The organism is Entomohabitans teleogrylli (genome assembly GCF_001484765.1).
GTDB lineage: Bacteria > Pseudomonadota > Gammaproteobacteria > Enterobacterales > Enterobacteriaceae > Entomohabitans > Entomohabitans teleogrylli.
The window spans coordinates 1-50951 of sequence record NZ_KQ947385.1 but is presented as its reverse complement, the minus strand read 5'-3'; the positions used below and the strand labels follow the sequence as shown (position 1 = coordinate 50951).

Below are 50951 nucleotides of genomic sequence, written 5' to 3'. Positions count from 1 at the left end.
CTTCATTCAGCACCAGTCGTGAACGGTCAATAGTTAATGCAGCGCTGGTGGGAAGTGCCAGTGATAATATAAATATACCGGAAAAGTACACAGAGATTAATTTCATTATATCACCACTTAATACAGAATATTCAGGACTTAACACCTGGAATCACTGGAAATAATGTTTCAGGCAATTTATATAACAGGGAATTAAAACTGGATAATTGTTTGTACCGATCGATAAATATATATTGATAAAATACAGCTATCGTATCTTGATGATTGATCGTTTATACCTATTGAAAAATAGGAAATTTTTAAGGGATAAAAATTTATCCTGTCAGAACAAAGTGAGATTCCTGCATGCATTTTAAGAAAATTCACCTTTATTTATCCTATTTTAAAATAAATTTTATGTAGAATAACCCAGGAATATTCACCGACGTTATTCCTGGATTATTCTGATTTAATAAATCATCATCTATCTAACTTATTCTCGGTCAGAAAAAAAATAGTAAAATCGCGGCTTAAAATATTTGACCAAAATAAATCCCACCCCAGTATTCTAAGCAGTGATTAAGTTTTATTTATATAAAAAAAGAAAATAATCTCCCTGAAAGGGACGGCATGTGAATGCATCCCAACATTAGAAATTTTTCTGTTCTTCCATTTCAGTAGAGACTTAGCTTATGGTTTACATTTTATATCGCCGAAATATACCCATCCTGGTCATCCCGACAGAATTGCAGATATTCATTGTCGGATATTTATAAGTTCAGCTTTTTCAAGTCTACAAATCAAATAGAGAGAGAATGTAAGTATCCCGTTAAAACGGGCTCTTCACTTTTTTGTCGTAAGGGAAACCTGCGTTTGGCGGTACGTAACCCAATACCGCAGGCGACGCCTGAGTCACTTAACCAGGGCGTGTCCATGATTTTATGCATGATGCGCTGCTCTGCAGCAGGCGCTTCCGGACATTTAATATGATGGATGGTGGATGACTTTAACCGTGAGGCTCTTGACATAGAAATCGACCTAAATATTCCGGCCCGTCGAGTGGTCAGAGTGCCGGACAGAGTAATGGCAAATCGCAGATATCCGCTGAAGATGCGAATGGGCCGGAATTAGCCTCACTGGCGCTACCACAATGGGCTGAAGAGCATGGTGTAGTTCTGGCATTTATCAAACCGGGTACTGGAGTAATACGATGCACATTATTAATGCTGAAGAACAGCACATTACCGCAATACGCAATATTTATGCTCACCATGTCCTGCATGGTACAGGTAGTTTCGAAACCGAACCTCCGGATACGCAGGAGATGCTTAACCGACTGAAAAGCATTCAGTCGCGGGGACTTCCCAGGTTTATCGCTCTGCAGGGCGATACGGTCATCGGCTACTGTTATATTTCCCGTTACCGCGAACGCCATGCCTATCGGTTTACGGTTGAAAATTCGATATATATTGATCCGGCGTATCAGCGACAGGGGGTCGGAAAAGCACTGCTCGATCATGCATTAAAATGGGCCGAGTCTCAGGGATATCGTCAGATGATTGCTGTTGTGGGTGACAGCGCTAACGTCGCTTCTGTTGCGCTGCATATCCGCGCAGGATTTACTGAAACAGGCACATTAAAGAACATTGGTTTCAAACATGGCCGCTGGCTTGACACGGTTTTGCTGCAAATGAAACCTGGTGAAGGAAATAGTACTCTGCCAGAAGATTCAGGTCTTATGCTCTGAGGCAGGAATAAGGGGGCATCTGCCCCCTTTATATTTATTTCAATCGTTTACCTGTTTCATCAACGACTTTCTCGCCGTCTTCCTTAGCAAATGCCCCTTTTTGCGCATCCGAAAGAATATCCAGAACAACTTCTGACGGACGGCACAGGCGCGTTCCCAACGGTGTCACCACAATCGGACGGTTAATCAGGATCGGATGCTGAAGCATAAAATCGATTAACCGATCGTCAGTAAACTTATCTTCCGCCAGCCCCAGTTCTTCATAAGGTTCGACGTTTTTGCGCAGCAAAGCCCGGACTGAAATGCCCATATCTGCAATGAGTTTGACCAGCTCATTGCGTGACGGTGGATTTTCAAGGTAATGAATGACGGTCGGTTCATTACCGCTGTTGCGGATCATCTCCAGTGTATTACGCGACGTTCCGCAGGCCGGGTTGTGATAAATGATAATGTTGCTCATATCAGTGTCTCATTACAGAGTAAAAGAGAGACGTAGCGCCAGCGCCGCCAGCGTTACAAACAGCACAGGCAGAGTCATGACGATCCCGGTGCGGAAATAGTATCCCCAGGTGATGGTCATGTTCTTCTGTGAAAGGACATGTAGCCAGAGCAGCGTTGCCAGGCTACCAATCGGTGTAATTTTCGGCCCCAGATCGCAGCCAATCACGTTAGCGTAAATCATCGCCTCTTTGATAACGCTGGTTGCGGTACTGCCATCGATAGACAGCGCGCCAACCAGCACAGTAGGCATATTGTTCATAATGGAAGAGAGGAAAGCCGTCAGGAAGCCAGTGCCAAACGTCGCGGCCCAGAGTCCTTTATCCGCCAGTACATTCAGCACACCTGAAAGGTATTCGGTTAGCCCGGCGTTGCGCAGACCGTAGACCACCAGATACATCCCCAGCGAGAAGATGACTATCTGCCACGGCGCACCACGCAGCACTTTGCCGGTGTTGATGGCATGGCCTCGTTTCGCCACCGCAAACAGAATGACAGCCCCTACGGCAGCAATCGCGCTGACCGGAATACCGAGAGGTTCGAGGACGAAAAAGCCAACCAGCAGAAGAATCAACACCATCCAGCCGGTTCTGAACGTTGCCAGATCGTTGATCGCTTTCGCGGGCTCTTTCAGGCGTTCCAGGTCATACGCTGGCGGAATATCCTTGCGGAAAAACAGATGCAGCATCACCAGCGTGGCAATAATCGCGGCGATATCCACCGGCACCATAACAGACGCGTATTCCGTAAATCCCAGTTGGAAGAAATCAGCCGAAACGATGTTGACCAGATTTGAGACGATAAGCGGCAGGCTGGCTGTATCGGCAATAAAACCAGCAGCCATGACGAATGCTAATGTGGTGCTTTTACTGAAGCCTAGCGCCAGCAGCATGGCGATAACAATCGGCGTCAGAATAAGTGCCGCGCCATCGTTGGCAAACAGTGCCGCCACCGCTGCGCCGAGCAGAACGATATACGTAAACAGCAAACGACCTCGACCACTGCCCCAACGCGAAACATGCAGCGCTGCCCATTCGAAAAAGCCAGACTCATCAAGAAGCAGGCTGATAATAATCACGGCAATAAAGGTCGCCGTCGCATTCCAGACGATATTCCACACCACGGGGATATCACCAAAATGGACAACGCCTGAAATCAACGCCAGTACCGCGCCAAGCGTCGCACTCCAGCCGATCCCTAATCCCTTCGGCTGCCAGATAACCAAAACGATGGTCAGGACAAAAATAGCGCCTGCCAGTAACATAACTCCTCCAGACAGGGCAGCTCTACCCGCCCTGTATACATAAAAAAATTAAAAAACCAGCGCTCTGAGTTTGTCGATGCCAGTGGGTTCTGAAGCCAGTACCGGTACTAACGCGATACGTTTGGCATGCATGTTTTGCACAGCCTCGATCTGAGGAAGCTCTTATTGAGCACGTAGACAAAGCAGTGGTGAATGCGTCTGTGCAATAGAAAGGCTGTTATTGATAATCCAGCCCCAGGGATGAATCCCCGCACGTTCCAGATCGGACTGCAGGTTTGCCGCTTCCAGCACAGGTGTGGTTTCAGGCAGAGTGACCAGCAGCACTTTGGTACGTTCCGGGTCCTGAAGCTGCATCATCGGCGTGGTAAAATGACCTTTATCTCCCATCTTCCTGGCAATCTCACGGTGATAAGCCCCGGTTGCATCAAGCAGTAATAGCGTATGCCCGGTAGGTGCCGTATCCATGACCACAAACCGTTTACCGGCTTCGCGGATGACGCGTGAGAACGCCTGGAACACCGCAATCTCTTCTGTGCAAGGAGAACGTAAATCCTCTTCGAGCAGCCGTTTCCCCGCTTCATCCAGATCCCGGCCCTTCGTCTCAAGAACATGCTGACGATAGCGTTCGGTTTCATCGTGAGGGTTGATTCGGCTGACCTGCAGATTCTCGAGGCTACCATTCAGTGTTGTACTCAGGTGTGCTGCAGGATCTGAGGTAGTGAGATGCACATCAAAACCCTTATCTGCCAGACTGACGGCGATAGCCGCAGCCATTGTGGTTTTACCCACACCACCTTTACCCATCAACATAATCAAACCGTGTTCACTACGGGCGATATCATCGACCAGGACAGACAGCGACATATTCTCTGGTTTGTTCTGCATACTCTGTACAGGAATCGATGCTGGCTCTGCATATTCGTTGAGCAAGCCTTTCAGGGCGGCCACGCCAACCATGTTCAGCGGCTGAAGGAATAACGTGTCTGTCGGCAACGCAGATAACCCGGTGGGCAGATTTGCCAGTGCTTCCTGCTCCCGTTGCCATATCGCAGCGGCCAGGACGTCATGTTCTGCTTCAGTTGCAGGCAGAACGCCATTAATCACCAGATACTGGTTTTTCAGGCCAATGGCTGCCAGTTCATCATGCGTGCGGGCGACTTCCTGCAGCGTTGATTTTTGCAATCGCGCGACCAGCACCAGGCGGGTACGTTCGGGATCGGATAACGCCTCTACCGCGTGAGCATACTGCTCACGCTGCTTTTCCAGCCCGGCCATTGGGCCAAGACAGGATGCGCCATCCGGATTACTTTCAATGAAGCTACGCCAGGCGCCGGGAAGCTGAAGAAGGCGGATAGTGTGGCCCGTCGGCGCTGTATCAAAAATGATGTGATCGAAGCGGGTCAGCAGGGAAGCGTCTGTCAATAAGCCGGTGAACTCATCAAACGCCGCAATCTCAGTGGTACAGGCTCCTGAAAGCTGCTCGCTGATACTGTTAACGACCTCATCAGGCAGAAGACCTTTGATAGGATCAACGATTCTGGCGCGGTATTGCCGGGCAGCTTCCTGCGGGTCAATCTCCAGAGCAAAAAGCCCAGGAACTGCCGTAACAGGGTGAATGCTGTTACCGATAGCCTGATCGAATACCTGGCCGACATTGGAGGCCGGATCGGTACTGACCAGCAAAACCCGCTTACCCTGTTCAGCAAGGCGGATAGCCGTCGCGCAGGAAATAGACGTTTTTCCTACACCTCCCTTACCGGTAAAAAACAGGTAAGGCGGGATGTTCTGTAAGAATTTCATCTGTCCTCCCGACATGGTCAACAACAGGGACTATTTCCACCACAGCAGCTTGTTGGCGCTAATCCCACCTTCTCCAGCGGAATACCAAACCAGCGAGCCAGCTCAGCGCGTTTGGGGTAGCGTCCTGCCATCACCGTTTCGCCGTCCAGCAACAGCAGTGGAAGCCCTTCTGCCCCAGATACTTCAAGGAATGCTTTCGCTTTTGCGTTCTGAACAAAGCTCATGGGCTGCTGCGCCAGGTTGTAACGTTCAACCTGCACGCCACGTCCTTTCAGCCATTGCACATCAGCAGAGAAATCGACCAGAACCTGGTCGACATCTGAACCACAAACGCCAGTACTGCAGCACATCGCCGGATCAAACACCGTTAACGTTTTCATACCCAACACCTCACATTCGAAAAATCATATATGTTCAGGCAAATTTTTTAGATACAAATAGCCTTACCGCTACCAGAGCAGTTTGTCGATGCCAGCTTACTGGCGATGGCCTGTACATCGTCCTGTTGGCTTAACCAGGCCTGCTCAATCACCTGAGCAGCCCAGGATGGAATATGCGGGGACAGGCGATAGTGAACCCATTTACCCTGTTTGCGATCCAGTAATAGACCACTTTCCCGCAGCATTGCCAGATGGCGGGAAATCTTGGGCTGAGAGTGATCCAGCGCCGTGCAGAGATCGCACACGCACAACTCTCCCATCTCTCTGAGCAGCAACACGATCCCCAGGCGGGTTTCATCGGAAAGGTTCTTGAAGAGTTGTAAGGACGATAATTGCGGCATAAGCCCTCCTGCTGTTATCTCGCAGTTTCTCTCTGCAACGGTACAATGTCAAAATTATATTTGAATTTTCATATATGAAAGAAGCGAGACGACTCACCATCACTTACCCGGGGGGAGCACTGTTGAGTTCAATAGACGAATAGAATGCTATAACTGCTGATTTATCAAGGATAAATTGAGTTTGGTAGACTTCAGGAGACTTGAGGAGACTTGAGTTTGGAGCGGGCGAAGGGAATCGAACCCTCGTATAGAGCTTGGGAAGCTCTCGTTCTACCATTGAACTACGCCCGCGCTGGAGTGAGAGCCATTATAAACGTTCGCACCTCACTGGCAAGAGGCTACCTGGCTAAGTGATGGTATTTTAAGCTTCTTGCCCCCTCCGGCCAGTCAGCAGGAGGGCGATTTTCCCTGCGCCGGCAGGTAGCGCTGCGGGTCGATAGCCGTCGCCCGGTAGCGAATCTGGAAATGCAGACGCACCGAATCTGCGCCGGTATTGCCCATTGTGGCGATTTTCTGCCCTGCCTTCACCTGCTGACCGTTACTGACCAGCAATTGATCGTTGTGCGCATAAGCGGTGATGTAATCCTCATCGTGTTTAATCATGATGAGATTACCGTAACCGCGCAGCTGATTCCCGGCATAAACCACCTTCCCGGCGGCGGAGGCGTACACCGGCGTCCCTTTACTTCCGGCAATATCAATACCCTTGTTGCCCCCCTGGGCGGTGGAATATGGCAGCACCACCTTGCCGGATGCCGGCCAGCGCCAGCAGCGCTTACCCGGCGCTGGCCAGTTGGCAGGAGAAACGGCGGAAGAACCGCCTGGCCGGGCGGCAGTTTTAGTCGTAGGGGATTTACTCGCAGCCGTTGAGCTCTTCTTCGCGGTGGCGGCGCTCGCGCTGCCCTTCACCCGCAGCTTTTGCCCCACCAGTAGCGTATAGGGAGAACGCAGGCCATTCAGACGCGCCAGTTCACCGACCGACGCTCCGGTGGCGCGGGAAACCCGGTACAGGGTATCGCCTTTTTTCACCGTCCAGGTCGAACCGGAATAGTTTCCGGATGAGGCTTTACTGGTCGGCGCTTTATTCGATGAGCAGGCCGCCAACATCACCACACACAGTACACAGACCAGGTGTCGGCACCAGCGCGAATATCGGCTTCCTTTGCTCACGTCTTCCCCTTTACGGATGAATTGGCTGTCTCTGGGTGGAGAGTTTATCATCATGAACCGGCCGCGCCCAAATCCGGGCATCGCCCACGGACGACAGGCAAGAAAAAGGGGTGACACCATGTCACCCCTCTGTTCGGCCGCAATCCGCTTATTTAACCGGACGCATCGCCGGGAACAGGATCACGTCGCGAATGGTGTGGCTGTTGGTAAACAGCATCACCATTCGGTCAATACCAATCCCCAGACCCGCGGTCGGCGGCAGGCCGTGCTCCAGCGCGGTAACGTAGTCCTCGTCATAGAACATCGCTTCGTCATCGCCGGCGTCCTTCGCCGCAACCTGATCGGCAAAACGCTGCGCCTGATCTTCAGCATCGTTGAGCTCCGAGAAGCCATTGCCGATTTCGCGGCCGCCGATGAAGAACTCAAAGCGATCGGTGATCTCCGGGTTCACATCATTACGGCGCGCCAGCGGAGAGACTTCTGCCGGATATTCGGTAATAAAGGTCGGCTGGATCAGGTGCGCTTCCGCCACTTCTTCGAAGATCTCGGTGACAATGCGCCCCAGACCCCAGCTTTTCTCAACATTGATACCGATCGTTTCGGCGATCGCTTTCGCGCTGGCGAAATCGTCCAGATCCGACATATCGGTTTCCGGACGGTATTTCTTAATAGCTTCGCGCATGGTCAGCTTTTCAAACGGCTTGCCGAAGTCGAAGCTGTACTCGCCGTACGGTACCTGGGTAGTGCCGAGAACATCCTGCGCCAGAGTACGGAACAGAGATTCGGTCAGTTCGATAAGATCTTTATAATCCGCGTACGCCATATAGAGTTCCATCATGGTGAACTCAGGGTTATGACGCACCGAAACGCCTTCGTTACGGAAGTTACGGTTAATCTCGAACACCCGCTCGAAGCCGCCGACCACCAGACGCTTAAGGTACAGCTCCGGCGCGATACGCAGATACATATCGAGATCCAGCGCATTGTGATGGGTGATAAACGGACGCGCCGCGGCGCCGCCCGGGATCACCTGCATCATCGGCGTTTCCACTTCCATAAAACCGCGGCCGACCATGAACTGGCGAATACCGGCCATCAATTGGGAACGGACCTTAAAGGTGTGGCGCGATTCTTCGTTAGAGATCAGATCCAGATAACGCTGGCGATAGCGGGTTTCCTGATCCGCCAGACCGTGAAACTTATCCGGTAGCGGACGCAGAGCTTTGGTCAACAGACGCAGCTCGCTACAGTGAATCGACAGCTCGCCGGTTTTGGTTTTGAACAGCTTTCCGCGGGCGCCAAGGATATCGCCGAGGTCCCACTTCTTGAACTGCTCGTTGTACACCCCTTCCGGCAGATCATCGCGGGCCACATACAGCTGAATCCGGCCGCCGACATCCTGCAGGGTCACGAAAGAAGCTTTCCCCATGATACGGCGCGTCATCATACGACCGGCAACGGCCACTTCGATATCCAGCGCTTCCAGCTCTTCGTTTTCTTTCGCGTCGTACTGCGCGTGCAAAAAGTCAGAGGTGTGGTCGCGGCGAAAATCATTCGGGAAGGCAACGCCCTGCTCACGCAGCGCCACCAGCTTTTCGCGACGGGTTTTCAGCTCATTATTCAGATCGGCTGCCGCGTCAACGCCCGGTACTTGTTGTTCAGACATGGTGATTCTTATAACCCCGCTTTCAAACTTGCTTCAATAAACTTGTCCAGGTCGCCGTCCAGCACCGCCTGGGTATTGCGGGTTTCTACCCCGGTACGCAGGTCCTTGATACGGGAGTCGTCCAGCACATAAGAGCGAATCTGGCTGCCCCAGCCAATATCGGACTTGTTGTCTTCCATGGCCTGTTTTTCGGCGTTCTTCTTCTGCATTTCCAGCTCGTAGAGCTTGGCCTTCATCTGCTTCATCGCCTGGTCTTTGTTTTTGTGCTGAGAACGGTCGTTCTGGCACTGGGTCACCAGACCAGTGGGAATATGGGTAATACGCACCGCGGATTCGGTACGGTTTACGTGCTGACCACCGGCGCCGGACGCGCGGTAAACGTCAATACGCAGGTCCGCCGGATTGATCTCAATATCAATATCATCATCCACTTCCGGGTAAACAAACGCCGAGCTAAACGAGGTGTGGCGACGGCCGCCGGAATCAAAGGGACTCTTACGCACCAGGCGGTGAACGCCGGTTTCAGTGCGCAGCCAGCCGTACGCGTAATCCCCCTGGATTTTGATAGTGACCGATTTAATACCCGCCACTTCGCCTTCCGACTCTTCAATCACCTCGGTTTTGAAACCGCGCGCTTCCGCCCAGCGCAGATACATACGCATCAGCATACTGGCCCAGTCCTGCGCCTCGGTGCCGCCGGAACCGGCCTGAATATCCAGATAGCAATCGGCGCCGTCATACTCGCCGGAGAACATGCGGCGGAACTCCAGTTGGGCGAGTTTCGCTTCCAGCTGATCCAGCTCAACCACCGCTTCGTTAAAGGTCTCTTCGTCGTCGGCTTCTACCGCCAGCTCCAGCAGACCGGAAACATCCTCCAGCCCCTGGCTCATCTGGTCGAGGGTATCGACCACCGCTTCCAGCGAGGAGCGCTCTTTACCCAGCGCCTGGGCGCGTTCGGGTTCATTCCAGACATCCGGCTGTTCCAGCTCGGCGTTTACTTCTTCAAGACGTTCTTTCTTCGCATCGTAGTCAAAGATACCCCCTAAGAACGTCACTGCGTTCCGTGAGATCCTGGATGCGGTTTTTTACCGGATTAATTTCAAACATGGTCTGTAGAATCTTATGTTGATGACAGAAGATGAATTCAGAATTGCAAACGCCAAAGTTTACCGGATTTGTGGCGTTTTTTATAGCGAATCCTCGGGGGCCAGGCATGCCGGCCCCGTCTGGCGCTTTACCGTGTATCCGTCAGCTCTGGCGAGGCAGGCTATCCCCCGGACGGGAGCGGCCAGAGTTTATCGATAATCAGTTGCAGGCTGCGGTTGCCGCGAAATTCATTCACGTCAAGCTTATAGGCCAGTTCCACTTCGCGCACCCCGGGATCCGGCCAGCGGGTGGTATCGATATTAAACGCGATACCGTCGAGCATCAGGCTGCGATCGGGGGTTTCCAGCATCAGTTTGAGATGGCGATCCCCGACCAGGCGCTGCTGCAAAATACGAAAACGCCCGTCGAACAGCGGCTCCGGAAACATTTGCCCCCACGGGCCGGCGTCGCGCAATAACTCCGCCATTTCGAGCGTCATTTCAGCAGCATCCAGCGGACCGTCAGACCAGATTTCGCCCTGTAGCAGGGCCGGATCGATCCACTCCCCCACCAGCTCAGCAAAACGCGCCCGGAATTCATCAAAACGCGCCGTTTCCAGCGACAGTCCCGCCGCCATGGCGTGGCCGCCAAACTTAAGCATCAGCCCCGGATGCAGCGTATCCAGCCGCTCCAGCGCATCGCGCATATGCAGCCCCTGCACTGAACGACCGGAGCCTTTCAGGGTACCGTCGCCGGCGGGGGCAAAAGCGATCACCGGGCGGTGAAAACGCTCTTTAATACGCGACGCCAGAATCCCCACCACCCCCTGATGCCATTCGGGATGGTACAGCGCCAGGCCGGAAGGCAGCGCTTCACGCTGACGGCTGAGCTCATCGCACAGAGTCAGCGCCTCAGCCTGCATCCCCTGTTCAATCTCCTTGCGGGTCTGATTCAGGGCGTCCAGTTCATTGGCCAGTACCCGCGCCTCGCCGAGGCTATCGCACAACAGCAGCGCCACCCCGACAGACATATCGTCGAGCCGCCCGGCGGCGTTAAGGCGCGGCCCGAGCGCAAATCCCAGATCGGTGGAAGTGAGCCGACGCGCATCGCGGTTGGCCACTTCCAGCAGGGCGCGAATACCGGGCCGGCATTTACCGGCGCGGATCCGGCTCAGCCCCTGCCAGGTAAGAATTCGGTTATTGGTATCCAGCGGCACCACATCTGCAACCGTACCGAGCGCCACCAGATCGAGATATTCCGCCAGATTCGGCTCCGGGATCCCGCGGGCGCTGAACCACGCCTGCTCGCGTAAATAAGCGCGCAGCGCGAGCATCAGATAGAACGCCACGCCAACCCCGGCCAGCGATTTGGAAGGGAACTCACAGTCCGCAAGATTGGGATTAATGATCGCATCGGCGCCGGGAAGCTGTTCGCCCGGCAGGTGGTGATCGGTTACCAGCACCGGTATCCCCAGTTCGTGAGCCCGGATAACGCCGCTGTGGGAAGAGATACCGTTATCCACCGTCATAATGACCTGGGCGCCAAGGCCATGCGCCTGATCCACAACTTCCGGACTCAGGCCATAACCGTCTTCGAAGCGGTTCGGCACCAGGTAGCTGATGCGCCGACCGCCCATACTGCGCAGGGCCAGCACGCTCAGGGCGGTACTGGTCGCGCCGTCGGCGTCGAAGTCCCCTACTACCACGATGTGACGATCGTCGCGCAGCGCGTCATAAAGCATAGCGACGGCTTTATCCATACCGTTAAGCTGGCGCCAGGGCAGCATCCCCTTGACGCTACGCTCCAGATCCTCAGCGCCGCGCACGCCGCGGCTGGCGTACAGCCGTCTTAACAGCCGCGGAAGGTTATCCGGCAGTAGCGCCGAATCATCCACCACCCGACGGCGTAGTTGTATTTCTCTTTCCACCCGTTACTGACCACCCGCGCTCATTTTCTGGTGCGCGTCAAGAAACGCCTTCAGCTCTTTCGGGCCCTGATAGCCCGGGATCAGCGTCCCGTTGCCCAGCACCATCGCTGGCGTACCCTGAACGCCGAACTGCACGCCCAGCGTATAGTGTTTGGTCAGATCGATAGCACAGTTTGCCGCCGCCACTTCACCGCCTTTCACGGCCGTATCAAAAGCCGCATTGCGATCTTTGGCGCACCAGATGGCGCGCATGTCTTTCTCTGCCTGGCTCTGCACGCCCTGACGCGGGAACGCCAGATAACGTATGGTAATCCCCAGCGCGTTGTAATCTTTCATCTGCTCGTGGAGTTTGTGGCAGTAGCCGCAAGTGGTATCGGTAAAGACGGTGATAACGTGTTTCTCGTCCGCCGCTTTATATACGATCATTTCATTTTCCAGGGCTTTCAGCTTACCCAGCAGCAACTGGTTAGTCACATTGACAGGCTGTGCGCCGCTGACATCGTACATCGGCCCCTGGATAATATGTTTGCCGTCTTCGGTCACATAAAGTACGCCGCTCTCGGTCAACACGGTTTTCATACCGGCCACCGGCGCCGTTTGTATCTCTGCGTTCTGGATCCCCAGCTTCGCCAGAGACTGTTTCACCGCGGCGTCATCTGCGTGAGCGAATCCCGCCGCCGTCGCTGCCAGGAGGGAGAGCAGCCAAAAACCTTTCTTCATCGTATTTCCTTTCTGAATATCCGGCACTCACGCCCGTGGGTGGTGCTGTTGATGTAACTGACGTAAACGTTCAGTGGCGACATGGGTATAAATCTGGGTTGTCGATAAATCGCTGTGCCCCAGCAGCATCTGCACCACCCGCAAATCCGCGCCGTGATTGAGCAAATGGGTGGCGAAGGCATGGCGCAGCACATGGGGCGATAATTTTTCAGCATCAATCCCCGCCAGCAGCGCATAGTGCTTAATGCGGTACCAGAACGTCTGGCGGGTCATCTGCCGGGCGCGGTTGCTGGGAAACAGCACATCGCTGGTCTGGCCGTTCAACAGCCAGGGCCGCCCGTGGGTCAGGTAATTTTCCAGCCACCAGACCGCCTCTTCCCCCAGCGGCACCAGCCGTTCCTTGTTCCCTTTACCAATTACCCGCACCACGCCCTGGCGCAGACTGATGTCGCTGATAGTCAGCCCCACCAGCTCAGAGACGCGCAGCCCGGTTGCATACAGTAGTTCCAGCATCGCCTTATCGCGCAGCTCAACCGGCTGATCGACAACCGGCGCCTGTAGCAGACGCTCGACCTGCGCTTCACTGAGATCCTTCGGCAACCGCTGCGGCAGCTTTGGCGACGCCAGCAGCGCGCTCGGATCGTTATCGCGCAGTTTTTCGTGATACAGATACTGAAACAGCCGGCGCAGCGCGCTGAGCAGACGCGCGGAGCTGGTGGCTTTATAACCACCTTCCACCCGCTCGGCAAGCAGCGCCTGTAAATCATCCGACCCGACACGCAATAAATCCTGCCCGCGGTGGTGCAGCCACTCCGCGGTCATCTTCAGGTCGCGGCGGTAGGCGTTGAGCGTATTTTCAGCCAGATTGCGCTCCAGCCAAAGGGTATCAAGAAATTGTTCAATGCGGGCTAAATCCTGTTCCACACGCGCCTCACTGTGTTCAATACCTGCTCCTGCCCATTCGCGCCGAACGCGACAGGAACGGTCATTATGCCTGATTGCGGCGCCGATCTGGTACACTGACCCGCACGCCGAATCAAAATTGAGTTTTATTCACTATGAAGATTGGTCTTTTTTACGGTTCCAGTACCTGCTACACCGAAATGGCGGCGGAAAAAATTCGCGACATCATCGGCAATGAGCTGGTAACGCTGCACAACCTGAAAGATGACGCCCCCACGCTGATGGAGCAGTACGACGTGCTGATCCTCGGCATCCCGACCTGGGATTTTGGCGAACTTCAGGAGGACTGGGAAGCGTGCTGGGAGCGCCTCGATACCCTGAACCTGAAAGATAAAATCGTAGCGCTGTACGGCATGGGCGATCAGATGGGCTATGGCGAATGGTTCCTTGACGCGCTGGGTATGTTGCACGATAAGCTCGCGCCGCTGGGAGTGAAATTTATCGGCTACTGGCCGACGCAAGGCTATGAATTCACCAGCCAGAAACCCGTCATCGCCGACGGCCAACTGTTTGTCGGCCTGGCGCTGGATGAAACTAACCAGTATGACCTGAGCGACCCGCGCATTGAGGCCTGGTGCGAACAAATTCTTGACGAAATGGCCCAGCAGTTCTCCTGAGTATCAGGAGTCTCGTATGAGCAACTGACGCAGCTCGCGCCACTCGCGTTTACCCATACTGTCCGCCGCCAGCCACAGGTGCTGGTAGCGGCGGCGATCGGCGCGCTTCAGGCGCAGCAAAATACCGCTCTGCAACATCCACGGGTTACCGACCATTTGCCACTCTCTCCCCTGCCACTTAATGCGCTTTTGCTGCAGCAGTTTGATCTCCCCCTGGCGCGCATGAATGCGCCGCTGACTGCGCACGCAATCAAACACCACCAGCGACAGCAGTAACAGCCAGATAAGCGTCCAGGTCATGGGCCACGGCGCCAGCAAAATAGCGCCCGCCAGCACGCCGTGGATCAGCAGCGACAACCACTGGGAGCGCCACGATACCCGTAAATCAGATTGCCACAGGACCACGATCCCGGTTCCGCTGTTGAATCAGTTGCACCATACGCTGAAGTCCGGCGTCCTCAGGCTTACCGTGGTTCATCAGCCAGTTGAACAGATCGGGATCGTCACACTCCAGTAGCCGGATAAACAGCCGTTTATCATCATCGGTGAGAGTGTCATATTCGTATTCGAAGAACGGCATAATGGAAATATCCAGTTCGCGCATGCCGCGGCGGCAGGCCCAGTGAATACGGGCTTTATTATTGATATCCATAGTTTCCTTCCTGTTACAGTCCAGGGCGATGGGTGATAGTGTAACGTGTTTTCACGCGCAGGATAACAATGTTACCGTCGGCAATGGGTGCTAAACCGCGGCACAGACGCCAAAGGGCACAAATCGTCGCTGTCGGGGCTTGCAATGGCGGACGGCTCTTTTACCATTAGGCTCTATAACGACCAGGCGCTTAACCAAAAACCAGGACTCTGATATGGCATTCACTCCCTTCCCTCCACGCCAGCCCGAGGCTGCCGCCCGGCTACCGCTGACGCTTATCTCTCTTGAAGACTGGGCCCTCGCCACAATCAGCGGCGCGGACAGCGAAAAATATCTGCAGGGACAGGTGACCGCCGATGTTGCCCAACTGGCGGACAACCAGCATCTGCTGGTAGCCCACTGCGACGCCAAAGGCAAAATGTGGAGTAACCTGCGCCTGTTCCATCATGGCGAAGGCTTTGCGTGGCTCGAACGCCGCAGCGTACGCGATGCACAGTTGACCGAGCTGAAAAAATACGCGGTGTTTTCCAAAGTGGCCATCGCCGCCGACGACGACGCGGTGCTGTTGGGTCTGGCGGGTTTCCAGGCCCGCGCCGCGTTGAGCGTCATCTATAGCAACCTGCCGGATGCGCAGAACCCGCTAACCCGCGACGGCGCTACCACCCTGCTGTGGTTTGATCTGCCTGAAGAGCGTTTTTTGATTATCACTGACGCGCAAAACGCCCGGACGCTGGTTGAAGGGCTGCGCGATAAAGCCGCCCTGAACAATAGCGATCAGTGGCTGGCGCTGGATATTGAAGGCGGGCTACCGGTTATCGACGCGCCGACCAGCGCCCAGTTCATTCCCCAGGCCACTAATCTCCAGGCACTGGGCGGTATCAGCTTTAAAAAGGGCTGCTATACCGGCCAGGAGATGGTCGCGCGGGCCAAATTCCGCGGCGCCAATAAACGCGCGCTGTGGACACTGGTCGGCAACGCCGGGCGGGTGCCGCAGGCCGGGGAGGATCTGGAGCTGCAGATGGGCGATAACTGGCGACGCACAGGTACGGTTCTGGCCGCCGTACGGCTGGATGACGCCACACTGCGGGTGCAGGTGGTCATGAACAACGACATGGAACCCGCCAGCGTCTTCCGGGTACGCGACGACGCGGGCGGTACGCTGGCGATTATGCCGCTGCCTTATTCACTGGAAGAGAGCGCCTGAGCCCATTCCCCGCGATAGCGGGAACTATTCAGCCCCGGCGACAAGCGCCGTTTCCGGGGCCTGGTGATTTTCTGATTACCTGACATACAGGTAAATCGCCAGGAAGTGGCAGACACTGCCCCCCAGCACAAAGCCGTGCCAGATGGCGTGGTTAAAGGGGATACGCTTACTGACATAAAAGATCACCCCCAGCGAATAGACGATACCTCCCACCGCCAGCAGGGTAACGCCGCCGGGAGAGAGCTTCACCGCCAACTGGTAGATAACAATCAGCGACAGCCAACCCATGGTCAAATAGGTGACCAGCGACAGCACCTTAAACCGATGCGCCACGGTAAGTTTGAACAGAATACCGAGCAGCGCCAGGCTCCAGATAACAATCATCAACCCTCTGGCCAGCGGCGAATCGAGCCCCACCAGTAAAAATGGCGTGTAAGTGCCGGCGATCAGCAGGTAAATCGCGCAGTGATCGAACTTCTTCAGCCAGCGTTTCGCCTTCTCATGGGGAATGGCGTGATACAGCGTGGAGGCGAGAAACAGCAGAATCATACTGCCGCCGTACAGGCTATAGCTGGTGATCGCCATTGCGCTGGCGTTGGCGTCCGCCGCCTGAACCAGCAACAGTACCAGTCCGACAATCCCGAACACCAGGCCAATACCGTGGCTGATACTGTTGGCTATCTCCTCAGCCAGCGAATACCCTTTGGCAAGATACTGATTGTCTTTCAGGCCGCGTTTCCGGGCCGTCTCTCCCTGCACAGATGCGCCATCCTGCGCAAGCGGAATGATTTTTTGTGATGGTGATTCAGTAACCATAAAGCTCCCCCAGGAAGCGAACAAAAATGTAGCAGCACCGATAGCCTAACTGAGAATGATTTCAGTGAACACCTGTTAGCTAAAAAAAATTATGTGACCTGATGTAACCTGTGATCGGCCCCTCACCGCGCTCCCTGGACATCCCTCATCAACACACATCGGCAGCCTGCGGCAATGCCGGGTATAATCCCGTCACTAACCGATTGAAGGAGTTAACCATGTCACCACTGCCGGGCGAGGCATTACAGCAGACGATTTCGTTCCTGATGGAGCTGGATAAACTTAAACGGGTGGAGCGGCGTACCCGTCTGCTGAACCATGGCCGGCTGGAGAATTCCGCCGAGCACAGTTGGCATTTCGCCATGGCGGCTTTCAGCCTTGCCCCGTGGGCGCCGGCGGGCGTCGATATTCAACGCGTCATTCAGATGGCGTTATTGCACGACATTGTGGAAATCGACGTCGGCGACGTGCTGGTCTACGATTTGGCGGGCCGTGAAGCCATCGCCCTGCAGGAGGCCGCCGCCGCCCGGCGTCTGTTTGGTCTGCTGCCAGCGCCGCAGGGTGAGGTATTTCTGCAACTGTGGCAGGAGTATGAGGCGGGAATCAGCGCCGATGCCCGCTTCGCCAGCGCTATCGATCGCCTGCTGCCGGTGATTCAGAACCTCCACAACCAGGGGCAGAGCTGGCAGGAGAACCAGATCTCGCTGGAACAGGTATTGACCCGCAACGCCAGCGTCGGCGAGGTTTTCCCGGCGCTCTGGCAGCATGTGCAGCAGCAACTGCATGTCGCCCGGGAAAAAGGTTGGTTGCGCTAAAATCGTATCTGATACACTGCGCTCAGTCCTTATCCCGGGCTGAGCCCATACAGCATAAAGGGAACCCACACGTGTCGATGTTTACCCACTCCGCAATCGCCAGCCTGAACGCTCTGGAAATGATGGTCTACAACTACATCATCAAAAACCGTGACCAGGTGATGTATATGACCATTCGCGAGCTGGCTGCGGCGGCAGAGGTATCCACCACCACCGTGCTGCGTTTTTGTCGTAAACTGGGCTGCGAAGGCTATTCCGAATTCCGGGTGCGCTTTAAATTATATCTGGAGCAAAATGAGCCGCAGCACAGCCATTTCGGCGCCAGCGAAATTATGAGCTTCTTTAAAAGCGTCAATAATGACGAATTTGAGGATTTACTCGACCGGGCTGTTGAGATCATTCTGCAATCCGAGCGTATTATATTTGTCGGCGCCGGTACCTCCGGCGCCCTGGCAAAATATGGCGCGCGATTTTTCTCCAACGTCGGGAAATTCAGTAATCACATCGACGATCCTTATTTTCCGGTCACCAACGATATGGCAAGAAACGCGCTGGCGATCGTGCTGTCCGTCTCCGGTGAAACCGAAGAGATCCTGCGTTTCGCCAGTCAGTTCAGCCTGCACCACTGCAAAGTGCTTTCCGTCACCAGCCACGATAATTCGCCGCTGGCGAAACTGGCTGATTTCAATATTTCCTGGTATATTCCCCAAACCCGTATTGGCGGCGTCTACGATATTACTACTCAGATTCCGGTGATTTATATTCTGGAAACCCTGGGACGTAAACTGGCGAGAAAACTGGCGTAAAAAAACATTACGTTTTTTTCGTGTAACAAGTTACCGGCGCTCGCTGGTGTTATATCGTGACTTTTAAATTTCCTTTTGCCAGAATTTATTCCAGCCTATATTCACATCTCTGCCGGCACAATACGCGCTTTTTTCTGGCAGAACAGTCACAGGAATTCAGCAAGATGAAAAAACCCACGTTACCAAAAGACTTTCTCTGGGGCGGCGCAGTAGCTGCGCACCAGGTGGAAGGGGGCTGGAACCAGGGCGGTAAAGGCCCGAGCATCTGCGATGTACTGACCGGCGGCGCCCACGGCGTTCCCCGGGAGATCACCCGGGAAGTGATCCCCGGAAAGTACTATCCGAACCACGAAGCCGTGGATTTCTATGGCCGCTACCAGGAAGATATCAGGCTGTTTGCCGAAATGGGCTTTAAATGCTTCCGCACCTCGATTGCCTGGACGCGCATCTTCCCGAAGGGCGATGAATCGCAGCCGAACGAAGCCGGGCTGAAGTTCTACGATGATCTGTTCGATGAACTGCTGAAATACAATATTGAGCCGGTGATCACCCTGTCGCACTTCGAGATGCCGCTGCATCTGGTGCAGAAATACGGCGGCTGGACCAACCGTAAGGTAGTGGATTTCTTTGTACGCTTTGCCGAAGTGGTCTTTGAGCGTTACAAAAACAAGGTCAAATACTGGATGACCTTCAACGAAATCAACAATCAGCGCAACTGGCGCGCGCCGCTGTTTGGTTACTGCTGTTCCGGCGTGGTCTATACCGAACACCCTAACCCGGAAGAGACCATGTACCAGGTGCTCCATCACCAGTTTGTCGCCAGCGCGCTGGCGGTCAAAGCGGCGCGGCGGATCAACCCGGACATGAAAATCGGCTGTATGCTGGCGATGGTGGCGCTGTACCCCTTCTCCTGCAAGCCGGAAGATGTGATGTTTGCGCAGGAATCAATGCGTGAGCGCTACGTCTTCACCGATGTGCAATTGCGCGGCTACTACCCTTCCTATGTACTCAATGAGTGGCAGCGTCGCGGCTTTAATATCCGGATGGCCGAAGGCGACAGCGAGATCCTGCGTGACGGCACCTGCGACTACCTGGGATTCAGCTACTACATGACCAACGCGGTACAGGCTGAAGGCGGCAACGGCGACGCTATTTCCGGCTTTGAAGGCAGCGTTCCCAACCCGCATGTTAAAGCATCCGACTGGGGCTGGCAGATTGACCCGGTAGGCCTGCGCTACTCGCTGTGTGAACTGTATGAGCGCTATCAAAAACCGCTCTTTATCGTCGAAAACGGTTTCGGCGCCTATGACAAGGTGGAAGCGGACGGCAGCATCAACGACGATTACCGTATCGATTATCTGCGCGCCCACATCGCAGAGATGATAAAAGCCGTCACCTACGACGGAGTGGATCTGATGGGCTATACGCCGTGGGGCTGCATTGACTGCGTTTCCTTCACCACCGGGCAGTACAGCAAACGCTATGGTTTTATTTATGTCAACAAACATGACGACGGCAGCGGTGATATGTCCCGGTCGCGTAAGAAAAGCTTCGCCTGGTATCAAAAAGTCATCGCCAGCAACGGCGAAGATATCTGACCCTTTCCGGGGCGCCGCGGCGCCCCTGCGTCACTGAACATTTCCAGCGCCTGGTATAACGGATTAATATCCACCAGGCCGTTGATTGATGATAGCCGCAATGAATTCTGTGACCAGTGCGACGTTTTTTATTTTCTCTCAGCGTGGTGATTGTTAATTATTATAAATTACGAATGATATTCACTCCGCTTATCTGCAGGCCAAAAAGTTAATTTTTTAGCTACTCCAGGCGACCAGAAGGCTTATTTATTTGCGCCCCATCACCCTTTTACCGGTTATATTACTTCCGTTCCCATTGCGTTGTTTTTTAAGAAATCCCCATCATAGGCAAAAGCTATTTTAACGATAGAGAAAGCCAGTCTTTGTCATTGACGGTGGTCAACAACCGACCAGGGTATAACCCGGCACTATAGGCCCGCAGCACATGGTTAAATAATATTAATGTGAGCAATATCTCTGAAGGGAAGACGCAATGAATAAAATAACAAAACTCACAGCCATCGCCATTGCTGGCGGCGCACTGTGTTATTTCGGGCTGGCAGGCTACGTGTGGTATTACGACACACAGCGCGTGGCAAAAATTCCGATGCAAACCTCCGCCTCGGCGCAGAACAACCAGGTACTCGGTATTCTCCGGGACAAAGGTTGTGATTACTGCCATACCCCCTCCGCCGAATTGCCGTTTTACGCCTCCTTCCCCATCGCAAAACAGTTGATGGATTATGATATCCAGCTCGGCTACAAATCGTTCAACCTGACCCCGGTGCGGGAAAGTCTGATCGAAGACAAGCCGGCGCCGCAGAGTGACCTGAACAAAATTGAATGGGTGATGCAGAATCAAACCATGCCGCCCACCCGCTATGTGGCCCTGCACTGGGCTGGCAGCGTGGACGAAGCTGAAAACAAGGTGCTGATGGACTGGATAGCCAAACAGCGCGAACAATTCTATACCAGTGAAGACACCGCGCCGCAGCACCGCAACGAGCCGGTGCAGCCGATTCCGAAGTCGCTGCCGGTCGATAAAGACAAAGTCGCCCTCGGGTTCCGGCTGTATCACGATCCGCGTCTGTCCGGGGATAACTCTATTTCCTGCGCCCACTGCCATCAGTTAGGCGCCGGCGGGGTCGATGGTCTGAAAACCTCAACCGGCGTTGGCGGCGCGATAGGCCCGATCAACGCGCCGACGGTCTTTAACTCGGTGTTCAACATTGAGCAGTTCTGGGATGGCCGCGCGCCAACTCTGCAGGCGCAGGCTGGCGGGCCGCCGCTCAACCCTATCGAGATGGCCTCCAAATCCTGGGAGGAAATCATCGGTAAGTTGAGTCAGGATGAGATCCTCAGCCGCGACTTTACAGCGGTGTACCCGGAAGGATTTACCGGCGACACCATCACCGACGCTATCGCCGAATTTGAGAAGACCCTGATAACCCCGGACTCTCCGTTCGACCAATGGTTGCGCGGCGATGATAACGCGATTACCGCCCAGCAGAAGCGCGGTTACCAGTTGTTTAAGGATAACAAGTGCGCCACCTGCCACGGCGGGATTATTCTCGGCGGCCGCTCGTTTGAACCGCTGGGTCTGAAGAAGGACTTTAACTTCGGCGAAGTGACCGACGTAGATATTGGTCGTATGAATGTGACCGAGGACGTACGCGATCGTCTGCGCCAGAAAGTCCCGACGCTGCGTAACGTGACCCTGACTGCGCCGTACTACCACCGCGGCGACGTAGAGACACTGGATGAAGCGGTGAAACTGATGCTGCGCCACCAGGTGGGTACCGAACTGCCGCAGCAGGATGTGAACGACATCGTCGCATTCCTTGAGAGCCTGACCGGCGTATATACGCCGTACCCTGTTCAGTAAACCTCGTAAGCCGCCTTCTGTAACCGGAAGGCGGTTTTTTCAACGATCACTGCATACCCGTCTACTGTCATTCAACCACCACCATGTCTGAGTGACAGCCACGCTATTACTTGAGATTTGCACAACAGCATCCAGTAGCGCAGGCACATAACGCCAGCGACCGACTAACAACCACAACCGTGACCACAAGCCACAGCCACGCCATTACTTCAGAATTACGCGATATCACAGCGTGGGTTTTCGCTTCCCCGCTGGAAATCGCTGAAACGAAGGCCGCCAGACAAGGACCCGGCGCCACGGATGGCGCCGGGGGGGCATGCCGAGACAGGACGTCGAGTCATGCCCGGTCCGCGGGATAAGGCCGGGAGTGGAAGGGACCGCGAAGCGGCGATTTCCCTTGCGGGGCCGCGAGGGGTGTCGGGGAGCGAGCGGGACGCTCCCCGACCCGTTCACCGATAACCGGCGTAGCAAAAAGCGCCAGACATAAAGTGAACGGAAAAAACAGCGTCATGCGAGGGATATCGGGGAACGGGCAAAGCGCTCCCCGACCCGTTCACCGATAACCGGCGTAGGAAAAAGCGCCAGGCATAAAGTGAACGGAAAAAACAGCGTCATGCGAGGGATATCGGGGAACGGGCAAAGCGCTCCCCGCCCCGTTCACCGATAACCGGCGTCAGCAAAAAGCGCCAGACATAAAGTGAACGGAAAAAACAGCATCATGCGAGGGATATCGGGGAACGAGCAAGGCGCTCCCCGACCCGTTCACCGATAACCGGCGTCAGCAAAAAGCGCCAGCCATAAAGTGAACGGAAAAACCAGCATCATGCGAGGGATATCGGGGAACGGGCCAAGCGCTCCCCGCCCCGTTCACCGATAACCGGCGTAGGAAAAAGCGCCAGGCATAAAGTGAACGGAAAAACCAGCATCATGCGAGGGATATCGGGGAGCGCGCAAAGCGCTCCCCGACCCGTTCACCGATAACCGGCGTCAGCAAAAAAGCGCCAGACATAAAGTGAACGGAAAAAACAGTGTCATGCGAGGGATATCGGGGAACGAGCAAGGCGCTCCCCGCCCCATACAAGAATCAGCTAACTCCCCTACTGATACTCACTCATCGGCACACAAGCACAAAACAAATTCCGGTCCCCATACACATCATCCAGACGCTTCACGGTCGGCCAGTACTTATTGCCGGAACCCGCCGGGAATACCGCCAGCTCGCGGCTGTACGGATGTGTCCATTCCCCGACCAGTTCCTGCTGCGTATGCGGCGCGTTCACCAGCGGGTTGTCCTCCAGCGGCCACTCACCGGCCACCACCCGATCGATCTCGCTACGAATCGTCAGCATCGCATCGATAAAGCGATCGAGCTCAACCTTACTTTCCGATTCGGTCGGCTCCACCATCAGCGTCCCGGCCACCGGGAATGACATGGTCGGGGCGTGGAAGCCAAAGTCGATCAGCCGTTTGGCGATATCCAGTTCGCTGATACCGGTCTCTTCCTTCAGCGGACGGATATCGAGAATACATTCGTGAGCCACGCGTCCATCACGGCCGGTATATAGCACCGGATAAGCGGACTTAAGGCGGGTAGCGATATAGTTGGCGTTGAGAATAGCAACCTGGCTGGCCTGCTTCAGCCCCTCAGCCCCCATCATACGGATATACATCCAGCTGATCGGCAGAATAGAAGCGCTGCCGAACGGCGCTGCGGATACCGCTCCCTGGTCGGTCAGCAGTTCGTCGATCTGCACCACGCTGTGGCCGGGAACGAACGGCGCCAGATGCGCTTTCACGCCGATCGGCCCCATGCCCGGTCCGCCGCCGCCGTGGGGAATGCAGAAGGTTTTGTGCAGGTTAAGGTGCGACACATCGGCGCCGATAAAGCCCGGCGTGGTAATCCCCACCTGAGCGTTCATATTGGCGCCGTCGAGGTATACCTGGCCGCCGAACTGGTGAACAATCTCGCATACTTCACGGATCGTCTCTTCATAAACCCCATGAGTGGAGGGATAGGTCACCATAATGCACGACAGATTTGCCGCCGACTGCTGCGCTTTTTCACGCAGATCGGCCAGATCGATGTTGCCCTGTTTATCACAGGCCACCACGACAACCTGCATCCCCGCCATCTGCGCAGAGGCCGGGTTCGTACCGTGGGCGGAGCTGGGGATCAGGCAGATATCGCGATGCCCTTCATTACGGCTCTGATGGTAACGGCGAATCGCCAGCAGACCGGCGTATTCCCCCTGCGCGCCGGAGTTCGGCTGCATACACAGCGCATCATAACCGGTCAGTTTCACCAGCCAGCCGGAGAGCTGGGCAATCATGCGCTGATAGCCTTCCGCCTGGTCCGGCGGGCAGAACGGATGCAGCTCGGCGAATTCCGGCCAGGTGATGGGGATCATTTCCGCCGCCGCGTTGAGCTTCATGGTGCACGATCCCAGTGGGATCATCGCCTGATTCAGCGCCAGATCCTTACGTTCCAGGCTATGCATATAGCGCATCATCTCGGTTTCGCTATGGTAGCGGTTAAATACCGGATGAGTCAGGATGGCATCATCGCGCAGCATGGCGTCTGGCAGCGAACGGCTGTCGTTGGCCACCTCTTTATCCAGCGCTGCAACGTCCAGCCCGTGACCTTCGCCAAGCAGCACATCAAACAGCGCCAGTATGTCGTCGCGGGTCGTGGTTTCATCAAGAGTGATACCCACCGCATTCAACACATCGCTGCGCAGGTTGATCTCGCGCGCCGTGGCGCGGGCCAGCACCGCGGCTTTATCCGCCACTTCCACACACAGCGTATCGAACCAACTGGCATGGCGCAGGGCGATCCCTTTGGCGCGCAGGCCAGCGGCAAGAATATCGGTAAAGCGGTGAATGCGCCGGGCGATACGCTGCAAACCTTGCGGCCCGTGATATACCGCGTACATGCTGGCGATATTGGCCAGCAGGACCTGAGAGGTACAGATATTCGAGTTAGCTTTCTCGCGGCGGATATGCTGCTCGCGAGTTTGCATCGCCATACGCAGCGCGGTATTACCCGCCGCGTCGCGCGACACGCCGATAATCCGTCCCGGCATAGCGCGTTTGTATTCATCCCGGGCGGCAAAAAATGCCGCGTGCGGACCGCCATAGCCCATCGGCACCCCAAAACGCTGAGCGGAACCGAAGACTATATCCGCCCCCTGTTTGCCAGGCGCGGTGAGCAACACCAGCGCCATCAGGTCGGCGGCTACGCTTACCACTACTTTGCGCGCTTTCAGTTCGCCGATCAGCGCCGCATAATCATGAACCTCGCCGGTAGTTCCTGCCTGCTGCAGCAAAACGCCGAAGACATCCTGATGATCGAGCGCCCGACAGGCGTCATCGACAATCACCTCAAAGCCGAAAGTTTCCGCGCGGGTACGCACCACGTCCAGGGTCTGGGGATGGACATCCGCCGCCACAAAGAAGCGGTTGGCGTTTTTCAGTTTGCTCACCCGCTTCGCCATCGCCATGGCTTCCGCCGCCGCGGTGGCTTCATCCAGCAGAGATGCCGAAGCCATATCCAGACCGGTTAAATCCAGAGTCACCTGCTGGAAGTTCAGCAGCGCTTCCAGACGCCCCTGGGAAACTTCAGGCTGATAAGGCGTGTACGCCGTATACCAGCCCGGATTCTCAAGGATATTGCGCAGGATCACCGGCGGCAGTTGCACCGCGCTGTACCCCATACCGATAAACGATTTGAAGCGTTTGTTCAGGCCAGCGATGGCTTTCAGCTCCGCCAGCGCAGCGAATTCAGTCGCCGCCTCGCCGGTCTGTGGCGGCTGGGGCAGATGAATATCGGCCGGAACGATTTGCTTAATTAATGCCGCTAAGGATTCAGCGCCAATTGCATTCAGCATCTCCTGCTGTTGTTGGGCTGAAGGGCCAATATGGCGATCGATAAAGGCTTCGCTGTGTTCCAGCTGACGTAAAGTCTGGGTCATGGGCGGTATTTCCTGAAACATCGGTAAAGGAATGGCGACAACATCCTGCTGCGGTACAGACATCTGCCCGACAACAACGCTATCTATCCGCCGGCGCAAACTCGCCGGCCTGACTGCGGGCGGCTCCCCCGCGATACGAGGGAGCGCCGGGTTTACTCGTCTTCTAACAGCGCTTCATAGGCCGTGGCGTCCAGCAGCCCGTCCAGTTCGGACTCATCGCTGGCTTTAATACGCATAATCCATCCGGCGCCGTAGGGCTCGCTGTTAACCAGCTCCGGAGAATCATTCAGTTCATCGTTGACGGCAATCACTTCACCGCCGATCGGCGCATAGATATCGGATGCCGCTTTTACTGACTCGGCCACCGCGCAGTCATCGCCGGCGCTGACAGTCGCGCCCACTTCCGGCAGATCGACAAATACCATATCGCCCAGCAGTTGCTGCGCGTGTTCGGTGATACCGACGGTGTAAGTACCATCCGCCTCTTTACGCAGCCACTCGTGCTCTTTGCTGTATTTCAGTTCATTTGGCACATTGCTCATTGATTCTCTCCTGATAGCAAACTTACTGCGCGACCGGTTTTCCGGCGCGAACAAAAACAGGTTTCGTGACTTTGACAGGCATTTCGCGATTGCGGATTTGCACTACCGCGCTGTCGCCAATCCCCGCCGGCACCCTCGCCAGCGCAATGCTGTAGCCGAGGGTCGGTGAAAAGGTACCGCTGGTAATAATCCCTTCCTGCTGATTACCCTGCGCATCGGTAAAACGTACCGGCAGTTCGTTACGCAGTACGCCTTTTTCAGTCATGACCAGCCCCACCAGTTGCCCGGTGCCCTGCTCGCGCTGCGCTTCCAGCACATCACGGCCAATAAAGCGCCGATCGGCAGGTTCCCAGGCGATGGTCCAGCCCATATTGGCCGCCAGCGGTGAAACGCCTTCGTCCATCTCCTGGCCGTAGAGGTTCATTCCGGCCTCCAGACGCAGGGTGTCCCTGGCCCCCAGGCCGCAGGGTTTCACCCCGGCCGCGACCAGTTGCGCCCAGAATTGCGGCGCCTGCTCTGCAGGCATCGCGATTTCATAGCCGGCTTCCCCGGTATAACCGGTAGTGGCGATAAACAGATCGCCGCTCTGTACGCCGAAAAACGGCTTCAGATCGCGGGTCGCGGCACGCTGTTCCGCGTTGAACAACGTCGCCGCTTTTTCCCGGGCATGGGGCCCCTGGACGGCGATCAGCGCCAGATCGTCACGCACGGTAATATCGATCCCGTAAGGCTCGGCATGGCGAGTAATCCAGGCCAGATCTTTTTCGCGGGTAGCGGAGTTAACCACCAGCCGGAAAAAATCTTCACTGAAGAAGTAAACAATCAGGTCGTCAATGACGCCTGCGGAAGCATTAAGCATCGCGCTATACAGCGCTTTACCGGGGATGGTGAGTTTGGCGACATCATTCGCCAGCAGATAGCGCAGGAATTCGCGGGTCCGACTGCCGCGCAGATCGACAATCGTCATGTGAGAAACATCGAACATACCGGCGTCGTTACGCACCGCGTGATGTTCATCAATCTGCGAGCCGTAATGCAGCGGCATCATCCAGCCGTGGAAGTCCACCATACGGGCGCCGCACAGGTTGTGCTGTTCAAACAAAGGGGTCTGTTGAGCCATTTTTTCCTCATTTTACCTACGGAAGGGCTACGCCCGGCAAAACAATACCCACCAGATTTCCGGGTGCGGATAACGGCAGCGACCCTGCCGTCCGGGCTGCAACCAGAAATATGCCGGGTATGCAGACAAAACCTGGCGCCGACACCCGGTTTCCGGTATCGACGCAAACGTTCTCTTTCCCCTGAACTTACCACCGTTGGCGTCGCTAAACCATAAGCTGAAGTGAAGCATCGGATTAGCTTATGACCTAATCCGCCTTTGCAGTGGCCAGTGAATTAAACTGTTAAAATGCGATTCAGCCCGCACAAACATAGTAAGAATCAGGCAAAAATTAGTGACAGATAACATTTCCCGACAAAGCTTAAACAAAATCACTGTCGCACCAGACGGGTCAGATAAAAAAAACTAATCCGAAGAAAGGGGTGAAATTAGAATATTTCAAATGAGAGGGGAACATCCCTTCCCGTTTGCCGGGAAGGGAAATGTGATGCAGTTAACGTAACCAGGCGGGTAAATCGTGCAGGCCCATCGCCTGGCGCAACAACTGAGGTTTAACCCCCGGCAATGTGTCAGCCAGCTTCAGTCCGACATCGCGCAGCAGCTTTTTGGCCGGATGTTCGCCGGCAAACAGTTCACGGAATCCCTGCATCCCGGCCAGCATCAGGGCGGCGCTGTGCTTACGTGAGCGCTCATAGCGGCGCAGATAAAGGTGCTGACCAATATCTTTGCCCTCTTTATGCAGTCGCTTCAGCTCGGCGATCAGCTCCGCGGCATCCATAAAGCCGAGATTAACGCCCTGCCCGGCCAGCGGATGAATGGTATGCGCCGCATCTCCCACCAGCGCCAGGCGATGCGCGGCGAACTGGCGAGCATAGCGCCCGGTCAGCGGGAATACCTGACGCTCGCTTTCCAGCGAACATAGCCCGAGGCGCATATCAAACGCCACCGACAGCGCCTGGTTAAACGCTGTCGCGTCCAGCCCCTGCATACGCTGCGCTTCGTCCGGCGCCAGCGACCAGACGATCGAGCACAAATGGGCATCGCTCAGAGGCAGAAACGCCAGAATACCGTCGCCGTGAAAAATCTGCCGCGCTACCGCATCATGAGGCTGGGCGCTGCGAATAGTCGCCACCAGCGCATGATGACGGTAATCCCAGAATGTTAGCGGAATATCCGCCTGCTGGCGCAGCCAGGAGCGGGCGCCATCGGCGCCAACCACCAGCCGGGCAGTCAGCATCGCGCCGGATTTCAGGGTCAGGAAAGCGTCATTCTCTCCCCGGGCGACCTGCTGTAATTCCGCCGGCGCCAGCAGAGTCACATCGCTACAGCGCGAAGCCTGCTGCCACAGCGCGTGGTGGATCACCCGGTTTTCGATGATATGACCAAGATGGCTATAGCCATACGCTTTATCATCAAACTCAATCCGCCCGAAACTGTCTTTGTCCCACACTTCCATGCCGTGATAGCTGGCGGAGCGGGCGGCAATGGTCTCCCAGACCCCCAGGCGCCCCAGCAGCCGTTCGCTGGCGGCATTAATGGCCGATACGCGCAGCGCGACGGGTTCATCCGCGGCAACAGGCTGCGGCGGATGCTGCTCCAGTACCGCGACCCGCAGGCCGCTGCCCTGTAGCCCGCAGGCGACCGCCAGCCCGACCATACCGCCGCCGACAATGGCTACATCTACACTCTGCACATTCATTCTCCTGTTAACGCGCCACCCAGCCGAGGGTGCGGTAGGCCAGCGTGCTGCGCACCGGCGGAATCAATTCCAGAGCCATCAGGCCCATATTGCGCCCTATCACCAGCGGCGCCCAGCGATTGGCGAACAACTGAACCAGACCGTCGGTTAATCCCACCGTTGCGGACTTATCTGCCTCGCGGCGCGCCTGCCAGGCCGCCAGCACCGGGTAACTCCCCGGATCCTGCTGGTTTTGCCACGCCGCGGCCAGCGACTCCGCCAGCGTCATCACATCGCGCATTCCGAGGTTAAAGCCCTGGCCGGCAATCGGGTGCAGAGTCTGCGCCGCATTACCCACCAGCGCCAGGCGGTGGGTGATCGTTCTGTCGGCCCGGGTCAGCGCCAGCGGATAGCTGCTGCGCCTGCCGGTGTGAGTAATACGCCCCAGGCGCCAGCCGAAAGCGCGCTGTAGTTCAGCGCAGAAACGCGTATCGCTCCAGCCCATAACGGCATCGCGCTGCGCCAGCGGATGGCACCACACCAGCGAACAGCGTCCGTCAGACATCGGTAACATCGCCAGCGGACCGAACGCCGTAAAACGCTCCCAGGCGCGTCCCTGATGCGGTAGCGCGGTGGAGACGTTGGCAATCACCGCCGTCTGCTGGTAATCCTCCTGATGCCAGGTGATGCCGCACTGCGCCGCCAGCGCGGAACGGGTGCCGTCCGCCGCCACCAGCAACTGGCCTTCCAGTACTTTGCCGCTTTCCAGCGTCACCGACACCCGGGATTCGCTGCGGGTAAAACTGCTCACCCGCTCCGGACAGTGTAGCGTCACGCCCGGCGCTTTACGCAACAGGGCGAACAGCCGCTGCCCGACTTCATGCAGTTCCACCACCTGACCGAGCGCATCAATCTGGTAATCAGCGGCCTCCAGGGTGACAAACCCGGCATGGCCGCGATCGCTGACGTGTACCGAAGCGATCGCCGTGGCGCAGTCGGCCACAGACGGCCAGATGCCGAGCCGCACCAGATGGCGGCAGGTACCCTGGGCCAGCGCGATGGCCCGGGCGTCAAAACCGGGATGCGCTTCGGATTCCGGCGCCGTCGCCTCCACCAGATGAACCGGTAACCGACCACCGGTCAGGCGCGAGATAGCCAGCGCCAGAGTGGCGCCAGTCATTCCGCCGCCGACGATGATCACGCTCATGCTTTTGCCGCTGCCATCAGCGCCTCAATATCCTGCGCGCGTTTCACCACGCTGGCGGTCAGGTTCTCATTGCCGGTTTCGGTGATCACAATATCATCCTCAATGCGAATGCCGATGCCGCGGTATTCGGCAGGTACATTTTCGGCATCCGGCGCAATATACAGCCCCGGTTCCACGGTCAATACCATGCCCGGCTCAAGCAGACGCGAGCGATCCGGCCCATATGCGCCGACATCATGGACATCCAGCCCCAGCCAGTGGCTCAGGCCGTGCATAAAGAACGGGCGGTGAGCGTTATCGGCCACCAGTTGTTCGACGTCCCCATGCAGGATTTGCAGATCCACCAGACCACGCACCATAATGCGCACCACCGCTTCGGTGACCTCCTGAATCGAAGTACCCGGACGATACAGTTGCAGCGCGGTTTCCAGCGACGCCAGCACAATGTCGTAAATCGCCCGCTGAGCGGGGGTAAATTTACCGTTTACCGGGAAGGTGCGGGTAATATCGCCGGCATAACCCTGGAATTCGCAGCCGGCGTCAATCAGCACCAGATCGCCGTCGCGCAGGGCGCTTTCGTTTTCGGTGTAGTGGAGAATGCAGCCGTTTTCACCGCCGCCGACAATGGTGTTGTAGGAAGGAAAGCGCGCGCCGTGGCGGCTGAACTCATGGAGAATCTCCCCTTCCAGTTGATATTCAAACATCCCCGGACGGCATCGCTCCATCGCCCGGGTATGGGCCAGCGCGGAAATCTCCCCCGCCCGGCGCATCACCGCCAGCTCTTCCGGCGATTTGAACAGACGCATTTCATGCACCCAGGGACGCCAGTCGGTCAGCGTTGCCGGCGCACGCAGATTCTGACGCGCACCGCGGCGCAGCTTATCCAGCGCGGCAAACACCAGCTCATCGGCATAGCCATATTCCCCCTGGGCGTGGTACACCACATCCAGTCCGTTAAGCAGCAGATGCAATTGTTCGCCGGTTTCGTTGAAAGCCAGCGCCCGATCGACGCTCAATGCCTGCAGCGCCGCTTCCTGACCAAGGCGACGGCCAAACCAAATCTCCGCGCTTTTGTCGCGCAGGCGATTAAACAGTACGCTGTGACTGTGGCTCTCGCCGCTCTTAATCAGCACCAGCAGCGCCTGCGGTTCATTGAACCCGGTGAAGTACCAGAAATCGCTGTTCTGGCGGTAGGGGTATTCGCTGTCCGCGCTGCGGGTAACCTCCGGCGCGGCAAAAATCAGCGCCGCGCTGCCCGGGGCCATTTTCGCCAGCAGCGCCTGACGGCGGCGAAGAAATTCCTGCTGAGTCATAACATCTCCTGTAGCCATGCACTGCGCGCCCGACCAGCGGGCGGGCGCCAGATTGATCTCTGCCTGCACCAGGCGTTACACCACCGGGTTACCCTCAGTGCAACGTCGGTTTACGGACTTCCGGCGCGGTCGGCGCGGGCCGGGTAAATGTGTCGTGGCACAGCAGTGCGGCGACGCGCACATATTCGACTATCTCCTCCAGAGACATTTCCAGCTCTTCCTGATCTTCGTCTTCGTCGTACCCCAGTTGGGCGATATTGCGCAGATCGGCAATCGCTTCGCCAGTGTCGCCGCTGACCTTATCCAGTTTCGGCTGGGTAACGCCCAGCCCCAGCAGGAAGTGGTTCACCCACCCGGCCAGCGCATCGGCGCGATCGAATACCGTGGCGTCGTCCCCCGGCATATACAAATGGAATAAGAACCCGTCATCTTCCAGCGCATCGCCGGTGGCGCCGTGCATCTGGCGCAACACATCCGCCAGGCTCTGGCTGAACGCCAGGCCTTCATTGGTCAGGTCATGAAGCAGCGGCAGCCAACTGCTGTCTTTATTGCCGCCGCACAGCATTCCGCTGATTAATCCGTGCATCTCTGCCGGGGTCAATCCCACGCCCTGCTGGTTGAGTAACCGGGCAACTGTGGGGTAGTCCGGCATTACGTTCTGTATAGACATGCGCTTTCGTCATCGTTGGGAGGAGTTGTTCGTGTTATGCTACCACTTTGGCCCCCGGAGATACCAGAAAAGGGCTGGTATCTTCATGGTCGGGTAACTATAGTGTCGCCCCCTCGCGTCACAGTGTAAAACGCGCAATGACGGGGCAGTCAAACAGCAGGAAGGTGGCATGTCTGCACAACCAGTCGATATCCAAATTTTTGGTCGTTCTTTGCGAGTAAATTGTCCGCCGGAACAGAAGGATGCGCTGAACCAGGCTGCGGAGGAGCTGGATCGGCGGTTGCAAGATCTGAAAGAACGCACTAGAGTCTCAAATACAGAACAACTGGTCTTCATCGCCGCGTTGAATATCTGCTATGAACTGACGCAGGAAAAAGCGAAGACCCGTGACTATGCTGCCAGTATGGAGCAACGCATCCGGATGCTACAGCAGACCATTGAACAGGCATTACTTGAGCAAGGTCGCATTACCGATCGTCCCGGTGCAAAGTTTGAATAACACTTCCTGGTCAACTATGGTAAAGTGACTTCGAAGACAAAATTTCTCTGAGATGTTTGCAAGCGGGCCAGTCCCCTGAGCCGATATTTCAAACCACAAGAATGTGGTGCTCCGCGGTTGGTGAGCACGCCCGGTTAGTCCGGGAAGCCTTAAGACTGTGACGCTGCATTCACCTTGAACCCAGGGTTCAAGGGTTACAGCCTGCGGCGGCATCTCGGAGATTCCCTCTCGTTTTTATTACCATGACCCAATCCTCCTGCGAAAGACAGATTCTGCGCCAACAGATACGCCAGCGTCGTCGCGCCCTGAGCCCTGAACAGCAACAACAATCTGCGGCTGAAGCCGCCCGGCGCATGATGGCCTGGGCCCCGGTCGCCAGCGCCGGCAGCGTGGCGGTATTTCTCTCTTTCGACGGCGAACTGGACACCCGACCGCTTATTGAAGCGCTGTGGCAGGCTGGCAAACAGGTTTATCTGCCGGTATTGCACCCCTTCAGCCCGGGAAATCTGCTGTTTCTCGGTTACGATCGGCAAACGCCGCTGGTTATCAACCGTTTCAGAATTGCCGAACCACAGTTGGACGTGCGTCGCGTACTGCCGTTAGCGCAGTTAGATGTGCTGGTGACGCCGCTGGTGGCATTTGACGCCCGGGGGCAGCGGCTGGGAATGGGGGGCGGGTTCTACGATCGTACCCTGCAAAACTGGCGGCAATATCGCCTGCAGCCGGTCGGCTACGCCCACGACTGCCAGCAGGTGGCGGAGCTCCCGGCCGCGCAGTGGGATATTCCCCTGCCAGCGGTGATCACCCCGTCCGCCCTGTGGCAGTGGTGAATTACTTCAGACTGGTGACCAGCGCCTTGCGCTGCCCTTCCAGAGTGATGACTTTCTGACAGACATCGCGGCCAAACTGTTCAAAATCCTGCTGCTGATTTTTCCACTCGCTCTGGATAGCGCTTTGCAGACCGCCAAGGCTGCCCAGTACCCCCTGTAAAGGGTTACCGCCGCCTTTCAGTACTGCCTTTGCGCCCATCTCATTGATACTGTCCTGCAGCAGCCCGCCCATGGTCTGATTCACCAGTTGCTGCCCGTCGGCGCGAACCTGATTGATGCCTTTATAGTGGAACATCAGCCCATCCTGGCGGCGCTCGATAATGCGCCCCATCTGCTCTTTAAGCTGAGAGTCCAGTTGCGTCAGGCGGTTACGCATATTGCTGCTCTCTCCGACCTGTTCGGTGATGATCCTGTCCAGCGCCACGCGGCCTTTTTCCAGACGGGCCCGGGCTCCCTGATCGATCCACGGCAGATCGCTGCGCAGCGCCTGCTGGTAGTTCAGCGCCTGCTGGCGTTGCTCCGCGCTCAGGCTATATTGCTTACCGTTAAAGGTCACATCGCCCGCCGGCGTAATCTGTAGATTGCCGTTTTCCCCCACCACCTGGACGGACTGAGGATTGATAGCCACGTCGTCGCGCGGCGTTACACTGCACTGGTAATCGGCCTGTGCCTGCATGGCGGTAACCAGCAGCGTCCCCAACAGCATTTTACGAATCATAACCACTCCCGATAAAACCAGTACCCTACGGCCCGGGCAGGCCGACCCGTGAGACCAGTAACCAACATCAATCCGGTCGCAAACCCCACCCGGGATGGCTGTTAACCACAAAGCCCAAAAAAGCGCGTTTTTTGGGCTTTGTCAGTAAAATCGGACCGAATAACCCGGCCCGTTCAGCGATGCCCTGGCGTTCAGTCCCACCAGACGTCAAACAGGCAGCTCAAACGGATCTCTTCCAGCTTGCGCTCCTCAAGCCACTTACGAACCACGGCCTGATGCTCTTCAGTACACTTGCCGATCTCCTGCATGCAAACCAGCCCTTCCCATGCAAGATAGCCGCTACCGTCAAACGCCAGTTTGTTCGGCTCAATCACTTCATTAATGAAATCATCAACGGTCTGGTCGATAGACTCTTCGCTGGTGCCTTCCGGGAAGCGCCAGGCGACGGAAAAACCCAGCTCCTGAAACTCATCAATGTGCATCTTTTTACGCAAACGACGGCTACGCTGCCTGGCCATTATTTCACCCTCTCGAACATTAAGTCCCATACGCCGTGGCCAAGACGCTGACCACGCTGTTCAAATTTCGTCACCGGGCGGGATTGCGGACGGGGAACGAAATCATTACTTTCCGACAGGTTTTTATATCCGTCAACGGAAGACATTACTTCGAGCATATGTTCGGCATAAGGTTCCCAGTCGGTGGCCATATGAAAAACGCCGCCGGTTTTGAGCTTGCTTTTCACCAGCCCGGCAAACGGCGCCTGAACAATGCGGCGTTTATTGTGGCGCGCTTTGTGCCACGGATCCGGGAAGAACAGTTGCACCATCGACAGCGCGTTATCCGGCACCATATTTTCCAGTACCTCAACAGCGTCGTGACACATGACGCGCAGGTTCTCCACCCCTTCTTCATGAGCGGCGCTCAGGCAGGCGCCGACGCCCGGGGAGTGAACCTCAATACCCAGGTAGTTATGATGCGGATTGGCTTTCGCCATCGCGACCAGCGATGCCCCCATCCCGAAGCCTATCTCCAGCGTCACTGGCGCTTCGCGGCCAAAAACGACGGCGAGATCCATCATCTGCCCGCTGTATTCGATGCCCATCACCGGCCAGTAGTGGTCCAGCGCGTGCTGCTGCCCTTTAGTCAGGCGCCCCTGGCGACGGACAAAACTGCGAATCCGGCGCATCGGGCGGCCTTCTTCATCAAATTCCGGTGAAATGACATCGTTGATCATGTGATTTAAATCTGCTCAGGTTAATGTTGAGGAAACGGGCATTATCCAAAGATAATCCCGCTATGCAAGCACCGGAAAGTTCCGGTTTACAGCACTCCTCGCTCTGTGCTGGAATCAGCACCCGGATAATGACTCACGGATAATGAGCTGTTTATGATGCAAGCGCTTCAATTCTCACGCCAGGTACTCGCCTGGTACGATAAATATGGCCGCAAAACGCTGCCCTGGCAGCAGGAAAAGACCGCTTATAAAGTGTGGCTTTCAGAAGTTATGCTGCAACAGACTCAGGTTAGCACCGTGATTCCCTACTTTCAGCGTTTTATGGCGCGCTTCCCGACGGTCACCGACCTGGCTAACGGGCCGCTCGACGAAGTGCTGCATCTGTGGACCGGGCTGGGCTATTACGCCCGGGCGCGTAATCTCCACAAAGCGGCGCAGCAAGTGGCGCAGCGCCACGGTGGAACCTTTCCGGAAGATTTCGCATCCGTGGCAGATTTACCCGGCGTGGGGCGCTCCACTGCTGGCGCCGTACTCTCTCTGGCGCTCGGCAAGCATTTCCCAATTCTTGATGGCAACGTCAAGCGCGTGCTGGCCCGCTGCTATGCCGTCGAAGGCTGGCCGGGCAAGAAAGAGGTGGAAAACCGCCTGTGGCAAATCAGCAGCGATGTCACGCCGGCGGAGGGGGTCAGCCAGTTCAACCAGGCGATGATGGATCTCGGCGCCATGGTATGTACCCGTTCAAAGCCGAAGTGCGAGCTGTGCCCGCTGAATGACGGCTGTATCGCCTTTGCCCACGGTACTCAGGCGAAATACCCGGGCAAAAAGCCTAAACAGACGCTGCCGGAGCGCACCGGATACTTTTTATTGATGCAGGATCAGCAGAGTCTGTTCCTGATGCAGCGCCCGCCGGTTGGTCTGTGGGGCGGGCTGTACTGTTTTCCGCAGTTTGACGATCGGCAGGCGCTTTGCGACTGGCTGGCGCAACGCCATATTCCAGCAGATAATCTCACGCAACTTAACGCCTTTCGCCATACATTTAGCCATTTCCATCTGGATATTGTGCCAATGTGGCTACCCGTGTCCTCTTTCGCCGGATGCATGGATGGCGCCGCAGGTCTCTGGTATAACTTAGGCCAGCCGCCATCTGTCGGGCTGGCGGCGCCCGTGGAGCGCCTGTTACAACAATTACGCGCCGAGCCGGTGACTCTCCCCGCCGCCCGCGCCGTTAATGAGGAATAAAAATGAGCAGAACGATTTTTTGTACATACCTGCAGCGCGATGCTGAAGGCCAGGACTTTCAGCTATACCCGGGCGAGCTGGGCAAGCGTATTTACAATGAAATATCCAAAGAGGCCTGGGCGCAGTGGCAGACTAAACAGACCATGCTGATTAACGAGAAAAAACTCAATATGATGAATCCGGAGCATCGTAAATTACTTGAACAGGAGATGGTTAATTTCCTGTTCGAGGGGAAAGATGTTCATATTGAAGGCTTTACGCCCCCGGAAAAATAATTCATCGGGCCTTTGGCCGGGCGTAAGCGCGCCTGGCAAGGCTGGTGTAATCCCTGACGAATAACACAACTCGCACTCCCGGAATGATGAAAAAAATTCTTGCGCTGGCCATCATCGCCCCGCTGCTGGTGTCCTGTTCCAGCAAAAAGGCGGAAAACCCGTTTAAAGAAGAGTGGGTAAAAGATACTAACGGTTTTGATATTCTGATGGGCCAGTTCGCCCACAATATCGAAAACCTGTGGGGATTTAACGAAGTCCTGATTGCCGGCCCCAAGGACTACGTTAAATATACCGATCAATATCAGACCCGTAGCCATATTAACTTTGATGCCGGGACCATGACCGTAGAGACCATTGCCGGCACTGAACCGGCTGCACATCTGCGCAAGGCTATCATCTCCACCCTGCTGATGGGCGATGACCCGAACTCTATCGATCTCTATTCAGACGCCAATGATATCCAAATTTCCAAACAGCCGTTCCTCTACGGCCAGGTGCTGGATAACACCGGCGAGCCGATCCGCTGGGAGTGGCGCGCATCGCGCTTTGCCGATTATCTGTTGCAAACCCGCCTGAAGAGCCGCAGCAGCGGGCTGAAGATTATTTACAGCGTGACCATCAATCTGGTCCCCAACCATCTGGATAAACGTGCGCATAAATATATTGGTATGGTGCGCAAAGCGGCGCGCAAATATAGCGTCGATGAATCGCTGATTCTCGCGGTGATGCAGACAGAGTCCAGCTTTAACCCGTATGCGGTAAGCCGTTCCGACGCGCTGGGGCTGATGCAGGTCGTGCAGCATACCGCCGGTAAAGATGTGTTCCGCTCGCAGGGCAAATCCGGGACCCCGAGCCGCAGCTATCTGTTCGATCCGGAAAATAATATTGATACCGGCACCGCCTACCTGGCGATGCTCAACGATGTCTATCTGGGGGGCATCGCCAACCCGACATCGCGGCGCTATGCGGTGATCACAGCTTATAACGGCGGCGCGGGCAGCGTTTTGCGGGTGTTCTCCAGCGACAGAGTGCAGGCGGTGAATGTCATCAACACCATGGCGCCGGGAGATGTTTATCAGACCCTGACCACCCGCCATCCGTCCCAGGAATCGCGCCGTTATCTGTATAAAGTCGATACCGCGCAGAAAGGCTATCGCCGTACCCGCTAGCAATCGTGGAGGGCCGTATTCCGGCCCTCTATGACGCTGACGAAGGAGAAAAAACATGGTTTTTCTTCCTTCGTGGTTATCAGCCGAAAATCAATACATTGATTTTCCTTGTTTGTTATTAGGCGATACCGGCACGCCGGGATCTGTCATCAATCTCAGAGGGCCGTATTCCGGCCCTCTTTCTTTCAGCGAATCATATTGCCATACAGACGCTTAATCCCGTCGACATCGGTTTCGCTGTAGACGCCCTGTAGCTCCGGGGAAAAGCCGGGCAGCAGATTCACCCCCTCCTCCAGCGCCAGGAAGTAGCGCTGCGCCGCCCCGCCCCATACCTCGCCAGGCACCACGCACAGCACCCCGGGCGGATAAGGCAGCGCCCCCTCCGCCGCGATGCGCCCCTGCGCTTCGCTCAGGCGCACCAGTTCAGTATTACCGCGAATAAATTCGCTGTGGGCGTCCTGTGGATTCATCGCCACTTCCGGCAGGCTGCGCTGGCGGAACATCGCCTTTTGCAAATCCTTCACGCCGAAGCTGACGTACAGATCGTGCATTTCCTGGCACAGGCGCCGCAGGGTATAGCCTTTATAGCGCTGCGGATACTTCTGGTAGATAGTCGGCAGAACTTCCGCCAGCGGCGTATCCTGCTCAATATGCTGCTCAAACTGCGCCAGCATGGCTGTTAAATGCGCCATTTTCTGCGGGCTTTCCGCCGGCGTTAGCAGAAACAGGATCGAATTCAGATCTGATTTCTCCGGCACGATGCCGTTTTCCCGCAGGTAGTTCGCCAGTATCGCCGCCGGCACGCCAAAGCGGGCATATGCGCCGGTCTGCGCGTCGATACCCGGCGTGGTAAGCAGCAGCTTGCAGGGATCCACCAGATATTCGTCCCGGGCGTAGCCGCTGAATCCGTGCCAGGTGGCATCCGGTTCAAAGCTAAAGAAACGCCGATCGCTGGCTATGGTTTCGGTCGGCCAGTCCTGCCAGGGGCGCCCGTCAATTTCTGGCGGCACAAAAGGTTTGAACAACTTACACTGGGCAAAGATAGCCTTGCGCGCCTCAATCCCCAGTTCCACGCATTCTGCCCACAGGCGGCGCCCGCTCTCCCCTTCATGAATTTTGGCGTTAACATCCAGCGCCGCAAACAACGGATAAAACGGACTGGTAGAAGCATGCAACATAAACGCATTATTCAACCGCTTATACGGACAGAAGCGCGCCTGACCGCGAATATGGTTGTCTTTTTTGTGGATCTGCGATGTTTGTGAGAACCCGGCCTGCTGCTTATGCACCGACTGAGTGACGAAAATCCCCGGATCGTTTTCATTAAGTTCGAGCAGCAGCGGCGAGCAGTCGGCGATCATCGGGATAAACTGCTCGTAGCCGACCCAGGCGGAATCAAACAGGATGTAATCGCACAGGTGGCCGATGGTATCGATAACCTGGCGGGCGTTGTACAGCGTACCATCGTAGGTACCCAACTGGATGATGGCGAGGCGGAACGGCCGATCCTGCATAGCGCGATCCGGCGCCACTTCGGCAATGCGCTGGCGCAGATAGTCTTCATCGAAACAGTGAGCGTCAATACCGCCAATAAACCCGAATGGATTGCGCGCCGCCTCAAGATAAACCGGGGTGGCACCCGCCTGGATCAGCGCGCCATGGTGGTTGGATTTATGATTGTTGCGATCGAACAACACCAGGTCGCCGCGGGTCAACAGCGCATTAGTGACCACCTTATTCGCCGCCGAAGTACCGTTGAGCACAAACCAGGTTTTATCCGCGTGAAACACCTGTGCCGCGAATTTCTGAGCGTGTTTGGCAGACCCTTCGTGGATCAGCAAATCGCCGAGCTTCACGTCCGCATTGCACATATCGGCGCGAAAGATGTTCTCACCGAAGAAGTCATAGAACTGGCGCCCGGCCGGGTGTTTTTTAAAGAACTCGCCATGTTGATGTCCCGGGCAGGCAAACGTACTGTTGCCCATGGCGACATATTTACTCAGAGTATTAAAAAACGGCGGTAGCAGATTTTCTTCATACCCGGCAGCGGCAGCCTCCAGCTCCAGATAGTCCTGCCCTCTGTCGCGGATCGCGCCAGTAATCCCTGCAGGTAATTCCCCCTGCGCTTCTCCGAACAGAAAAACCGGCACACCAAAACCGGTACGTTTGAGCAGCGCCAGTATGCCGCTACGGGCATCGGCGGCAGACACTACCAGCGCCGCAACATCAGTAAAATCCGTTTCATCCAGCGCCACCACTTCCCGATGGGTGGATAACAGAGTAACCACATCATGACTTGCGGCAATTTTTAACGCATTCATAAGCACAAATCCCCAGGCGTCAAGGATGAGTGAGTGCCAACGGCACGGCAAAGGGGAACACTCCCCGGCGGAAGCATCTGAAAGGCCTGACTGGATCCCAGCACCGACCGCCAGACATCAGTAAAAACAGAGCGTCTCTGGTTTTACTGCTGCCCTGCAGTGAGCGTCAGTTACCCTCACCGCATAACGGGCGACGGGATCAGGAAAGGAGAAACACCACGGGAGGCGCGCTGCGCGACGTAGCGCAGTCCAACGAAAGCTGACGGTGTGAACGTTGCAGTCATTAGCAGCCCCGGGTGAAAGGCAGAGAAAAATTCCGCGCCATGATGGCACCTTTCCCCGCAGGGCGCAAGGCTGTGGCGCCCTGGTGTAACAGGCAAAAGATGGCGGTTCTGGTCTGCGCAGGAAAAGTAGTTACTGAAGAAGGCGTTAGCGGGAAAGCTGGCAGGAAATATGACCGGAAAGCGACAGGCTTTTCAGATGGGATCGGGCATCAGGTGGGATCGGAACGGTTATTCCCCTTGCTGGCGGCAAGTCTCTCCTCTNCTGGGCTGGGCTGGGCTGGGCTGGGCTGGGCTGGGCTGGGCTGGGCCAGAATGACGCTTTTTAGCGCAACGCGTTGATATATTGTCCATCTGCAGGACATTTTGATAAATTTCGTTGACGAAGTCGGCTGAATCAGGTTTAATGCGCCCCGTTGCCCGGATAGCTCAGTCGGTAGAGCAGGGGATTGAAAATCCCCGTGTCCTTGGTTCGATTCCGAGTCCGGGCACCACTTATTCAAAGAACCCAGCCTGTGGCTGGGTTTTTGCTTTTCGTATTCCCGGACTCTTCATCGCCCTGCTCCTAAAAATCCACCAGTATTATCCATATATGCCGGACCATTCGTTTTCCAGCATACCCTCTACGCCCGCTGAAATAGCTGAGCTTAGCGCTTTCCGTTTAGCACCCAAAAAATACCTGGCAAGAAAGGACTCATAGCGTCTGTCATCAGGATTACCGAAAGCACACCACTCCCATCATTCCAGGCCAACGTTACAGCAAAGACAAAACGTGCCGACCCCGTCAGGCCTGGTATTCAGTGGCTGATGATGTGTGGTTTGGGGTGGGCCAGCAAGTTATCAGCCCTGAAGACTACCTATTTCAGATCCAACAATGTTATTACGCGGGCAACCTCTGCAATATCACTGGCGGATAACGGCTTAAGTGGACGAGGCAGACAGTCAGTATCCGTAAGCCCAAGAACCCCCGCCGCCGCCGCCATCACACGGATACTTCCGCCATGTTTGCGGTAAAGAGCCCATAAAGGTTCCATCCGATCAACCAGTGCGGTAACCCGCTCATGATCTTTCATTGCCGCCGCCTGCGTGATTTGCTTTGCGATTTCCGGGAATAGACCACCGCACACAGAATACCAGGTCTCACAGCCCGCATTGAGTCCCAGACCAGCAAAAGCATCGCCACTGATACCAATCGTCACGCCAGGGTGAAGTTGACTGCGTAACGCCCTGACCCGCTCAGCGGCAGCCTCTGCTGTGTGAGGTACACCGGGAATTTTGACTGAACCAATTCCATCCAGTGATGACAGGCGACCATGTAGTTCATCAGAAAACGTAAAATGTGTAGTACCAGGATTATCATATACGCATATCGGCAGTGACGTGTGTCGGCTCACGGTTTCAAAGAGACTGAAAACTTCATCATTGCTGAGCGGCTGGTAACTAACCGCGGGCAGTAACAATGCATCAGCCCCCGCCTCTTGAGCATCTTCTGTTAGACGAAGAATGTCGTCGGTACTGACGGCACCAACACATATCATCACAGGAATATTCCCTGCCAGTTCGCGGGCAAGGAGAGCGACACGTTTACGTTGCTCTCGTGTCAGGTAGGCATAACTTCCTGTCGAGCCAAGTATCCCCAGGGAATCGACCCTTGCGGCTATCAGACGCGTCAGGATTTTCCTGAAACCGGCTTCATCTACGCCGTTGCGGATGACAGGGGTTAACGGGAAAGCGCACAAACCAGTGAACATTTTCTTTCTCCTGCATGACATATTGAGTGTTATTGCGCAATGAGAACCACTTCAAACCACAGGCCTGTATCATTTGACCCTGGCTCAAAGTCAGTGCAGCGCTTCGTCTTTCCGGAGACTTCGGATGAATTCAACCACAATCAGGTCATTTAATGATGAATGCGCTTTCCCTTGAGCGTATTCCCTGCGCCAGTTATTGAGTTTAACCTGCGCATCTTCCTGCGACAGGAACCCGTGAATATTCACTCACCAAATACTACTGCTGCTTAATAATATCTCCAGGCTGGCAATGCAGCGCCTTACAAATAGCATCCAGGGTACTGAACCTGATAGCTTTCGCCTTACCACTATTCAGAATAGATAAGTTAGCCTCAGTAATGCCAATAATCTCTGCCAGCTCTTTTGCTTTCATATTTCTCTCCTTTAATACTTCATCGAGAGTCACAATAATTGCCATATTAAATTACCAAATCCTGCTCATCTTTTAGCTCCTTCGCCTGCTCCAGGATACAACTTAATGCAATCAAACCGGTTCCCAGTAATATTTGCAATAATCCGTACAATTCTACACTCACCATAAACAGATAACTATCATGATATTCATAGAACAGGAGTCCCGTCGCATATCGGAACGCCAGGCTAAAAAGGTAGCCGAAGACCAGGGTAAAGCCAATATAGCGAGTGTTACGGATACGTTTTCTGGTGAAAAGTTCGCCGTGGCGTACGCCGGAAAAGAAAAAATAGATCTGTAGCAGCACCAGAAAAATCACAATATTATCAAAGACAAAAAGAACATTTTCTTTAACGATCCAGTCCGCCTGCTGCGCCAGAGGATAGAGCACTTCGCCGGTCATTTGCTCCGCCGACGAGTATAAAAAGAAAATACATTGTACCGGGACGATAACCATCGCGAGCAGCAACAAGATTTCCATAAACCAGCACAGCTTAACCAGTGTCTTGCGATGATGTGTCAATGTCATTTGTCCTTCCTCACGGTTATGCCTGTACTGTCAGTGCGCCTCTGCCGTTTGTCAAGAAAAAATTATCGCAAAACAATAATTGCAACCGGGCATTACGGCCTCTGCACAGCGCCAATTTCAGGCCGTTCATCCCGCAGATTCCGTACCCGTAAAGCATGTCCCTTACCAACAAGGTCGCGAATCACCTGTGAAACCGGTTGATTTACATACAGTTAATTTATTATCGTTTATCAATAATTTTTTGATTGACATATTATCGACAAACGATAATTATTGCAGCATCATCAACAATGCGCCACTGTCCCGGAACGGATGAAAACCACCAGCGATACACCTGATGACAATTTAATCAACGCCTGTAAAAAAGCATTACTGAAAACGCCCTGAGGCCAACAAAAATATCATTGCCGGGACCGAGGATTATCCACCCGCTGGTATCAATAATGTGAACACTCGCAACAACAGTCATATTTCAGCAAGGAGGAGGCATGATATCTTCTACGCGACGGATTTTTCTTGCCCTCGCTATTTTAGTGTTCAGCATTATCGCCGTGAGTCTCTATTTATGGTTACAACCATCCCCCCGGGAATGGTTAACCGTCCCGGTGCGTCGAGGGGAAATACAGAGCATTATTTCTGTCATCGGAAAAATAGAGGCAGTTGAGCGGGTAAATATCGGCGCCCAGGTATCCGGGCAGCTAAAATCGCTGAAAGTTAAGATCGGCGACCATGTAAAAAAAGGCCAGTTGATTGCTGAAATTGACTCCCTGCCCCAGCGTAATGAATTACGTAACGCCGAGGCGGCGCTACAGGTGGCCAGGGCAGAATTACAGCGCAGAGAAGCCGCGCTGAAGCGTCAACAATCCGCCTTCCGGCGCCAACAGCGGATGCTGCGGGAAGATGCCAGCTCGCAACAAAATTATGAAGAAGTAAGCGAAGCGCTGGCCGGCGCGAAAGCCGATTTAACCGCACAACAGGCGAGGATCGTCCAGGCGCAGATTGAAGTCGATAAAAAGCGGCTTGATCTAAGCTATACCCGAATTATGGCGCCGATGGACGGTACCGTGATCGCCATTATTACCAAACAGGGGCAAACCGTTAATTCGAACCAGAGCGCGCCGACAATTGCCCGTCTGGCTCGTCTGGACACCATGACCGTCAGAGCCCAGATTTCCGAAGTCGACATTAATAGTATTCGCCATGGGCAAAAAGTCTGGTTCACTATTTTCCCGGAACCGGAAAAACGCTACGCCGCCACATTACGCATGATTGAACTGGCGCCGGAATCCATGATGAAACAAGACGCCGGCTCCGGGACTAACGACAGCGCCTCACCGACGGCGACAAATTCCGCGGTGTATTACCACGCGCTGCTCGATATACCGAACCCGGATAATAAACTGCGCATCGCCATGACCGCCCAGGTTTCTTTTTTGCGTCAGTCGGCCAGCAACGCCCTGTTAATTCCGCTACAGGCAATGAAAAAGGGGCCGAACAACAGACCGTATGTTGAAGTGATAAATCAGTCTGGGGTGCCGGAAATACACTTTATTACTACCGGTATTACCGACCACGTGGATATCCAGGTACTTGACGGTCTGCGGCCAGGCGACAATGTAGTATTACAGACTCCAGTCGATGAAGCCCGTCAGAGCGAGCCGGCATTATGAATATCATTGAACTGAACAATATCTGCCGTACTTTCCGCAATGGTTCACTGGCGATTCAGGCGCTGAGGCAGATTAATCTGACCATCAGCGCCGGAGAAATGATCGCCATCACCGGCCCATCGGGATCGGGAAAATCCACCCTGATGAATATCCTTGGTTGTCTGGATAGCGCAGACTACGGCGATTATGTTCTTCGCGGGCAGAATATCGCTCGTCAGCCCGCGGACTTTCTTGCCCGGGTCCGCCGCGAGCATATCGGCTTTATTTTCCAGCGCTATCATCTGATCCCCTCTCTTACTGTGCTGGAAAACGTCGAGATCCCGGCGATTTACGCCGGTGTCAATCGAACTCAGCGCCAGACCATGGCAACTCAACGGCTTGCGCAGCTCGGGTTACAGGGATATCAGCACCATAAACCCGGGCAACTTTCCGGCGGCCAGCAGCAGCGCGTCAGTATCGCTCGCGCCCTGATGAACGGCGCGGAAATCATCCTTGCCGATGAGCCGACAGGCGCCCTGGACTCCCGGGCCGGACAGGAGGTGCTCAACATCCTCGCGCAGCTAAACCAGCGCGGTCATACAGTCATCATCGTAACCCACGATATCCAGGTGGCGCAGCGCGCCGGACGTATTATCGAGCTGAAAGACGGGGAAATGATTGCCGATAGCGGCGCCCCGGTAGCCATTCCCCCGCCAGTCGGCATGTTAAAAACGCTGCTTCCCGGCAACACCCGCGCCTCCTTTATCGCCCGACTGACAGAGCCGTTAAGTATGGCGCTGCGAGCGATGAATGTTCACCGTCTGCGTACCGCCCTGACAATGGTGGGGATCCTTTTCGGTATCGCCGCCGTCGTGACCGTGGTCGCACTGGGGCAAGGCGCCCGGCAAACGACGCTGGAAAGTATTCAGGATCTGGGCGCCAGTACGGTATCTATCTACCCGGGGCAGGATTACGCGACCGATAACCACAATCCTGTACAGTCACTCACCCCATCCGATGCCGGCGCGCTGATGCGACAACCCTTTATTGATAGCATCAGCCCGGAAATACACACCACGCTACCCGTCCGTTATCAGGCGCAGTCATCCAGCGCTACAGTACAGGGCGTCGGGCAAGACTGGCTCCATATTCAGGGCATCAGGCTGCCTGAAGGGCGCAATTTTTCCAGCGGGGACGATGCTGGTCTGGAGGCGATCATTGATATCAACACCCGCAATCTGCTGTTCGGCCCCCGCAGCGACGTTGCGACTGGCAAAATCATCCTGCTGGGCGCTGTGCCGGTCACAGTTGTTGGCGTGGCGAATAATGAAACAGGTGCTGCGGCAAACCGTCTGAACGTATGGGTTCCGTGGCGCACAGTGATGTACCGGATGACCGGTCAACTGTCGTTGAGCAGTATCAGTATTCGCCTGAAACAACATATCGCCAGTGATAACGCGGTGGCATTGATCAGCCAGTTGCTGATACAGCGCCATGGCAGCAAAGATTTCATGATCTTTAACCGTGATAAAGTACGTAAATCAATCGAGCGCGCCACGGCGACCCTTAATCTCCTGATTCTCTCGGTGGCATCCGTTTCACTGCTTATCGCCAGCATTGGCGTAATGAACATCATGCTGGTTTCGGTTACCGAACGTACCCATGAAATCGGCGTGCGCATGGCGGTGGGCGCCAGACGCAGCGATATCATGCGCCAGTTTTTGCTCGAAGCAGTGCTCATATGCCTGATCGGCGGAGGGCTCGGTATTGCGCTGTCGCTGCTGCCCGGCGCGGCGCTTGCCGGGAGCGATAACGATACGCTGCGGGTTATCTGGTCTACGCAGGCAGCAACGATAGCCTTTATGTGCTCAACGCTGACCGGCGTCCTGTTTGGTTACCTTCCGGCACGCAAGGCCGCGCGCATGGATCCGGTAGCAGCGCTGACGAGTGAATAACCCATGGCAATCTCCAGACTCTTTTTGACCTGCGGCTTACTGTGCCTGAGCGGCTGCGGAAATGTACTTAAAAGTCATTATACGGCGCCGCCGGTGCGCTACCCGGAATACTGGCGCGCCCTCCCCGCCGTTAATATGACCAGTAACGTTCCGTTTCGCTGGCGCGATTTTGCCGATCCCGATCTCGAAAACTGGCTGCGACAGGTTCTGTCGCGTAATAACAGCGTCGCGCTGGCGATACTTCGGCTACAGCGCGCCCGGCTTGACGTCAGGCGAACGGATATTAATCGTTTTCCTGAAACCAGCCTGAATTTGAGCAACAGCAGTCGCCGCAATCTGGATAGTGCATCTTCCCTGGAGCACAGCAGCGCCGCGCAGTTCAACGTGCGTTATGAAGTTGATTTATGGGGTAAACAGGCCAGGCAACGGGATGCCGCCAGACTGATTCGCGAGGCCACGGCTGCGGATCTTGCGGCTGCAAAATTGACGCTGATAACCGAGGCCAGCAAAAATTACTGGCGACTGGCCTTTCTTCACCAGCGCCTCGCCGCCAGTCAGCAAAGCCTGGAATGGGCTCAAAAAGGACTGCAACTGGTTCGTACTCGTTACATGGCCGGCCATGTTTCAGGGCTGGATCTTATTGAGGCGGAACAAAACGTCATTACCCGGCAAAATCACCGTGAGACGCTGCAACAACAGCTTATTGAAGCCAAAAATGCCCAGTCGCTGCTGCTGGGCGCGCCGCCGGGAACCGTGCTGGCGGAGCCCCACAAGCTGCCCGCTGGGCCGTTTCCGGAAATCAATCCCGGCATCCCGGCTCTGGTGCTGGCACAGCGATCGGATCTGGCCGCCAGCGAACTTCGCCTGCGTGAGGCCCTGTCTCAGGTTGATATCCGGCGAGCGCAGTATTACCCCTCATTCAGCCTGACTGGCAACTTTGGCGCCAGCAGTAATGCATTGCTGGAATTTATCAGAAACCCACTCGTTACATTTGGCACAGGACTGGCGCTGCCTTTTATTCAGTGGCGCCAGATGGATGTCGATGTGGCGCTGGCCCGCAATGATTACCAACAGCGCCGGCAGGCCTTTATCCAGACACTATATAAAGCCATGGTTGATGTAGAAAATAGCCTGGCAAAACGCAGGCAACTACAGAATGAAGAACGGCGATTACGCCAGTCGCTGGCACTTGCCGCAATTTCACAAACCCTCAACGAAGTTCGCTACCGGGAGGGGGCCACCCCGATTAATTTCTGGCTGGATGCTCAGGAAAAACACCGCCAGGCTCGCCTGGCGCTGGATACCAACCGCTATGAGCAACTACAAAACCTGGCGCAGCTTTATCTGGCGTTTGGCGGCAACAGTCAGGATATTCAGGCCATAGATCTGCAATGGCGATCGGCGACGCCCGGCCCACGCAACGGTTCAGCGCCGCAATGATTGCAGGGCATAATTCCACCTGCGGAAAATCGCTGATGTTCCAACGTATCCCTGGCTTTCTGGCATGATCTTTTCCTGAGATATATTTCATTTAAAATACTATATATCGATATTGAAATTCAATAATTCCCCGCTCTGCCTCACAAAAAAAACCATCTATAAACCATCAAGCCCATTAGCTTAATAAGGTTACCAGGCTAATGAATAAATAAACTTTTATTTTTACTATCTCCGGCTATTCTTTTTTTAGAAAAAGAGGGTTTACTGATTAAGGTATACCTGGCGTATTCCTGCCTCAGGAATAAATGCATCTCTTTCTAATATATGGTGAGGCGTTATCCACTGCGGCCGCAGGCAGGTTAAACCCTCCTGAGCGTAAGGGGTTGTGCGGCTTCGATGGACAACGAAGAAAAAAACAGGCGATATATTATATAAACAAAGATTTGGCATTTGCTATTTATTTAAAACCGGCTAAGAAAACGAAATATATTCTGTATAACCGTAAAAACAGAGAACACGTATCTTCTGAATAAAGGAGATGGCGGTCTCTGTGAGTGTTCAGCTCATTGATCAATCTTCTGCGAGAGAATATATAATATGAACAACATCAGTATAGCCCCCAGGGATGGTGGTATATCCTCTGTGGTCAATGGCAGTGAGGTAAAACTCACTGAGCCATCCATTGTAAAGCTTAAGCTTAACCCCAGTGATATTGCCGCACTAAACCGTTCCGGAAACGACCTGGTTGTCACGCTACATTCAGGCGAAAAACTGACAGTCAAAGATTTCTTTGTGGCTGACGCTCAGGGCCATTCCAGCGAGCTGGTACTGGAAGATGGTAGTGGCGCATTATCGTGGGTCAAAGATCCCGGCGGCGTGTTCCACGTTGAACCCCTTACCGATATCGATACTTTACTTCTAGATGCTGCCGGAGGAGAAAGCTCCACAAGTTATGCAGGCCTGGCGCTGGTCGGTGCTGCCGGGCTGGCCGGGATAATCCTGATGGCCAATGACTCCAACAGTGATTCGAACACCCCGCCACGACTGGATGATGACTCGGATTCCGATTCTGACTCTGATGCGGACGCCGATGCGGACTCCGACGCTGATGCTGATGCGGATTCCGACAGTGACTCCGATTCCGACAGCGACTCCGATGCTGACGCCGACGCGGACGCTGATGCCGATGCGGATGCCGATGCGGACGCGGATTCCGACTCTGATGCTGACGCCGATGCTGATGCTGATGCCGATGCGGACGCTGATGCTGACGCCGATGCCGATGCCGATGCCGATGCCGATGCCGATGCCGATGCCGACGCCGATGCCGATGCCGACGCTGACACTGATGCGGATGCCGATGCGGATGCGGATTCCGACAGTGACTCTGATTCCGACAGTGACTCTGATTCCGACAGCGACTCCGATTCCGACACCGATTCCGACGCGGATGCCGATGCCGATGCCGATGCCGATGCCGATGCCGATGCCGATGCCGATGCCGATGCCGATGCCGATGCCGATGCCGATGCCGATGCCGATGCCGATGCCGATGCTGATGCCGATGCCGACTCCGACGCGGATGCCGATGCCGACGCTGATGCCGATGCCGACGCTGATGCCGATGCCGACGCGGATGCTGATGCCGATGCTGATGCTGATGCCGACTCCGACGCGGATGCTGATGCGGATGCCGACGCCGACGCGGATGCGGATGCGGATGCGGATGCGGATGCGGATGCGGATGCCGATGCCGACGCCGATGCCGATGCCGATGCCGATGCCGATGCCGATGCCGATGCCGATGCCGATGCCGATGCCGATGCCGATGCCGATGCCGATGCCGATGCCGATGCCGATGCCGATGCCGATGCCGATGCCGATGCCGATGCCGATGCCGATGCCGATGCCGATGCCGATGCCGATGCCGATGCCGATGCCGATGCCGATGCCGATGCCGATGCCGATGCCGATGCCGATGCCGATGCCGATGCCGATGCCGATGCCGATGCCGATGCCGATGCCGATGCCGATGCTGATGCCGATGCCGATGCCGACGCGGATGCCGATGCCGATGCCGACTCCGACGCGGATGCCGATGCGGATGCCGATGCGGATGCCGATGCGGATGCC

General features: G+C 55.5%; 43 protein-coding genes, 2 tRNA genes, 1 other RNA gene and 2 pseudogenes. 19 read left to right on the top strand and 29 right to left on the bottom strand.

From position 1 onward, the window contains the following. Positions 1-828: 828 nt before the first annotated feature. Positions 829-1175: pseudogene (locus tag AQ981_RS26055) on the top strand (IS3 family transposase); the annotation flags it as partial. A 14-nt stretch (positions 1176-1189) separates the two neighbouring features. Beyond that, positions 1190-1726 carry a GNAT family N-acetyltransferase gene (locus AQ981_RS12035; protein ID WP_058911990.1) on the top strand — a complete coding sequence of 179 codons (537 nt, stop codon included), beginning with the start codon at positions 1190-1192 and terminating at the stop codon, positions 1724-1726. 34 nt (positions 1727-1760) lie between these two features. On the opposite strand, the gene arsC is transcribed toward AQ981_RS12035, so the two are convergent. The 12 genes and pseudogenes from arsC to xerD all read right to left on the bottom strand — a co-directional run bounded on the left by arsC (position 1761) and on the right by xerD (position 13562). Then, positions 1761-2186, bottom strand: a complete 426-nt coding sequence (gene arsC, locus AQ981_RS12030; protein ID WP_058911989.1) for a glutaredoxin-dependent arsenate reductase — start codon at positions 2184-2186, stop codon at positions 1761-1763. A gap of 12 nt (positions 2187-2198) precedes the next feature. Then, positions 2199-3488, bottom strand: coding sequence for an arsenite efflux transporter membrane subunit ArsB (gene arsB / locus AQ981_RS12025; RefSeq protein ID WP_058911988.1), 1290 nt, complete (start codon positions 3486-3488; stop codon positions 2199-2201). A 48-nt stretch (positions 3489-3536) separates the two neighbouring features. Further along, positions 3537-5288 (bottom strand): annotated as a pseudogene (arsA, locus tag AQ981_RS12020) (arsenical pump-driving ATPase). A 17-nt stretch (positions 5289-5305) separates the two neighbouring features. Then, positions 5306-5668 (bottom strand): arsenite efflux transporter metallochaperone ArsD, encoded by a 363-nt coding sequence (arsD, locus tag AQ981_RS12015; RefSeq protein WP_058911987.1) that lies wholly within the window; start codon positions 5666-5668, stop codon positions 5306-5308. A 47-nt stretch (positions 5669-5715) separates the two neighbouring features. Further along, on the bottom strand, positions 5716-6069 hold the full coding sequence (gene arsR / locus AQ981_RS12010; protein ID WP_058911986.1) for an As(III)-sensing metalloregulatory transcriptional repressor ArsR: 354 nt from the start codon (positions 6067-6069) through the stop codon (positions 5716-5718). A gap of 217 nt (positions 6070-6286) precedes the next feature. After that, positions 6287-6360: transfer RNA gene (locus tag AQ981_RS12005), tRNA-Gly, on the bottom strand. Positions 6361-6456: 96 nt separating this feature from the next. Further along, on the bottom strand, positions 6457-7176 hold the full coding sequence (actS, locus tag AQ981_RS12000) for an amidase activator ActS (protein WP_121500651.1): 720 nt from the start codon (positions 7174-7176) through the stop codon (positions 6457-6459). A 211-nt stretch (positions 7177-7387) separates the two neighbouring features. Next, positions 7388-8905 (bottom strand): lysine--tRNA ligase, encoded by a 1518-nt coding sequence (lysS, locus tag AQ981_RS11995; RefSeq protein ID WP_058911985.1) that lies wholly within the window; start codon positions 8903-8905, stop codon positions 7388-7390. An 8-nt stretch (positions 8906-8913) separates the two neighbouring features. Continuing rightward, positions 8914-10012, bottom strand: a protein-coding gene (gene prfB, locus AQ981_RS11990) for a peptide chain release factor 2 (protein WP_121500650.1) whose coding sequence is annotated in 2 segments (ribosomal slippage) — positions 8914-9936 and positions 9938-10012 — 1098 coding nt in all. Because the reading frame shifts where the segments join, the coding sequence is not laid out codon by codon here. A 160-nt stretch (positions 10013-10172) separates the two neighbouring features. Continuing rightward, positions 10173-11918 (bottom strand): single-stranded-DNA-specific exonuclease RecJ, encoded by a 1746-nt coding sequence (gene recJ, locus AQ981_RS11985; protein WP_058911984.1) that lies wholly within the window; start codon positions 11916-11918, stop codon positions 10173-10175. A gap of 3 nt (positions 11919-11921) precedes the next feature. After that, on the bottom strand, positions 11922-12638 hold the full coding sequence (gene dsbC / locus AQ981_RS11980) for a bifunctional protein-disulfide isomerase/oxidoreductase DsbC (RefSeq protein ID WP_058911983.1): 717 nt from the start codon (positions 12636-12638) through the stop codon (positions 11922-11924). A gap of 27 nt (positions 12639-12665) precedes the next feature. After that, a complete protein-coding gene (gene xerD, locus AQ981_RS11975; protein WP_058911982.1) occupies positions 12666-13562 on the bottom strand; it encodes a site-specific tyrosine recombinase XerD in 897 nt (298 codons plus the stop codon). 134 nt (positions 13563-13696) lie between these two features. Here xerD and fldB point away from each other — a divergent pair, with 134 nt between their 5' ends. After that, positions 13697-14218 carry a flavodoxin FldB gene (gene fldB / locus AQ981_RS11970; protein ID WP_058911981.1) on the top strand — a complete coding sequence of 174 codons (522 nt, stop codon included), beginning with the start codon at positions 13697-13699 and terminating at the stop codon, positions 14216-14218. 3 nt (positions 14219-14221) lie between these two features. Here the strand turns inward: fldB and AQ981_RS11965 are convergent, their stop codons facing one another. After that, a complete protein-coding gene (locus AQ981_RS11965) occupies positions 14222-14623 on the bottom strand; it encodes a protein YgfX (RefSeq protein WP_058911980.1) in 402 nt (133 codons plus the stop codon). Next, the gene (sdhE, locus tag AQ981_RS11960) at positions 14604-14870 is read right to left on the bottom strand and encodes an FAD assembly factor SdhE (protein WP_058911979.1); all 267 of its coding nucleotides are present in this window, start codon (positions 14868-14870) and stop codon (positions 14604-14606) included. The genes AQ981_RS11965 and sdhE overlap by 20 nt, the downstream gene beginning before the upstream one ends. 214 nt (positions 14871-15084) lie before the next feature. On the opposite strand from sdhE, the gene ygfZ reads away from it, so the two are divergent. Beyond that, entirely contained in the window at positions 15085-16074 is a 990-nt protein-coding gene (ygfZ, locus tag AQ981_RS11955) for a tRNA-modifying protein YgfZ (protein ID WP_058911978.1), read from the top strand. A gap of 75 nt (positions 16075-16149) precedes the next feature. Here ygfZ and trhA read toward each other — a convergent pair whose 3' ends face one another. Beyond that, on the bottom strand, positions 16150-16890 hold the full coding sequence (trhA, locus tag AQ981_RS11950) for a PAQR family membrane homeostasis protein TrhA (RefSeq protein ID WP_249226309.1): 741 nt from the start codon (positions 16888-16890) through the stop codon (positions 16150-16152). A 218-nt stretch (positions 16891-17108) separates the two neighbouring features. On the opposite strand from trhA, the gene AQ981_RS11945 reads away from it, so the two are divergent. The 4 genes from AQ981_RS11945 to AQ981_RS11930 all read left to right on the top strand — a co-directional run bounded on the left by AQ981_RS11945 (position 17109) and on the right by AQ981_RS11930 (position 21973). Continuing rightward, positions 17109-17705, top strand: a complete 597-nt coding sequence (locus tag AQ981_RS11945; protein WP_058911977.1) for an HD domain-containing protein — start codon at positions 17109-17111, stop codon at positions 17703-17705. A 77-nt stretch (positions 17706-17782) separates the two neighbouring features. Further along, entirely contained in the window at positions 17783-18511 is a 729-nt protein-coding gene (locus tag AQ981_RS11940; RefSeq protein ID WP_058911976.1) for a MurR/RpiR family transcriptional regulator, read from the top strand. A gap of 164 nt (positions 18512-18675) precedes the next feature. Next, positions 18676-20109 carry a 6-phospho-beta-glucosidase gene (locus AQ981_RS11935; RefSeq protein ID WP_058911975.1) on the top strand — a complete coding sequence of 478 codons (1434 nt, stop codon included), beginning with the start codon at positions 18676-18678 and terminating at the stop codon, positions 20107-20109. Between the two features lie 472 nt (positions 20110-20581). Continuing rightward, complete coding sequence (locus AQ981_RS11930) at positions 20582-21973, top strand: cytochrome-c peroxidase (protein WP_058911974.1); 1392 nt, start codon at positions 20582-20584, stop codon at positions 21971-21973. A gap of 1097 nt (positions 21974-23070) precedes the next feature. On the opposite strand, the gene gcvP is transcribed toward AQ981_RS11930, so the two are convergent. The 7 genes from gcvP to AQ981_RS11895 form a co-directional block, all read right to left on the bottom strand. Continuing rightward, positions 23071-25944: an aminomethyl-transferring glycine dehydrogenase gene (gcvP, locus tag AQ981_RS11925; protein ID WP_058911973.1), complete on the bottom strand. Its 2874-nt coding sequence runs from the start codon at positions 25942-25944 to the stop codon at positions 23071-23073. 152 nt (positions 25945-26096) lie between these two features. Beyond that, a complete protein-coding gene (gene gcvH / locus AQ981_RS11920) occupies positions 26097-26486 on the bottom strand; it encodes a glycine cleavage system protein GcvH (protein WP_058911972.1) in 390 nt (129 codons plus the stop codon). A gap of 22 nt (positions 26487-26508) precedes the next feature. Beyond that, positions 26509-27606: a glycine cleavage system aminomethyltransferase GcvT gene (gene gcvT / locus AQ981_RS11915; RefSeq protein ID WP_058911971.1), complete on the bottom strand. Its 1098-nt coding sequence runs from the start codon at positions 27604-27606 to the stop codon at positions 26509-26511. Between the two features lie 493 nt (positions 27607-28099). Next, positions 28100-29299, bottom strand: coding sequence for an FAD-dependent 2-octaprenylphenol hydroxylase (ubiI, locus tag AQ981_RS11910; RefSeq protein WP_058911991.1), 1200 nt, complete (start codon positions 29297-29299; stop codon positions 28100-28102). A 13-nt stretch (positions 29300-29312) separates the two neighbouring features. Further along, positions 29313-30491: a 2-octaprenyl-6-methoxyphenyl hydroxylase gene (gene ubiH, locus AQ981_RS11905; protein ID WP_058911970.1), complete on the bottom strand. Its 1179-nt coding sequence runs from the start codon at positions 30489-30491 to the stop codon at positions 29313-29315. Then, complete coding sequence (gene pepP, locus AQ981_RS11900; protein WP_058911969.1) at positions 30488-31804, bottom strand: Xaa-Pro aminopeptidase; 1317 nt, start codon at positions 31802-31804, stop codon at positions 30488-30490. The genes ubiH and pepP overlap by 4 nt, the downstream gene beginning before the upstream one ends. A gap of 94 nt (positions 31805-31898) precedes the next feature. Beyond that, the gene (locus tag AQ981_RS11895; protein WP_058911968.1) at positions 31899-32474 is read right to left on the bottom strand and encodes a YecA/YgfB family protein; all 576 of its coding nucleotides are present in this window, start codon (positions 32472-32474) and stop codon (positions 31899-31901) included. A 169-nt stretch (positions 32475-32643) separates the two neighbouring features. On the opposite strand from AQ981_RS11895, the gene zapA reads away from it, so the two are divergent. The 3 genes from zapA to AQ981_RS11885 all read left to right on the top strand — a co-directional run bounded on the left by zapA (position 32644) and on the right by AQ981_RS11885 (position 33803). Then, positions 32644-32973, top strand: a complete 330-nt coding sequence (zapA, locus tag AQ981_RS11890; protein WP_058911967.1) for a cell division protein ZapA — start codon at positions 32644-32646, stop codon at positions 32971-32973. A gap of 41 nt (positions 32974-33014) precedes the next feature. Beyond that, positions 33015-33198, top strand: a non-coding RNA gene (ssrS, locus tag AQ981_RS26045) — 6S RNA. A gap of 17 nt (positions 33199-33215) precedes the next feature. Then, the gene (locus AQ981_RS11885; protein ID WP_058911966.1) at positions 33216-33803 is read left to right on the top strand and encodes a 5-formyltetrahydrofolate cyclo-ligase; all 588 of its coding nucleotides are present in this window, start codon (positions 33216-33218) and stop codon (positions 33801-33803) included. A gap of 1 nt (position 33804) precedes the next feature. Here the strand turns inward: AQ981_RS11885 and AQ981_RS11880 are convergent, their stop codons facing one another. The 3 genes from AQ981_RS11880 to trmB all read right to left on the bottom strand — a co-directional run bounded on the left by AQ981_RS11880 (position 33805) and on the right by trmB (position 35758). Further along, positions 33805-34521, bottom strand: coding sequence for a YggN family protein (locus AQ981_RS11880; RefSeq protein WP_058911965.1), 717 nt, complete (start codon positions 34519-34521; stop codon positions 33805-33807). Positions 34522-34712: 191 nt separating this feature from the next. Beyond that, a complete protein-coding gene (locus AQ981_RS11875; protein WP_058911964.1) occupies positions 34713-35039 on the bottom strand; it encodes a YggL family protein in 327 nt (108 codons plus the stop codon). After that, positions 35039-35758: a tRNA (guanosine(46)-N7)-methyltransferase TrmB gene (trmB, locus tag AQ981_RS11870; protein WP_058911963.1), complete on the bottom strand. Its 720-nt coding sequence runs from the start codon at positions 35756-35758 to the stop codon at positions 35039-35041. Before trmB ends, AQ981_RS11875 begins: the two co-directional genes overlap by 1 nt. A gap of 156 nt (positions 35759-35914) precedes the next feature. Between trmB and mutY the strand changes: the two genes are divergently transcribed. The 3 genes from mutY (at position 35915) to mltC (ending at position 38441) form a co-directional block, all read left to right on the top strand. Continuing rightward, positions 35915-36997 (top strand): A/G-specific adenine glycosylase, encoded by a 1083-nt coding sequence (mutY, locus tag AQ981_RS11865; RefSeq protein ID WP_121500652.1) that lies wholly within the window; start codon positions 35915-35917, stop codon positions 36995-36997. 2 nt (positions 36998-36999) lie between these two features. Then, positions 37000-37272 (top strand): oxidative damage protection protein, encoded by a 273-nt coding sequence (locus AQ981_RS11860; RefSeq protein ID WP_058911961.1) that lies wholly within the window; start codon positions 37000-37002, stop codon positions 37270-37272. An 86-nt stretch (positions 37273-37358) separates the two neighbouring features. After that, complete coding sequence (mltC, locus tag AQ981_RS11855) at positions 37359-38441, top strand: membrane-bound lytic murein transglycosylase MltC (protein ID WP_121500649.1); 1083 nt, start codon at positions 37359-37361, stop codon at positions 38439-38441. Positions 38442-38626: 185 nt separating this feature from the next. Here the strand turns inward: mltC and AQ981_RS11850 are convergent, their stop codons facing one another. Beyond that, positions 38627-40762: an ornithine decarboxylase gene (locus AQ981_RS11850; protein WP_058911959.1), complete on the bottom strand. Its 2136-nt coding sequence runs from the start codon at positions 40760-40762 to the stop codon at positions 38627-38629. Positions 40763-41461: 699 nt separating this feature from the next. Between AQ981_RS11850 and AQ981_RS11840 the strand changes: the two genes are divergently transcribed. After that, a tRNA-Phe gene (locus AQ981_RS11840) sits at positions 41462-41537 on the top strand. A 363-nt stretch (positions 41538-41900) separates the two neighbouring features. Here AQ981_RS11840 and AQ981_RS11835 read toward each other — a convergent pair. From AQ981_RS11835 to AQ981_RS11825, 3 genes are all read right to left on the bottom strand, one after another. Then, positions 41901-42794, bottom strand: a complete 894-nt coding sequence (locus tag AQ981_RS11835) for a dihydrodipicolinate synthase family protein (protein WP_058911957.1) — start codon at positions 42792-42794, stop codon at positions 41901-41903. 256 nt (positions 42795-43050) lie between these two features. Continuing rightward, positions 43051-43251, bottom strand: coding sequence for a helix-turn-helix domain-containing protein (locus AQ981_RS11830; protein ID WP_058911956.1), 201 nt, complete (start codon positions 43249-43251; stop codon positions 43051-43053). Between the two features lies 1 nt (position 43252). Further along, positions 43253-43774: a DUF2975 domain-containing protein gene (locus AQ981_RS11825; RefSeq protein ID WP_058911955.1), complete on the bottom strand. Its 522-nt coding sequence runs from the start codon at positions 43772-43774 to the stop codon at positions 43253-43255. Positions 43775-44262: 488 nt separating this feature from the next. Here AQ981_RS11825 and AQ981_RS11820 point away from each other — a divergent pair, with 488 nt between their 5' ends. The 4 genes from AQ981_RS11820 to AQ981_RS11800 all read left to right on the top strand — a co-directional run. After that, complete coding sequence (locus AQ981_RS11820) at positions 44263-45444, top strand: efflux RND transporter periplasmic adaptor subunit (protein WP_058911954.1); 1182 nt, start codon at positions 44263-44265, stop codon at positions 45442-45444. Continuing rightward, complete coding sequence (locus tag AQ981_RS11815; RefSeq protein WP_058911953.1) at positions 45441-47378, top strand: MacB family efflux pump subunit; 1938 nt, start codon at positions 45441-45443, stop codon at positions 47376-47378. Before AQ981_RS11820 ends, AQ981_RS11815 begins: the two co-directional genes overlap by 4 nt. 3 nt (positions 47379-47381) lie before the next feature. Further along, positions 47382-48818, top strand: coding sequence for a TolC family protein (locus tag AQ981_RS11810; RefSeq protein WP_071608882.1), 1437 nt, complete (start codon positions 47382-47384; stop codon positions 48816-48818). 597 nt (positions 48819-49415) lie between these two features. After that, the coding region (locus AQ981_RS11800) for a BapA/Bap/LapF family prefix-like domain-containing protein (RefSeq protein WP_154675937.1) at positions 49416-50951 on the top strand (1536 nt) is incomplete at its 3' end.

Coding starts and splice junctions, on each gene's coding strand:
- trhA (WP_249226309.1), bottom strand. CDS start 16,890: ATGGTTACTGAATCACCATCACAAAAAATCATTCCGCTTGCGCAGGAT.
- arsD (WP_058911987.1), bottom strand. CDS start 5,668: ATGAAAACGTTAACGGTGTTTGATCCGGCGATGTGCTGCAGTACTGGC.
- AQ981_RS11930 (WP_058911974.1), top strand. CDS start 20,582: ATGAATAAAATAACAAAACTCACAGCCATCGCCATTGCTGGCGGCGCA.
- AQ981_RS11945 (WP_058911977.1), top strand. CDS start 17,109: ATGTCACCACTGCCGGGCGAGGCATTACAGCAGACGATTTCGTTCCTG.
- AQ981_RS11830 (WP_058911956.1), bottom strand. CDS start 43,251: ATGGCAATTATTGTGACTCTCGATGAAGTATTAAAGGAGAGAAATATG.
- AQ981_RS11825 (WP_058911955.1), bottom strand. CDS start 43,774: ATGACATTGACACATCATCGCAAGACACTGGTTAAGCTGTGCTGGTTT.
- AQ981_RS11815 (WP_058911953.1), top strand. CDS start 45,441: ATGAATATCATTGAACTGAACAATATCTGCCGTACTTTCCGCAATGGT.
- mltC (WP_121500649.1), top strand. CDS start 37,359: ATGAAAAAAATTCTTGCGCTGGCCATCATCGCCCCGCTGCTGGTGTCC.
- trmB (WP_058911963.1), bottom strand. CDS start 35,758: ATGATCAACGATGTCATTTCACCGGAATTTGATGAAGAAGGCCGCCCG.
- AQ981_RS11810 (WP_071608882.1), top strand. CDS start 47,382: ATGGCAATCTCCAGACTCTTTTTGACCTGCGGCTTACTGTGCCTGAGC.
- ubiH (WP_058911970.1), bottom strand. CDS start 30,491: ATGAGCGTGATCATCGTCGGCGGCGGAATGACTGGCGCCACTCTGGCG.
- AQ981_RS11880 (WP_058911965.1), bottom strand. CDS start 34,521: ATGATTCGTAAAATGCTGTTGGGGACGCTGCTGGTTACCGCCATGCAG.
- AQ981_RS11820 (WP_058911954.1), top strand. CDS start 44,263: ATGATATCTTCTACGCGACGGATTTTTCTTGCCCTCGCTATTTTAGTG.
- AQ981_RS11835 (WP_058911957.1), bottom strand. CDS start 42,794: ATGTTCACTGGTTTGTGCGCTTTCCCGTTAACCCCTGTCATCCGCAAC.
- sdhE (WP_058911979.1), bottom strand. CDS start 14,870: ATGGATATCAATAATAAAGCCCGTATTCACTGGGCCTGCCGCCGCGGC.
- zapA (WP_058911967.1), top strand. CDS start 32,644: ATGTCTGCACAACCAGTCGATATCCAAATTTTTGGTCGTTCTTTGCGA.
- pepP (WP_058911969.1), bottom strand. CDS start 31,804: ATGACTCAGCAGGAATTTCTTCGCCGCCGTCAGGCGCTGCTGGCGAAA.
- actS (WP_121500651.1), bottom strand. CDS start 7,176: ATGTTGGCGGCCTGCTCATCGAATAAAGCGCCGACCAGTAAAGCCTCA.
- arsB (WP_058911988.1), bottom strand. CDS start 3,488: ATGTTACTGGCAGGCGCTATTTTTGTCCTGACCATCGTTTTGGTTATC.
- fldB (WP_058911981.1), top strand. CDS start 13,697: ATGAAGATTGGTCTTTTTTACGGTTCCAGTACCTGCTACACCGAAATG.
- AQ981_RS11940 (WP_058911976.1), top strand. CDS start 17,783: ATGTTTACCCACTCCGCAATCGCCAGCCTGAACGCTCTGGAAATGATG.
- arsR (WP_058911986.1), bottom strand. CDS start 6,069: ATGCCGCAATTATCGTCCTTACAACTCTTCAAGAACCTTTCCGATGAA.
- AQ981_RS12035 (WP_058911990.1), top strand. CDS start 1,190: ATGCACATTATTAATGCTGAAGAACAGCACATTACCGCAATACGCAAT.
- ygfZ (WP_058911978.1), top strand. CDS start 15,085: ATGGCATTCACTCCCTTCCCTCCACGCCAGCCCGAGGCTGCCGCCCGG.
- dsbC (WP_058911983.1), bottom strand. CDS start 12,638: ATGAAGAAAGGTTTTTGGCTGCTCTCCCTCCTGGCAGCGACGGCGGCG.
- AQ981_RS11875 (WP_058911964.1), bottom strand. CDS start 35,039: ATGGCCAGGCAGCGTAGCCGTCGTTTGCGTAAAAAGATGCACATTGAT.
- AQ981_RS11860 (WP_058911961.1), top strand. CDS start 37,000: ATGAGCAGAACGATTTTTTGTACATACCTGCAGCGCGATGCTGAAGGC.
- gcvH (WP_058911972.1), bottom strand. CDS start 26,486: ATGAGCAATGTGCCAAATGAACTGAAATACAGCAAAGAGCACGAGTGG.
- AQ981_RS11850 (WP_058911959.1), bottom strand. CDS start 40,762: ATGAATGCGTTAAAAATTGCCGCAAGTCATGATGTGGTTACTCTGTTA.
- gcvT (WP_058911971.1), bottom strand. CDS start 27,606: ATGGCTCAACAGACCCCTTTGTTTGAACAGCACAACCTGTGCGGCGCC.
- AQ981_RS11935 (WP_058911975.1), top strand. CDS start 18,676: ATGAAAAAACCCACGTTACCAAAAGACTTTCTCTGGGGCGGCGCAGTA.
- mutY (WP_121500652.1), top strand. CDS start 35,915: ATGCAAGCGCTTCAATTCTCACGCCAGGTACTCGCCTGGTACGATAAA.
- AQ981_RS11895 (WP_058911968.1), bottom strand. CDS start 32,474: ATGTCTATACAGAACGTAATGCCGGACTACCCCACAGTTGCCCGGTTA.
- lysS (WP_058911985.1), bottom strand. CDS start 8,905: ATGTCTGAACAACAAGTACCGGGCGTTGACGCGGCAGCCGATCTGAAT.
- AQ981_RS11885 (WP_058911966.1), top strand. CDS start 33,216: ATGACCCAATCCTCCTGCGAAAGACAGATTCTGCGCCAACAGATACGC.
- gcvP (WP_058911973.1), bottom strand. CDS start 25,944: ATGACCCAGACTTTACGTCAGCTGGAACACAGCGAAGCCTTTATCGAT.
- arsC (WP_058911989.1), bottom strand. CDS start 2,186: ATGAGCAACATTATCATTTATCACAACCCGGCCTGCGGAACGTCGCGT.